This window comes from Sorangium sp. So ce327, from assembly GCF_051530205.1.
Classification (GTDB): domain Bacteria; phylum Myxococcota_A; class Polyangia; order Polyangiales; family Polyangiaceae; genus Sorangium; species Sorangium cellulosum_B.
This window is the reverse complement of sequence record NZ_CP150330.1, coordinates 11412576-11470246: the sequence shown is the minus strand read 5'-3', so window position 1 is coordinate 11470246 and position 57671 is coordinate 11412576. Positions and strand designations below refer to the sequence as shown.

Genomic DNA, 57671 nt, shown 5'->3' with positions numbered 1-57671 from the left:
CTCGCCTTCGTCGTCTTCCTCGCCGCGCTCCCGTCCGATCCGCTGCGCATGCTCGTCGTGGAGCACCTCGGGCGCCGGCTGTTCTCGAGGCCCATCGGCGTCCGCGACCTCGCCGACGAGATCGAGCGCGTCGAGGTGCGCGCCGACCAGGCCGAGCGGCTCGCGGAGCTCGGCCGCCTCGCGAGCGCGGTCGCGCACGAGATCCGCAATCCGCTCGGGGTCATCGCCGCGCAGGCGAAGCTGCTCGAGCGGCAGGGCGCCAGGCCCGAGACCGTGGCGTCGCTGCGCGGCCAGGTCGACCGGGCGAGGCGCTTCCTCGACGATCTCCTCCGCTACAGCCGCCCGAGGCCGCTCGAGGTGAGCGAGGTCGACGTGCTCTCCACGCTGCGGCTCGCGGCGAGCCAGGTCCGGCAGATCGTCGGCGAGGGCGCGCCGCCCATCGAGGTGGCGTCCGAGGCAGGCGGGTCGATCTTCATCGAGGCCGACCGCGGGGCGTTCCTCGACGTCGCCACGGCGCTGCTGCAGAACGCGGCCATCGCGCTCGACGGGAGCCCCGAGGGGCGGATCCGGGCGGTGGTCGCGCGGGGTGACGGTGGCTTCGTTGTCGTGCGCGTGGAGGACAACGGCCCGGGGGTGCCGGCCGAGATCGAGGCGATGCTGTTCCAGCCGTTCGTGACGGGGCGGGGGCGAGACGCGAAGCACCCGGGCACGGGCCTCGGCCTGGCCGTGGCGGCGCGCTGGCTGGAGCGGCACGGGGGAGCGCTGCGCTATGAGCGCGCCCCGGGGGGCGGAGCGCGCTTCGAGGCGCGGTGGCCCGAGAGGGCGGCGGAGGCGGCGGGGTGACGCGGATGACCGTGATGCGCGGTAGGGGGTGAAGGTCGCACTCCTTAGATCATGGGGCTCGGAGCGAGAGTCCCGTGATCCCTTGCGGGGCGGAGACTCGTGAATATTTCAACAAGAACGGAACAATGAACTGAAGAGTTGGCGAGCACGCGACCAACGCCGCCAATGTGGCGCGAGAGATGCGGACGGCGGTAAAGCCCCGCGTGGCCGGCCCCATTCCCTGCCGTGGTCGCGGCCCACGCCGAGCGCATACCCGGTCTTGACACGGGACGGTATCTCCGCTGGCCTTGCAGAATCGGATGGCCATGGGGGTAACTAGAGCATGGGGAAGGGCCAGACAGGTACCGCCAACGCCATGTGCCGAACGGCAAGGAGCGCTCATCTCTCCTCCATGTGTCTCCCAGGTTGGTAACAGCCATGCTCCTCGCGGCATCCATCCCCCGCAGTGCTTCATCGGCTCCGATTCCCGTTTCCGGGCCATTCGGGTCACGTCGTCCGCACCCCATGAGGACACAAGAAGGCATTCAGCAGGGCGATCTCGCTGCGCACGATCCCGGAATCTCCGAGCTAGCTGAGTACAGCACATGAGGCAGAAGTCCCGGGAAAAGCCCCCTTGCGTACCCGAACAAAAACCGGAGACGAATCGCAGAACCAGCGAAAACCACATATGGGTTCCCAATGCGCTTGGGCACAAGAAAAAGCTCGGCTTTGTGCTGCCGCTCAGAACAACTGAGCATGTTGCTGCCCCCAAAGGCGGACCGCTCAAACTCCGGGGTCGAGCAAGCCTCGTCCATGTGGGGAAGGAATCTCCTCCTGCTTGCGCTCAATGCGGACTCATCGCGTCGCCCGGCGCGATCATGTGGATGTATAGGCACACGAACTGGGGAACGGTCTACCTATGCCGCACCTGCGAACTGGCGCGGCATCCTGAACCACCTATCGTGCTCCGCGGTGGTCGGGTTTCACCACGATAAGGAGGGTCTCAGGATGAAAGTTCAACGTGCACATGACCTAGGGAACGGCCATAGTATCGAAATTGGTGCGGCCACTTGGAACCCTAGTGACAGATCTGTTCGTAATCGATACCAGACGGCATCAGGCGGCTTTAGTCCCAATAGCTCCAGCGAAATTCCAGTGGACGATCTTGTGCCATTGATCGAATTCGTTACTAAACACGATGAGCTATCAATCAAGCAATGTGCCAATATTATCAATGCACTATCGGCGTCCATCCTTCGACAAGCTGGGAAGTAGTCGCGACCCAGAAGCCAATCGCCGGGAGCATGGCGGCCAGCCCCCTGCCTGCCGCAGACAGACGCACCGGGGTCACGTCCTCTTGACACGGGACGGTATCTCCGCTGGCCTCATAGAGGGTGGCGGCCATGGAGATAGCAGTAGCTGTGGCAAGGACCTGAGGGGGTGCCTCGGGAACGGGAGCCGTGTTTAACGGCGAACAACCCACCCCAGACTCCTATGTATTTTACACCCCCCCCCTCCGCGAAAGTGATGTATCCAATTCCCATCTCGAATCACGTATCAGTTAAACTGGTCTATTTGGACTGGCGCTGCGAAGCGGGAGAAAGCATCACAAATGAGCCAACATCGCGATCCCGAGTTTTTGGAAGCCGACATTGCCACGTATATCACTCGTCTTCTAGAGCGGTGCCGGATGTCTCGTCCCGATGTCCAGGTCTGTCAGATATCGCAAGCCGAGGAGAATGGCGTCGGGTACGACGCATGTATCACGTCCATCTGTCCGTTCTTTGTTCAGCTCAAGCGCTCCTATTTTTATACGCCCGATAGCACCAGCGCGATCATCACGGATCGCACTAAGCTCAAACTACCAACGAGTCAAGGGGTATACTTCTTTAAACTTCACCGCACATCAAAACACGCAAACGAACTCCAGCACAATGCGCTACACCGGCTGGCACAATCAGAGGTTGCCGCGTATCTGGCACCACTATTCTTTCGTCGACGGTCGCTTGAGAGCATACCCGAAGACTACGCTCTATGGGCCTGGTCGTACGGACCTGTTTCAATCACAGATTCGCGTCACATGATCAACATTAGTCGCGTGCGCCTGTTTCATAATCTAATTACGATTCCGCCGCATGCGCCAGTGACGAGCGCTAACCACAGATATTCGTACACCTCTCCAGCCGACGTGTGCTTCCACAGCGATCCAGAGCCAGTACAAGGGCCCAATATTGCGACCTTTGCAGGGCTCCTACAGCGCCTCGAAACTGAAGGCTTTCAGGAGCGTGGAGCTCGTATGCGGTCCCCGCAACAGGCTGCGGAGGATGTCGTTCCAAGACTCCCTGAAGTGTTAGGTCTTAATAAGCGATCCCACGCGCTCCGAGAGGTGGTCTCTCGGGGCTTCGAGCAGGTCCTCGGACCCGATTACAAAATTCCATCGAACCCAACGCTAGCACTAATAAACATGCAGCTCGGACCCCTTCCTAGCCTGCGCATCTTCGGCAACATACTGGAGTACGAGTGGGGCATTCGTCAGTATGCAGTGGTTAAGCGCGCACAATGAGATGCCATGGGCCTGGGAGGTCCAAGGGCCCGTATGACGACCTCGCTGCCGTCGCCGATGCCGTTCTCACTGAGCTTGCCTCCACCCTCTCCCCACACGTCGCGACACGTCGCGCCCGCCCGCCCGCGTGCGGGAACTCACCTGCGTTGCGAGAGGCGTGCCCAGCGGCAGGAGGAGTCCCTGGAATCCGCGTACGCCCACAGGGTGATCGACCCAGGAACCGTTCGCCGGGAGCACCGCCAGCTGGCGTGCACGAGAAGCTGATTATAGCGAGAACCAACGTGTAGAATGGAGAACTTAATCATGAGCCAGCGACGCACACCAGGTACCCACACCGAATCCTTAGCATCCCGACGGCTTTCGGCCCAAAAGCGACAGGAGCAACGCAGTCTTGGGCAGATCCAGGACTGCTTCTCTGACTGGAACGTGAATCGATTCAGCGAAGATCTTGGCGAAGACCTGATAGTTCAGATATACGACGATGGGCGCTCCACTGGTCTATCCTTCTATTTCCAAGTTAAGAGTGTGCAAGACATAGAGGCTTACGTCCTTCGCCGATCTCCCGCCACCATCTCCTATCGCGAGATCGAAGTGAAGGATCTTCTGCACTGGATAGATTCAACGCCTCCGGTTATCGTTATGCTGTGGGATGTCAACCGTCACACCGGCGTATGGCAGGATGTGCCGTCCATCGTCAAGGCTCTTGATAAGAGATCTCCAGGATGGAGGCGACGTAAACGTGGAAAAGTCTCCGTTGAATTTCCACGAGCGCACACGACCGATGAGGCGGGTCGGTCTGCTCTGCGAAAGACCGTTGCGCACATTGCGTTGCCGCAGATAGCAGCTGGTAGGAAGCTAAAACTCAAGCCAACATTTCTTTTTAAGAACACACCCGAGGGCAAGGTCGTTGCAGACGCTTTCCGGAGAGCGCTCGACGAAGGAGGTGCTGTGACCATCGACGCTGAATACATAAAAAGCGTCCGGTTCTCCGATTGGTGGGAACGCGCGCACGGGTCAGCCACGGTGTCCAGCATCACGATATCATCTGTGCCGTCCCAAGAGCGTGTCCGATTTGGATTCCGCGCAGTAAGTCCGACTCACACCGAGACGGTGTACCTGGAGATGAGGCGCCTAAAGGCAGGACGTAAGCAGTCAACGTTCACCACCGCAGACAGCATGCAGCCATTGGACGCACGGCTGACAATCTCGTTCCCGAAGGAGCGCCGGGTGACCTTCAGCTTCTCCTTCGAGATAAAGCCAGCGCCAAACGTGGCCGTCGCCCTCTCGTTAACACGGTTCGCTTTAGCAATCCATGCCACGTCTGAAGTGTTCGTTATTCTTCCGGGAGGGGTGCAACTCGGTCCAGTTGGACTGCCGGCGGGCAATCTCGAGCCGGATCAAATCACCCTTCGATCTTGGGAAGCTCTTCTTCAGAGGCTCTCGTTTGTTCAGGCGCGCATCAGTCGATTTGGCACGTTCGACCTCTCAAAAGGGATTCACGAGCGAGAGCTTCCCGAGATCGGTAAACTTTTTTCTGCTTGCACGGGAACACCATGGGACACCGTTCTGGACTTCGAATTCGACCTCGCCGACGATGCCCCGATAATTGAATATCAACCCGGCGCGGGACCCGTAAGCATAGAAATTGACCCTTTCGGCGATGCCCATCTGCTGAATGTCACAATTCCACTGGGCCATGCGACCATCGAATTCTTAAGCTCCGAGTCGTTCGTAGAATCTTACAATAAATCAGTTCGCAACGGGCGGCGATCCATACATCTCGATGACGCCGCCGTGAGAATATGCTTCCGTGACTGGAATCCTCCGAGGCAGGGTCCTGAACCACCATTACTCGCCGAAAAGCTGATCTCGGGTGGTTCGATATGATCCGCCTCCTGCTCACGGAACCGACGCGTCAGAGCGCTCCTGGCGCGACGTCAGCGTTTGAGGGCTCCGTAGCGGCTGCGGCTTCGGCCCAGCCATGGAATCCAGTCTCAATCGGCATCCTGAGGCTCCGCGTAACCTCGCTCACCTACTAGCCGTCGCGGAGAATGCCAACGGGTTTGAGACAGGCCGGACGAGAATCCTATGAGGGGATCGCGCTGAGGGGCGCGTTCCGGCTCTGGGCCCCAACCGGTCGGGATCGGGGCGGCCGCAGCACGGCGGAGGGTGCCGCGGCGGGCTCGGGCGCGGCGCTGGTCGTGCCCGTGTGCGGCGGCGCCGCGTCCTCGCATGCGGCGGCGTCGACGGACAGCGGGTTGATGGCTACCGAAGCAGGCGGCCTGCGCACGACGGGCGGACCGTTCGGGAAGCGTTCAGGATGCGCGGCGTAGGCCGTGTCGAGGGCGACCTGGCGCTGAGCCGCGATATCGTCGACGCGGCCGTAGAATACATCAGCAGGTGTGAAGAGCGCAAGGCCAGAATGCTGATGAAGGTCGTTATACCAGCTGAAGAACTCCTGGCACCACGCTCGTGCATGAGCCAGCGAGGTAAAGCGGTCCGGATAGTCGGGCTGGTACTTGAGCGTCTTGAACTGCGACTCGGAGAAGGCGTTGTCATCGCTGACGTGAGGCCGGCTGAAGCTGCGAACGACGCCGAGCGAGCCGAGGAGCTGAGCGAGCCCCTCCGACCTCATCGCGGAGCCGCGGTCGGCGTGCACCGTGAGCGAGCCGGGCTCGACGCCGTGGCGGGCGACAGTCTCTGCGAAGAGGTGCTCGGCGAGCTCTGCGCTCTCGCGCTCGGCGAGCAGCCAGCCGACGGTCATGCGACTGAACAGGTCGAGGACGACGTACAGGCAGTAGAAGACCCCAGGGAGCGGCCCACGCAGCTTGGTGATATCCCACGTCCAGATCTGGTTGGGGGCCGTGGCGGTGAGCGTCGGCTTTGCATGCTTCATCGGCCCACGCTGCGCGCGTCGCTCGCCGCTCTCGCCGGATGCCGCGAGCAGGCGGTACATCGTGCGGATGGAAGCGAGGTAGACGCCGCGCGACAGCAGCGTCGCGTAGACCTCCGGCGGCGGCTGGTCGACGAACTCGTCGCTGTGCAGCACGTCGAGCACGGCTTGCCGCTCGGGGTCGCTGAGCCGGCGTGGGCTCGGAGCGGCCCCGGTCAGCGCGGGGAGCTTCGCGGGCTGGGTCTTCCGGTAGAGCGTGGCGCGGCTGACGCCGAGTGCCGCACACGCCTGGGCGATGGGGACGTGCGGGTCATCGAGCTCTTCGATGATGTCCATCAGCGCTCTTCGTCGTTCGTGTGGTTGATGCCCAGAATGGAAGAGACTTTTTTTTGGAGATCGATGAGCTTCTCAGCCAGCGCGAGCTTCTCCTCGAGCCGCGCCGAGCGCTTCTCAAGCTCGGCGATGCGCCGGTCCTTCGCGTCCTGCTTCGCCTTGCGGCCGGGCTTGCGTCCCGCGAGAGCCTCGCTGCCGTGGAGGGCGAGTTGCTTGCGCCACGCCGTCAGGAGGGAGCTGTAGATGCCCTCGCGGCGCAGCAGCGCCTCGATGTCGCCGCGCTGGGTGCACGCGGCCGCCTCGCGAACGATGCGCAGCTTCTCCGCCGCCGAGAACTTCCGCCTCTTGCCCGCCTTCGGCATGGTCTCGACAGCGACGCCACTCGGGCGGGGAGCAGTGCCCTGCGCCGCTGGGGCGGGGGTAGGATCGACGGATCGGAGATGGGAAGGCTTCGGCACGGGTCAGGTCCATTCTCCGCCCTCTCACCACAGATTTCCAGGAGAAGCCTGTCTCACTCGACATTGGCACAGAGGGTCGCTGACAAAAATCTGCACGCGTCGCCTCCGGAGCTAAGCCCGTCTATTCGTTACCTTCAGTAACCGCTGGTTGCTAAACCTAATAGGTCATGGAGCGCTTGACAGCCGTTTGGCGAGCGCGATCCGAGATTCCTCGTTTAGCTCAACTACCGGAACGGAAATTGTGTCTTTCCCTTTGTATTCATCTTCTTTACGCGATGTCAGTTCGGCGCAGTAATATCGATTTGTTTTGACATCGACAACCAGTAACAGGCCAGGAACGTTAGATTTTGAAAGAATGTCGTGTAGGTGTCTCGAAATCTGGAATTTGCTTTTTACGGGTCTACCGGTGGCCTTTGCTTCGACCGCAACCAGATTCAAACCTCCTCTCGGATTTCGAAAGCCGACAATGAAGTCGAATCCGAGATCCACGCTATTGCGACCCACGAAGAGCGGGTCCAGTCCTTGAAGGAAGAGCTCTGCCATGAGTTCGCCGCGACGGGCGACCAGTCCATGATTAATGATTGTTTTACTCATCCGAACGCCGACTTTGCTGGTTTGTGAGTCGTTGTCGACCAATATGCCACCACCTCGTTGTGTAAGATCTTAAGGTTGGCGGCAGTAAGTTCGTACTTTACTGGAATACTAGATATCGACTTTTTGGGTGTGCCGGCATGGACCGCTCTTGCGAACACTCGCTTTGTCGGCTCATGAATACCAAGTATGTACGTTGGGCCTGGCGTCTGGAGAAGACGCTCGATGTCGTTGGGCTTTGTGGAAATATGCAGGCTCTTGGCGTTGGTGGCGAGCTTGTCTGTGGTGGACTTTGCCTGACCAAAAAAATATAGTCGACTGCCCTTCACGGACGTCAGTTCGACATAAAAGTCCAGCGCGGGCCACTTGTCCCCTAGAAATGCGGGCCTAAACAGAGGTCCCGAGAAAGAGCTGTAGTCCGTTAGGCACAGTTCGACGATTTTCTCTCCGCGGTAACCCGTTACGTCTCGCAGTTGAGTGATCATAGAACAGTCATTTATATTGTTGTGCAGTCAATGGTCTGCCCCGGCGTTGATGTAAGTGCCTGGACTTTGGACTGAAGTGTGTTGGTTGGCCAGGCCAACCTGTTTGGCCCGGCTACAGCCGAGCGGACTAATCCGGCGCGACCGGGGAGCCTACCAGCGTACGGTTGCGCTTGTCCACTCTGGAGCCGTACCCGTCCCGGCTCCGCCCGCCTTGATGTCCGCGCCCCCGTGACGTCCCGCAGAGTAGTCTTTTAGACCATTCACGAGCCGCGCTGGTGCACCTCCGCACAAGGCTTTTTTACAACGCTGGCCGCGTCGCAATGAGATAGCTTCGACGCCCGGCGGAGCCGTGGGAATGTAGTCCGGAGCCATCGCGATCACCTGCTCGCGCGCCCCTGTCTGGGCGGCAAGGTGACGACCACCTCAGGCAATGCCACGGTTTGAGCACAATCGCGAGGTCAAGGCGGCGTTCACGAAGCCATCAGAACGCCGTTCCGAGGGGTCGCCCGAGGCTTCGAGGGAGCCTCGCCCTCCGACTCTCCCTCGCCAACGAGGATCAGTACCTTCCGTTCCTGGGGCTCCACCAGCCAGAGCAGCGCCAGGAGAGCGGGCCTCGACCTCGCCGTGAGGCGACGACGCCCGTTCCCGACGAGCGACGTCGGCCAGCGGGTCGACAACGGCGACCTCCCGGCGGCGGTACGCCTTCTGGCGGAATTTCTCGGCCTGGTGGACGGCGACAGCGGCCAGCGCGGCCGCGATGGCGTTCAGAATGGGTTTAAGCTCGCGCGCGCCGGGCGCTGGCGAGATCGACGACCGGCGCTGCCCGCGGCGTCGCCTGCGGGGCGCTAAGGAGCTCCGAGAGTGTACGGGCGGCGATCTGTGCGGTCGCGAGGTACCCGCCGCATGGCTAGCGGCGATCGTCTGCGTCAAGGTCGCGACGAGCGCCTGACGCGGGCTGCCCACCGGAGGCGTGGCCAGGGCCGCGTCGGGTCGAGTAGCGATCGTCTGCGCCGCCTGCTTCACGAGCGCCGAGGGCACCGCCGGGAGCGTCACGGAATCGTCCGGCCGACCAGAGAGCGCGGGGTTAGTGCCCACGATCGCCAAGTCGACGCCGGCCTCGATCCCCTCGAAACATGCGGAAACCCGCCCGATCACGTCTTCCCGCTCCCCAGGAAAAGCGGTGCTATATCAACAGCTTATCCATGTATCGAAGGCGCTGCCTTCACGCCACAACTTGTGGGGCGCACAGCGACGTACCTCAGGCGTCCCGCTCCGAGGTCGACACTCACAGAGTCGAGACGGCAGCTATGATATTACCCTGCCACGGAGCCTGGGCGCTGTGAGGCAGCTGAACGGAAGGGAAACGACGTGAGAAGCAGGGATTTCATCAGCTCGTCCGCCGCACTCGGGGCGGTAACGTTGATCCTCGCCGGCTGCGGCGCGAGCGAAGGCGACGGCCTTGGCAGGGCACACTTGGCCGTCGGACAAGAGCTCGCCTCGGAGGCGGAGCCCAACGGGACGGCGTTGCAGGCGAACGCCATCTCCAGCGACACGGTCGTACGCGCCAACCTCGTTCCAGACGGCGACACGGATCTCTTCTCGTTCCAGGCGCCCGCCGGGAGCCGCGTCTACGCGGCCGTGATGACAGCGTCTTCCACCGCATCGCAGGACGCCGACCTCGACATCCTCGGTCAGGATGGCACGACCGTGCTGGAGACCGACATCTTCAACGGGTCGTTCGGGGGCTCCTCTCCGAGCATCGCGGGCACGCCCCTCGCGACCGCGGGAACCTACTACGCGCGCGTCCGCGTGCCCTCCGCGACCGCCCAGCTGCGCCCCTACGACCTCCACCTCAAGGTGCAGAGCGGCGCGCCCACGGCGGAGGTCGAGCCGAACGACACGACGCCGCAGGCGCTCCCCGCGGCCGGCTGGATCGCTGGCACGCACACCAACGCGAACGATGTCGACAGCTACTCGCTCTCCCTCAACGCCGGCGACACCCTCTTCGCGAGCCTCGATCAGGACCCAACGCGCGACCTCACGCAGTTCCCCGCCGCGCTCGCGATCGGTCCCTTCGGGTCCGGGTTCGACATCCAGGTGGACAACCAATCCGGGCCTGTCGAGACACCCTACTCGGACGCCATCTTCGCGACCGTCAAAGCAGCGGGCACCTACAGGGTGACCGTGACCGGCTCGGTGACGGCGGGTGATTACGGGCTCAGCGTGAGCGTGCATCCGGCGGCGCCGAGCGTGGGGTGCACCACGTACGACAGCGCGAGCGTGCCGAGGGACATCGTCTTCGGAGCGCCCACGACGTCGTTCATCAACGTCCCGGGCGCGCCGCGTATCGGTGACCTGAACGTGAGCGTCCGGCTCAGCCATCCCATGCCCCTCGACGTGGACGTGTACCTCGTCTCGCCGGCCGGCAACACCAACGGTCTCTTCACCGATATCGGCAACAGGACCTACCCGAACCTCGATATCACGATCGACGACGAGGCTGCGTTCCCGGCCGGACACTTCACCCTGCTGAACGGCATGATGGTGCAGCCGGAGCTCGACTACCGCTTGCACTGGTTCGATGGGGAGAACGCTGGAGGCCGGTGGACGCTCACGCTCCGGGACGATACGGACAACTCGAACAACCTCGGCGTGTTGTCCGCGTGGAGCCTCACGATCTGCGACGCGCCGATCCCCGCGCTCTCGTGCTCGAGCGGCGACGCCCCGTCCATCCGGCTATCGGCGGACTTCGAGGGCGGCGCGCAGGGCTTCACGCACGCAGGCACAGCCGACGCGTGGGCGCTCGGCACACCGAGCGCCGCGCCGATCGCGACGTGCAACGGCGGGACGCAATGCTGGAAGACGAACCTCTCGGGCGTGTACAACGCGAGCTCGAATCAGGATCTCGTCTCCCCTCCGATCGACCTGTCCGGCGTGCAGGCGCCCATCCAGCTCCGCTGGGCGATGAAGTACCAGCTCGACAACGCCTCCTCGGATCACGGGTGGGTGGAGATCCGAGAGGTCGGGGGTGCGAACGCCAGGCGTCTCTGGGAGTTCCTCGACGCATCGATGACCACGACCGTCGGTAGCTCCAACCTGGTGCTCCAGGAGAGCGCGGGATGGGGCACGCACTACGCCGACATCAGCGGATACGCCGGAAAGCGAGTGGAGGTGGTGTTCCACCTCGACAGCGACGCGAGCGTCCAGCTCGCCGGTCTCGCGATCGACGACGTGTCGGTCCTGGGCTGCCCGCGCAGCAGCACGGGCGAAGGCGGCGGTACCGGCGGCGGAAGCACCACGGGTGAGGGCGGCGCGACGGGCAGCGGCGCCGGCGGCGCGGGGACCGGCGGCGCCACGGCGACCAGCGGCGCCGTCACGAGCGGCGGAAGCACCACGGGCGAAGGCGGCGCGACGGGCAGCGGCGCCGGCGGCGCGGGGACCGGCGGCGCCACGGCGGCCAGCGGCGCCGTCACGAGCGGCGGAAGCACCACGGGTGAAGGCGGCGCGACAGTCAGCGGCGCTGGCGGCGCGGGGACCGGCACCACCACGGCGGCCAGCGGCGCCGGTACGAGCGGCGGCAGCACCACGGGCGAAGGCGGCGCGACAGTCAGCGGCGCTGGCGGCGCGGGGACCGGCTCCGCCACGGCGGCCAGCACCACGGGCGCCAGCCCGAACGGCGACCCGCCCGCCAGCAGCGACACGACGGGCGGCTGCGGGTGCCGCCTCGCTGGCGGTGACGAGCCCCCGTGGCCATGGCCTGCGGCGCTCGCGCTCATCGCGCTGCTCAGAATGCGTCGCAAGCGGTTGCGCACGCGAAGCTCCTGAGGAGATCCTGCCCAGATGACCCCTGAAACCGTCGATATCCTCGATCCGGACCTCTACCTCGCGGGCGCGCCGCACGATCGCTTCGAGATCCTCCGCCGGGAGGCGCCCGTCCACTGGCACCCCGAGCCGGCGGGCAGGGGATTCTGGGCGATCACGCGGCACGCCGACGTCGCCCGCATCTCGCGCGATCCGGCCGCGTTCTGCTCGGGGCGCGGCCTCTTCATCGAGGATCTCCCGCCGGGGGACATGCGCGACAACCCCGATGTCATGATCATGATGGATCCGCCCCGGCACGCCCGGTTCCGGGCGCTGGTCAGCAAGGGGTTCACGCCCCGTGTCATCCAGCGCCTCGAGAGCCACGTCCGGGAGCTCGTGACGAGGCTCATCGACGACGCCTGCGAGCGCGGCGGGTGCGACTTCGCCAGCGACATCGCGGGCAAGCTGCCTCTCTCCGTGATCCTCCAGGTGATCGGCGTCCCCCGCGAGGATCAGGAGCAGATGCTCGACTGGACGACGCGGTTCTTCGGCGCCAGCGATCCCGCCTATGGCGTCACGCCCGAGGAGCTGAACGCCGTGCTCCACAACATGAACGCCTATGCGCACCAGCTCGCCGAGCAGCGGCGGAAGGAGCCCAAGGACGACATGCTGAGCTTGCTCATGGCCGCCGAGGTGGACGGCGAGAAGCTCTCCTACACGGAGTTCGGTGGCTTCTTCAACTTGCTGCTCACGGCCGGCCACGACACCACGAAGAACCTCATCTCCAACGGGATGCTCGCGCTCCTCGAGCACCCCGACCAGCGCCGGCGCCTGCTCGACGATCCCTCGCTCCTCCCGACCGCCATCGAGGAGATGCTGCGCTTCACTCCGCCGGTCTATTACTTCCGGCGCTCCGCCGTGCGGGACATCGAGCTCCACGGGCAGCGGATCGCCGCCGGCGACAAGGTGGTGCTCTGGTACGTCTCGGCCAACCGCGATGAAGCGGTCTTCAGCGATCCGCACAAATTCGATGTCGGCCGGACGCCCAACGAGCACCTCTCCTTCGGCATCGGCCCGCACGTGTGCCTGGGCCTCGTGCTCGCGCGCCTGGAAGCGCGGGTCGCCTTCGAGGAGCTCCTGCGCAGGCTCCCCGATCTCGAGCTCGCCGGGCCGGCCGTGCGGCTCCGCTCGAACTGGGTGAGCGGCGTGAAGTCGATGCCGGTCCGGTGCGCGCGCCCTGCCCCGTAGCGCGTCCCGGGGCAATGAAGTGCCGTGCCGGGGGAAGCACGGACAGCGCCGCCCCCCCGCCCCGCGCAACCCTGGATCCGCGCCCTGGTGACGCGGTACGGTCACCCGTGACCGAGACCGTCCTGCTCATCGACGACGATCCGGGGTTCCGCGACGCCTACCGCGAGCTGCTCGCGCTGGAGGGGTACGCCGTCGCCGAGGCCGGGGCCGCCCCGAAGGCGCTCTCGGAGCTCCGCCGCACCAGCGCGCGCCTCGTCGTGCTCGACCTGATGCTCCCGCCGTCGGGCCGCCCTGATGAAGGCGCGGCGCTCGCGGACAAGCTCCTCGCCGAGCGGCCCGCGGCCAAGGTGATCGTCGTCTCGGGCGCGGGTGAGACCCTGCTCGCCCTGCGCCTCGTCGAGCGCGGCGCGTACGACTTCCTGGCCAAGCCCGTCGACCCCGACGTGCTGCTCTCCGTGGTGGCCCGCGCCGCCGCGCGCCTCGCGCTCGAAGATCGGGTGGCGGAGCTCGAGCGCTCGCTCGCCGCCCGCGAGGGCGACGCCTCGGCGATGCTCGGTCAGTCCCCGGCCTTCCTCGAGGCGAGGACGCTGTGCGAGCGCGCGGCGCCGACCGACGTGCCGGTGCTCATCACCGGCGACTCGGGCACGGGCAAGGAGGTGTTCGCCCGCTACCTGCACGCAAGGAGCCGCCGGAAGGACAGGGCCTTCATCGCGGTCAACTGCGGCGCGCTCGCGCCGACCCTCCTGGAATCGACGCTGTTCGGCCACCGGAAAGGCGCCTTCACGAGCGCGATCAAGGACGCTCCCGGCCTGTTCGTCGAGGCGGACGGAGGGACCCTGTTCCTCGACGAGATCGGCGACATGGAGCCGGCGCTGCAAGTGAAGCTCTTGCGCGTGCTCGAGACGGGCGAGATCCTGCCGGTGGGCGCGGCGCGCCCGCTGACCGTGGACGTCCGTGTCGTGTCGGCCACCCACAGAGCGCTCGAGTCGATGGTGGCGGACAGGACCTTTCGCGACGACCTCTACTGGCGCGTGCGCGGGATCGAGATCGCCTTGCCCCGGCTCGCGGATCGCGTGGGCGATCTGCCGCTCCTCGCGCAGCACTTCCTGAACCTGTCGCGGGCCCTCGTGCCGCGCTCGCCGGTGACCGCGATCTCGCCCGGCGCGATGCGCCGGCTCGAGGCCTGCGACTGGCCCGGCAACCTGCGAGAGCTCCGGCACGAGATGCAGCGCGCGCTCGTGATGGCCGGGGGCAGGGGAGAGATCCTCGAGGACGACCTCTCGCCGGCCCGGCGAGGCAGCGGTCCCGCGGCTTTGGCAGGCGACGACGAGCCGGCCGAGGGAGCGACGCTCGAAGAGAAGATCGCGGCGCTGGAGCGGCGCGAGATCGCCGCCGCGCTCCGGGCGACCCAGGGCAACAGGAGCCAGGCAGCAGCGCGGCTCGGGCTCTCGCGGCAAGGGCTGCTCAACAAGATGGATCGTCACGGGCTGAAGTGATCTCGGTCGCTCGTGTGCTCATGAAGGAAGATTTTGATCGAGCGAGAATGACACGGGATCTCACGGCCTGACGTGATCTCGGTCACTCGTGTGTTGGTGAAGGAAAAATTCAATCGTTCGAGAACGACACGGAATCGGAGAGCGCCCACAAAAACATGAGCCGCGCCGAGCGCAGGCCGGCACTGAAGGAACCGAGAGCGCGGCTCCTCATGGGCTGCAGCTGGGGCGGGTGGATCGAGAACATGGTCCCGCCGGAACGGGGTCGCCTGTGCGCCCCGATCCGGCGCGATGCCCGCCGCCTGACACGCGCGATGTCGCTCGCTCCTCGCGAGGAGCGCCCATCGCGCGATGCGCAACTTCAGGAGGAATCATGACGCTTGGCAGGTTGGTGCTCGTGGGGTGTCTGTCGCTGGTTGGCTCCGCTCTCGTCGCCTGTGGGAACGGCGATCCGGATCGCCTGGGCGAGGGGAGGGGCAACGTGGTCGGGACTCCGCCCCCGTCCGAGGGCGACGGCTGTACGCTCACCCAGGGCTACTGGAAGAACCACGAGGAGAGCTGGCCGACATCAAAGCTCACCATCGGAGGAGTCGAGTACTCCCAGGCCGAGCTGCTGGAGCTCTTCCGGACGGCGCCGCGGGGCGACACCAGCCTGATCCTGTGCCACCAGCTGATCGCCGCGCTGCTGAACGTGGGTAGCGGCGCGAGCGACGCTGCCCTGGACGGGGCGCTCGCGGACGCCGAGGCGTGGATGGCCGACAACAAGGACGCCGACGGCCGGCTCCCGTACGGCGTCAAGCAAGGCGGCGCGGCCGAGGATGCCGTCGCGCTGTCCGGTGCGCTCGCGGACTTCAACGAGGGCGGCATCGGCCCTGGCCATTGCGACGGCGGCCCCGGCAGCGGCTCGGACGACCCCGGGGGCAGCAGCTCCGGCGATCCGGGCGGCGACGACGGCGGGCACGATTGCCCCGATGACGGAAGCACGGGCGAGACCGATGGCGGCGGCTCCGACGGTGCCGGCGGCAGCTCCGACCCCGGCGGCGGCGAAGGCGGGTCGGCTTCGACGTGCGCGGATCCTTGCAGCGACGGCTGCACCGATGGCTACATCTGTGTCGCCGGGTGCTGCGCGTTCATCGCCAACTGACCCAACCGCGAGCCAAGCTCCGATGACAGCTCACGCGGGTGCCGCGGCTGCCGCCGCCGCGCACCCGCCGGGCTCAAGGTGCGCGTCGCGCCGGTCCAATTTGATTGACGCCGTTCATGTGAACGCTCACAGTCGACTCGTCGATCCTTCTTCCGCTTTGCCACGGACAGGCGTGCCATGCGCACCGGGCCCTTCGTCACTTCTGCGCGTCCGCCGTGACGGTCGGGCTGGCGCCTCCAGGTGAGTCGCATCCTCGCCCGAGATCATCGCGGGATCGGCACGCGGCGAGCGCGGAGAGACGAATCGGGCGATCACGAGAGGGTCTAGACGATGCCGAGATTAGCTGCTTACTCCTCCTTTCCTGTCGTCGCCTTGATGGTTCTCGCTTGCTCGTCAGAGACAGGCTCGCCCGGCACGGGAGGCGGCGGAGCCGATCAAGCCACGGGCGGCGCAGGCGGGGCCCACACGTCTGCGAGCAGCGGGGAGACCACCTCCACAGGGGGAACGAGCAATGACGCCAGCTCCTCCAGCAGCAGCACGACAGGTGGCTCGACCGGGGGCGGACCGCAGGCCGGGGCCGGCGGCATGGGGACCGGCGGCACGGAATCACCGGCGGGCAACCCGAGCCCAGGCTGCGGCAAGTCGGGGCGGCCCGAGGGCGGGAAGGTGACGGTCGACGGCGATCACATCTACACGTTCCCGGACAGCTACGATGGCAAGACCCCTCTCCCCCTCTTGATGGGCTTCCACGCCTGCGGCAACCCGATCGACCAGTTCATCAACCTCACGCGAGGGTCGGCCTTCGAGACGGAGTACGTGCGCGCCGTGGGGAGGTCGTCGGACGGGGGTGGATGCTGGAACTACAACAGCGACATCGCCAAGGTCCTGCGGATCTACGACGACCTCATGGACAGCTACTGCATCGACATGGACCGCGTGTTCGCCACCGGCCACAGCTCCGGCGCGCAGATGATCGTGCAGATCTTGGCGCACAAGTCCGACGCCGAGCACCTGAACTTCAAGGCGGTCGCGCCCGTCGCGGCCTCCGACTACGGCGCGCTGCAGGTGCCCACGCCCGTGATGTACATCCAGGGCCAGAACGACACGGTCCGCGGGGGAGACGGGGCGAGCACGGTCGCGAGGTTCCGCACCGCCAACGGGTGCGAGATGAGCTCGACGCCGTATTCCCAGGTGATGGGCTGCCAGAGCAGCGGCAAGACGGTGAACCCCGGCTGCATCTCTTACAGCGGCTGTTCGGAGCCCACGATCTGGTGCTCCCACGACGATCCCTCGTACAGCAACACGAGCCACGGCGTGCCGTGTTTTGCCATCAAGGCGATGTACGACTTCTTCACGGGCATGCCGTGAGGACGCCCCGAGCCGCGATCGCGAGCGCCGCCTCCGGGCCGCCGCCCTGAGCTCACGGGCTCGGTGCAAACGTCACGCGGACCGTCACCGCGGAGGTGACACGGATACTGCCGGGCTCGACGGAAAAGCCGTCCGCGCCGCCGAGCCCCTTCATCTGCTGCGCAAATGCAGAGCGCTCCTGCTGAACGACCGAGATCGACCGCAGGTCGACGATCCTGACGTTCGCCGCCTTGGCCACCGCCTTGGCGTTCGCCTGCGCGTCCTGCACGGCGGCCGCGAGGGCGCCGCGGCGCGCGTCGGCGCGGTCGCTCAAGAAGAACTCGAGCCCGCCGACGTCGTTGGCGCCCGAGGCGAGCGCGGCCTGGAGGATCCTCGAGCCCGCGGCCTGGAGCTCGGCCGGCGACGCGCCCCGCAGCGCGACGGAGAGCTGGCTGGAAGCCGAATAGCCGATGATCCTGGGCTCGGTGATCTCCTCATGCGGCACGTGCGACTCTCGGATCGGCGAGAGTGAGATATCGACAGTGCGGATTTCCAGCCCCGGGATGGCGAGGCCACGCAGGGCGGCGAGCACCGCCTGCGACCTGCCAGCGGCCTTGTCGCGCGCGGCCCCGAGCGTCTTTTCGCGCACCTCCACGCCGATGCTCGTGCGCATCGAGTCCGCAGGCCTCACGACCTCGCCGATGCCGCCGATCGTGATGGTCCGGCTCTCGTCATTCTCCGCCGTGGCGCCGGGTTCCTTGGCTGCGAGGCGATCCGCCGCGAGGGCCTGGGCGACGGGGCGCCCGGCCAGCGCGGTCGACGAAATGCAGGTCATGACGCCGAGCGCGAGCCCTGCGATCAGGCTTCCCGTGAGGGTCGGCATAGTACGACGCATCGCGATTCTCCTCCTTCGAGCGGATCGGCTGCGCTGGCAGTCGAATTGGCCGTCAGCGCACCGAATCTAGGGCGGAGGCGGCTCGACCGCGAGGGGCGGGCTCAAGGGGCCTTCGCGTCGGTGAAGTACGGCCTCTGCCCGCGAGGCGCCCGCATGCCCAGCTGCGGGCCTGCCCCGGGTTGACAGGACCTCCTTCTCTGCCCGGCTCGCGCCTCACGCGCCCAGCTCGAAGAGCTGCATCGCGACCAGCGCGACGCAATCGGGCTCGCGCGAATCCGACACGATCTGCCGGAGCTCGTGGAAATACCGCACGTGCAAGGCCCGCAGCCGCGCGAGGTCGCCGCGCGCGACGCTGACGAGGTTGTAGGAGTACAGCCCCGGATCGCCGCGGCGCTGCCGGTCCGCGGCGACGTCGAGCCAGTGCGCTTTCAATCGCTGTCGCGGCTCGGCCGCGCCGCGGGTCATGTCGACCGTCTCGGCCGTGGCCGCGTACCGCCCTCCGCGCCATCGGATCAGGCCTGCCCGCGACAGGGCCTCGAGGCACGCACGCACCTCGTCGCGCGGGAGCGCGAGGCGAGCGGCGACCCACGCGTCGTCATGGCAGGGGAGGGCCGCGTAGCCCGCGAGCTCGAGGACGCGCAGGACCGCGTGAGACCAGGGGAGCTCCGTCGCTATCCGCCGGCGCTCCTCGAGCACACCGAAGTCGCGCGCCACCGAGGGCAGCTGTCCCGGAGGGACGAAGAGCGCGAGGAAGTCGAGGAGCCGGTCGGTGGTCGCGTCGACGAGGGCCAGCACGTCGGGCAGCCGCGGCTGGGAGGTGCCCGCGATGAAGCGCGACACCTGGGATGCGCTGCGCCCGATGCGAGCGCCGATCTCGGCGTTGCTCAGCCCGCCCTTGACGACCTGAAGGAGGGTGGCCGTGAGGGCCGGGTCGGAGACGGCGACGGCCGCGCCGAAGGCCGACTCCTGGCGCACGAAGTCCGAGAGCACACGATGGACGTCAACGCCGTTGTACGCCGCGACGCGCAGCACCGTGGGGAACGTGGGAAAGCGCCGCCCGGACTCCCAGCCAAAGGCGACGTTCGTCCCGTAGCCGAGCCGGACGCTCAGCTGCCGCTGCGAGCGCCTGCCGCGGAGCGCCCGGCAGAAATCCCTCGCGATTTCATCGTATTGCGATGGTTTGTATCGCATTTATGCATCGAACATAGCACATCGGAGCGATAGATAATGCGTAACTGCGCTACGCGGCGCTTGCGGGGGCTCCTGCGCTGCGGCAAGTGATGCTGATGGAGGCTGCGATGAACGTACGGCTTGCTTGCTGGCTCGTGGCGGGGCTGCTCATGGGGTGCACGCGCGGGGGACAGACGGGGGAGGTCGCCGCCGATCCCTGCGACTTCCTCCCGCAGTCGACGGGTCAGGCCGTGGAGCATGCCCTCTCGGACCCGACGCCCCTCGGTGTGAGCGGCCAGGAGGCCATCGACGCGACCGGGGGGGCCGGAAGCTTCGACGTGACATGGGCCAACGGGACGACGAGCGCCGTGAGCTGGTCCCTCGCCGCCGACGCCGAGAGCTCACCGGTCGTGGCGTACATCGACCGCAGCAGGGAGTGCTCCGACGCGTATCTGCAGATCCTCGTGCTCGGGAATCTATCGAGCAGCGACGGCATCCTCGACCACGAGCAGCGCGGGGCGCTCTACCGGGGCGACGACGGGGCCGCGCACCTTCGCCTGTCCTTCCTCTTCGACGAGAACCCGTTCCCGGACGTGTACGCCGGCCGCGGTTCGGGGGACAGCTGCGCCGGGTGCGGCGGCGCATTCGAGCTCTCCGTCGAATCGCGCTGGGCGGCGGGCGAGTCGACCCCTCGGGGTCATGTGGACCTGATCGAGAACGGGACGCTGCTCGGCGAGGTCGGCGCCTTCTGAGGGCGCGCCGGTCAGGGCAAGGCGGTGGTGATCACCTCCTTGATGGTCGCGGTGCTCTGTTCTTCTGCAGAACGCCGTCCGTGGACGCTGACAAAAACGAAGGCACGGAGGTCGCCCGCGCGGCTACTTGAAGCGGCAGGTCCTGTGTCCGCTCTTCTCCTCGCAGATGAAGTCCGTCGGGCAGTCGCGATCGTCCTCGCACGCGGAGAAGCAGCGGGTTCCGCTGTGATCAATGCAATAGAAGCCCTCGGGGCAGTCTTGATCACTCTCGCATTTGGGGCTGCACCAGCCTTCGGCCGAGCACTTGCCACCCAGGCAGCAGGAGTCCTGCTGGCCCCCGCAGCTCGCGTCCCCGTCACATGTCGCGCCGTAGGGAACACCGTTGAACGTCGTGACGGGCCGCGCGATACCGCCGCTGCCGTCACTGCTCTCGCCGCATCCGATCAGGATCGTCGCCGCGAACACCACCACCCATCCCCTTGCCGTCATGCGTATGCACTTTACACCACGAGTGACGGCCTTGTCATCAGCTCGCGCGCCGCGGAGCCGCGTCGAGCGGATGTGTCGTGCGACATGTCATGACATGAACCAGCATGTCACAGCGACTTGCTCCTCGAAGAATCGCTGTTTACAGTGCGCGCTGTGAAGCGCCTTACGAGGCGCCTGTCGCCTCGGGGGTTGGGGCGAAGGGCGCCGAAGGTGACCCAGAACCCATCTTCGCCAATCTCGGCGCCGTCCGCCCTTGCCATCACCACCATTCGCGGTGACTGGCTCGGTGCTGAAGTGGTCCTCGACGCACCCGACGATCGAGGAGCGCGTGAGCCGGCTGCTCTCGGTGGCGTCGAGCGGCCGGACGGCGAGGGCTTTCGAACGTGATGGCCTGACGGCGAGCGTTGGCCCATCGATCCCTTCACAGAGAAAGAGCAAAACAATTCGAGGATATCGAGGGCGAGTCGCCACGTTCGCTGCCGGTGACGGAAGATGGTTGATGCGCTCGCCTTCCTGGAAGCGCGACGACAGCTCGACGACATGCCGGTCAGGGCAAGGCGGTGGTGATCACGTCCTTCGTGGTCGCGGTGCTCTGGCCGGGGCGGTCGACACAGGATGGGTAGTACTGGCCGGCCCCGTTGACGGTCTGGCAGACCTGGCTGCAGGGTCCGACCATGCGGATCACCCCGCACCCCACGAGCTGGCCGTCGGACGTCAGGTGGCCCGCGGCGCAGTCGCGCTGGTAGGCGCGCGAGTTGTCGACCGTCGCGCTGTTGTAGCAAGCGTTGACGTAGGGCTGCGCCGCGAACAGGTTGCCCCAGAAGGCCCCCTCGATGTCTGGATAATCGATGAGCTCCTGGCTGGAGGAGAGCGTCTTCAACGGATCCCGCAGCGAGCGCGCGGAGAGGAGGACCGGTACTTGATAGTAGTTCACGCGCGCCGCCACGCAGCTGGAGACCATGCGCTGCCCGAGCTCGTCGAGCGGCCCGCTCGCCCAGGTCGGCGCGGCGCCGAGCAGCCCGGGGTAGCGCTCGTTGTAGATTTTGCCCTTGGAGTCCTTCCACGAGAAGGCGAAGTACTCCGTGCTCCTCAGGGCGCAGCTCGTCGCATAACGCACGAACTCGCGCGCCAGCGCGCCGGCCGGGCCGGGATCCTGGAGCGCGGCGAGGTTTTGCGCGCTGAGACCGTTGAGGTTCAGGGCGTTGAGGTTCAAGGCGTTGAGGTTCAGGGCGTTGAGGTTCAGGGCGTTCGCGCTGAGCGCGTTGCCGCCCAGGAGGGCTCCCTGGGATTCCCCCACGAGCTCCTCCGGCGCCTCGGTGTCCCCCACCTCCGCGACGCAGCCCGGCAGCACCCCGGCCCCGACAAGCACGATGAATGTCTCCTTGAGCGACATGGGTTCCCCCCCATTTCTGGCGCATTCCCGGCGGCTCCCTGCGCGCGGCGCGGGCTCACCAACATCGCCCATAGGTCAACTATGGGTTCAATATTCTATCTTTTCGCATTATCACGCTCGTGCAAGGTGATTCAGCGGCGACGAGGGTGGGTGTCCGGGGCGTCCGATGCTGACAGCGCCGTCAGCTCCGTGTGCCAGCGACGGAGGCGACTGCCCATGACGGTCGGCGTGGTGGAGGCGGCCGCGAGGGCGCGCTCGATCTGCAGCCGGGCATCGACGTACCGGCCGCGACGGAAGGCGGCGAGGGCCCGCGCCTCGAGCACCTCGATCCGCTCCTGGCCCACCGAGCAGCGCGCGGAGCGCTCCTCGAGCGCGGCCCACGCGTCGCCGTCGTCGTCGCGCGTCGCGAGCTCGATCATCGCGCAGAGCACGTCCTCCGAGGGCTTCAGCGCGTCGCCGCCGGCTTGCTCTTGCGCCGCGCGAAGCCGCAGGGCGATCCCGCGAGCGCCCGCCTCGTCGCCCTGGTAGAGGCGCAGGCGCGCGGTCAAGAGCGCCACGGCCATCGGCGCGTGGTGCTCGTCGCAGCGCGGCCCCATCGCCTGGACGGCGCGCGCGTGGGGCGCCGCGGCCTCGAGATCGTCCATCAGATACAGGTACTCGGCGAGGTTGTAGCGGCCGACGAGCTCGAACGCGGGCTGGCCGAGGTCGCGCCCGAGCGCGAGGGTGCGCTCGAGGTCGGCGATCATCCCGGCGCGGTCGCCCTGGAGGGCCCGCGCGAGCGCGCGGTTGTTCAGCGCTGCGCCGAGGTGCATGAGATCGCTGCGCTCCTCGCAGCTCCGGATCACCGCGTCGAGGTCCCGCGCCGCCTCGTCGACCCGGCCGAGGCTGGCCAGGATGAAGCCGAGCATCAGCCGGGCGATGATGTGTGTCTCATAGCCCTCGTCCCCGAGCCGCGCGGCTTGCTCCGCGGCGCGCGACAGCACCATGGCGGCCTCGTCCTCGCGGTCGTCCCGGTGGAGCGAGCGGCCCATGCCGAGGAGCAGGCGGGCGCCGAGCAGGGGGGAGTCCACCCAGTCGGCGAGGCGCTCGGCGGCCTCGACCCGCTCGCTCGCGGCGCGGTACTCGCCTGTCCAGTCGAGGATCATGGCCTCATCGAGGAGGAGCTCGATCTCCGCCCCTGGCTCCGACGCCTCGGCCGCCTCCTCGCGCGCCGCGGCGAGGTCGGCGAGGGCCTCGGTGTGCCGCCCGAGCCGGAAGCGAGCGAGGCCCCGCGCGTGGCGCGCCGCAGGGAGCAGCGCGCCGACCAGCGCCTCGGCGCGCCCGTAGCAGCCCTCCGCGTCGAGGTAGGCCCGGCGCGCGGCCGCGAGCTCGGCGCCGCGGACGAGCAGCGACGCCGCCCGGGCGGTCAGGCCGCCGCGCTCGCAGTGCGCCGCGAGCACCAGCAGATCGGCCTCGCCCGCGGCCTCGAGCCACTCGGCGGCGAGGCGGTGGCCGAGCGCTCGATCGTCCTCGGTGAGCTGCGCGTACGCGCCCTCGCGCAGGAGCGCCTGGCGGAAGCAGTACTCCTCCTCGCCGGGGAAGCGGCTCTCGCGGCGGCGGACGCAGAGCTCCCCGGTGACGAGCGCCGCGAGGTGATCGGAGAGTAGCGCGGCGTCGCCGCCGAGCAGGTGGGCGACGGCGCCTCGCCAGAACACCTCGCCGAGCACGCTGGCGGCGCGCAGGATCCGGCGCGCAGGCGGCGCGAGCGCCTCCAGCCGGACCTGCACCATCGCCACCACGGTGTCGGGCAGCGCTTCGCCCCGGCCCTCCGCCGTCGCGCGGATCAGCTCCTCGAGGAAGAAGGGCTGGCCCTCGGACTGGGTGACCAGACGATCGACGAGCGCCCCGTCGGCTGCGCCGCCCAGCGCCTCCCGCGTGAGCTGCGCGCACGCCCTCGGCGAGAGCTGCCTGAGCCAGAGCTCCTGCCGCCCGCGCTCGCCCCAGAGATCGGGGTAGGTTTGCTTGATCTCGGGGCGCGCCGTGGCGAGCACGACGAGCGGCTGGTCCGCGAGCTCGCGCAGCGCCGCGTCGATGGCCGCGACCGAGGCGCGATCGGCCCAGTGCACGTCCTCCAGCGCGAGCACCACCGGCTGGGCCGCGCACTCGGCGCGCAGAAAATCGCGCAGCGCGCGCTGCATCTGCTCGCCGAGCAGCTCGGGATCCTGCCGGGCGGCACGGAGCGGGAGGCTGTCCTCGTCGGGGAAGGGGACGCCGGCGAGCTCTCCGAGGAACTCCTCGATCCGGCGCCGCTCCGCCTCGGGCGCGCGGCGGGCGACACGCGCCCGGAGGAGCGCGCGCCGCTCCTCGATGGGCTCGCCGCCCTGGATCCCCGCCGCGCCCCGGATCACCTCCGCGAGCAGGCCGCCGATGGAGCCCGCGCGCAGCGGATCCCCGAGCCCCGCCCAGATCTCCGCGGGCGCGCCGGCGCGCCGGAGGGCCGCGAGGTGCTCCTGGAGCAGGCGGGACTTGCCCATGCCCGCGGCGCCGATGACGAGCACCGCCCGGGCGGCGGGCTCGCCGGCGCAGGCGGCGAAGGTCTGCTCCAGCAGGCGGAGCTCGTGATCGCGGCCGACGCAGGGCGTGGGCCTGCCGAGGAGCGGGCGCCACGGCTCGGCGGCGCTGCGCTCGCCGCGCAGCTCGACGGCGCCGGACGCGGTGATCGCGGCCTCGAAGCGGGCCTCGAGCAGCCCGGCGGTGGTCCTGTCGAGGAGGATCTGCGGCGCGCCCGCGCGGCCCGCGCTCCGGAGCAGCCCCGCCGCGCGCTGGATCGCGTCGCCGACCGGCAGGCCGCACCCGAGCTCACCCCAGCCGACCGTGATCGCGATCGGGCGATCGGGGACGCGCTCCCGCAGCGCCAGCGCGCAGCGCGCGAGCTGCGCGGCGACGTCGGTGGGCACGTGCGGGCGGCCGACGATGAGCACCGCCGTACCGTCGGCGAGCAGCTCCAGGCGCCCCTCGAAGCGGGCGGCGACCTCCCGGAGCGCGCCGGCGTCCGCGTTCGCCTCGCAGAGCGAGAGGGTGGCGTCCAGCGCGGACGCTGACGCGCGGCCGATCACCGCGACGCCGTGGAAGCGGCGCTCGCTGCTGGTGAGGGCGGAGCTCGTCGGTCCCGCGATCGACCCGCCGTGGACCTCCTGCGCCGCGAGCGCGGCGTGGGCCGCGGCCCCGTCACGCGGGCGCCGCGCCGGATCCTTCTCGAGCATCTGCGAGACGAGCGCGTCGAGCCACGGGGGCGCGCCGAGGCAGCGCTCGGACAGGCGCGGCGGATCATCGAAGATGATCCTGGCGAGCAGGGCGACCAGGTGATCGGCCTGAAACGGCGGCGCGCCGGTGACGCACTGGAAGAGCACGCAGCCGAGCGAGAAGATGTCGGCGGGCGCGCCGACCTCATCGCCGCTGCGCGCCTGCTCCGGGGCCATGTAGTCGGGCGTGCCGACCAGCATCCCGGCGCCGGTGATCGGCGCCATGTCCGGGAGGCGGGCGACCCCGAAATCGAGGAGCCTGGGCTTTTCGATCCGCCCGTCGACGAGGAAGATGTTGGCCGGCTTGAGATCGCGGTGGACGATCCCCAGCGCGTGGGCGGCGCCCAGGGCCGCGGCGACGCGCGCCCCGAGCTCCACCGTCTCGGCGACCGAGAGCCGTCGGCGCGAGAGGAGCCGGGAGAGGTCCTCTCCCTCCAGCCATTCCATGACCAGGAAGGGCGTGCTCTCGCGCGCGGCGCTGTAGGCGACGTACCGGACGATCCCGGGGTGTGCGAGGCGGGCGAGGAGCTCGGCCTCCCGCGCGAAGCGCGCGAGGTGGTGCGGCGACGGATCGTGCAGCACCTTGGCGGCGACCCGCCTTCCGGTGGTGACGTCCCAGGCGCGGTAGACCGCGCCCATGCCTCCGCTCTCCGCGAGCGCTTCGACGCGGAAGCGCCCCCCCAAGAGCTCCCCCGAGCGCACCGCTCAAGGATAGACGGAGAATGCCGTTCGTCCAGCGATCCCCTGGATTCAGGCCGCGGATCCTGCGCGCGCGGCGCCCCGGACGCATCGATGGTTTGCCCCGATTCCGACCCGGGCCGATGCCGGCCCGGGCTCGCCGGGGAGGCGCCGATCGGGAGATCGGCGCTTCTGCCTGGACGTCCCTTACCGAGAGCTCGAGGAGGGGCGCGGCGTCACTTCTCGAGCGTGATCAGACCCAGCTTGTACGGCAATCTTTCGTAAGCCCCTCCGGCGTTCGGATCCCTGCCCTGGTAGAGGAACTGCATGTTGCACGCGTTGATGGTCATTCGCTCGTCGCTCCCGGAGCGGATCATCTCACCGTGGCTGATGTCGTCGCTCCACTTTCCGCCTTCGAACGTCACGTTGGCAGGGCCGGCGAAGGGTTTCTGCTTGGTGTCCGCCAGGGGAGCCCAGGGGCCGTCGAGGCTCTCGGAGGTCCACGACCTGAAGAAGCGAGGGCTGTTGTCGAACGCCTCGACCATGAGCAGGTACTTGTTCGTGCCATCCACCTTGTAGACGTTGCTGGCCTCGAACAGGAGCCCGTTGGTGGGGGCCGTCATGACGGTTTCGTACCCATCGAAAGCCGGGAATTTATCGATGCTGACCTTGGAGCGGTAGAGCTTCCCGTCGTCCCGCGAGAAGAACAGATGGCAGTTCTTGTCGTCGCAGATGTTCCAGAAGTCCAGCGCGCCAAGGGTGTTCCCCATCTGGCCTGGCTCGCCCTTGAGCAGCGGCTGGGGCCGGCTCCAGCCGTTGACGTTGTTGATGTCGTCGTTGGTCGAGTACCGGCCGTTCCACTGGAAGATGAGGTACCACTTGTTGTGCGGCCGGAAAAAGAAGACCTGGGGCGCGACCGTGCCGCCGGTGGGCCAGCCCGCCATGTGCTGCTGCTGCGCGGAGTTCGCCTGAGCGAAGTCGGTGAAGTTCAAATACACGGAGCTCCACCCCCCGTTGCCCGCCGTGTCGTACACGGTGGCAAATACGTGGTACTTGCCGTCGTGGAACACGATCGTCGGGTCCTTGATGGAGACGAAGTTGCGACCGGCAGCCGACTTGGGGTTGATCACCGGAGGCCCCGACTTCCACTTGAGCGTGGTGGGCAGGTCGCAGGTCACAGGCGGCGAACCGCCCGCGCCTGCGCCGCCGCCGCCGTCCCCCGGAGCGCCGCCGCTCCCCCCGGTCCCACCCGTCGGGTCGCCGCCCGTGCCCGGGTCGCTTCCGCTGCTCGTGCTCGTGCTCGCGCCCGTGCCGGAGCTCGATCCGCTCGTGACCCCTGCGCTCGTGCTCCCGCCTGTCGTGCTGCCGGCGCTCGTCGTGGGGTTCTCAGAGCCACCCGTACCACCACTGGACGGCTGCTCGTCCCCCGTGTCGCTGGCGCAAGCGGCGAGCGCCGCGAGCACACAACCGAGGGCAGACAAACGAAGGAGGGAACGGGACGGAGTCAAAGATTGGCGAGGCAAATCGAAGGGAGTGATCATGCTGGTCTCCAGAGGGATGCCCGATCGGGCAGCGAGCTCCTCAGAGCCCGACTGTCAAGGTTGACGCGCACGAGGACGAGGACGAAGGGCCCGGTGCCGCATGGCGGCCTACCCAGGGCAAAGCGGAGGAATCTCCGAGCCAAATTGTGAGCGCTCACATCTACGGCGTCAATTGAAAACCGGCGCGCGGGACTCGCCGGCCACGATGCCGATCGCCGGGAACTCCTCAGAACGCGCTCCCGGCGTCGCTCTACCAGGCATCGACGATCTGGGCGATTGGCTCGCCCGGTCCGTGCACGCCCTGAATCAGGATGCCCTCCACGTCGGCCGTCTTGGATGGCCCCGTACATCTGACCACGTAGGGGTCGCCGCCGAGCGCGGAGATTTCGGCGCAGAGCGAACGGTGGATGTCGGCGCGGCGAACGATCGCCACGTGGATCCCAGGGGGCGAGCGCGCTGCGGCGCGTCGAGGTGGTCGCGTCGTCGAGGATGACGGTGCCGTCTCGGCGATCGCGCCGGCGGCGCGCGTGATGCCGAGGTCATCGGCGTCGATTCGAGCGCGCGCGAGCGTGGAATCCAGCTCGAACGCGCCGAGCAACCGGGTCGACGTCGCCGGGGGGGGGGCGAGCCATTCCGGCAGGATCTGGACCCGACCTCCGGGCGCGAGCGCCGCGCGCCAGACGGTCGGCTGGCTGACGAAATCGAGGAGCTCCCAGGAGCGGGCCGCGAGCTGCCCGGCGCCCCGCGCGGCGGGGCCGCCGTCATTCACGCTTCCCCTTCGGAGACGACGTGGTTTTCGAGCACGCCGATCTTCTCGATCTCGATCTCGACCCGATCTCCCGGGCGCAGCCAGCGCGGCGGGGTTCGGGCCATGCCGACGCCATGCGGCGTCCCCGTGAGGATCACGGTGCCCGGCAGCAGCGTCGTGCTGCCGCTCAAGAACTCGATGAGCTCGGGCACGCCGAAGATCATGTCGCCGGTCGTCCAGTCTTGCACGCGCTCGCCGTTCAGGAGGGTGGCGATGCGGAGCGCTCCTGGATCTCCGACCTCGTCCGCGGTGACGAGGCGGGGGCCGAGCGGGGCGAACGTGTCGAACGTCTTGCCGCGACACCACTGCCCGCCGCCGCGCCGGAGCTGCCAGTCGCGAGCCGACACGTCGTTCGCGCACGTGTAACCGAGCACGTGCTCGAGCGCGCGCGCGCGGCTCACGTTCTTGCACGCTTTGCCGATGACCACGGCGAGCTCGCACTCGTAATCGACCTCCTCGCTCGCCAGCTGACGCGGAATCACGATCGGCGCGCCAGGATCCTGGACGGCGTTCAGTCCCTTCATGAAGACGATCGGGTGCTCGGGGAGCTTGGCCTTGATCTCTTCGGCGTGCCGGCGGTAGTTCAGGCCGATGCCGAGGATCTGCGTGGGAGCGATCGGGGCGAGCCTGCGCGCGACCTCCGCACGTTCTTGTGTGACCGTGTAGTGAGCGAAGGGGTCGCCTTCGATGCGCAGGGCCGTGCCATCGCCCTGCTCGCTCGCGTAGCGGGCGCGTCCGTTCGTGTCCAGGTAGCGGATGATTTTCATGAGCGCTCCGAGCGGTCCTGCCAGACCTGCCCGCCGGGGAACGTGTGCGCCGCGAGCGAGTCGGCCTTCATGGTGATCGATGTGCCTGGCGCCGTGGGGGCGAGGTAGCGCCCGCCGCGCCGTCGATCCTCAGCGTGTGCTCCGGCCCGATCATGTCGCGCACGAGCGCCGTCTTTGCGTCGCGACGAAAGGGGGTCATGGGAGGGTGGAATCCAGGTGGCGTCCGCCTGGCGGCCCGAGCGGCCGCCAGGTTTACCGGGGTGGTAAAACCACAACTGGAGGGGAGCGGAGCTACTTCTGGAGCGTCAACATCCCGAGCCTGTAGGGCAACTTGCCGTAATCACCCCCGACTTTCGGATCTCTGCCCTGGTAGAGGAACCGCAGGTCGCACGGGTCGATGGTCATCTTCTCGTCGTGCCCGGAGCGGATCAGCTCGCCGTGGCTGATGTCGTCGCTCCAGTCCTGGCCTTCGTAGGTCACGTTGGCAGGGCCGGCGAAAGGGTTCTGCTTGGTGTCCGCCAGGGGAGCCCAGGGGCCGTCGAGGCTCTCGGACGTCCACGACCTGAAGAAGCGAGGGCTGTTGTCGTACGCCTCCACCATGAGCAGGTACTTGTTCGACCCATCCACCTTGTAGACGTTGCTGGCTTCGAACAGGAGACTCGCGCTGGGGGCCGACATGACGGTTTCGTAACCGTCGAAATTCGGGAACTTGTCGATGCTGACCTTGGAGCGGTAGAGCTTTCCGTCGTCCCGCGAGAAGAACAGATGGCAGTCCTTGTCGTCGCAGATGTTCCAGAAGTCCAGCGCGCCGTTCGGCTCGCCTCGGAGCAGCCCTTGGGGCCGACTCCAGCCGTTCATGTTGTTGATGTCATCGTTGGTCGAGTACCGGCCGTTCCACTGGTAGATGAGGTACCACTTGTTGTGCGGCTGGAAAAAGAAGACCTGGGGCGCGACCGTGCTGCCGGTGGGCCAGCTCGCCATGTAGTGCTGATCAGCGGCGTTCGCCTGAGGGATGTCCGTGAAGTTCGAGTACATGGACTGCCATCCGCCGTTGCCCGACGTGGTGTCGAACACGGTGGCAAACACGTGGTACTTGTTGTCGAAGAACACGATCGTCGGGTCCTTGACGGATGCCCAGCTGCGGCCGGCAGGCGGCTTGGGGCTGATCACCGGAGGCCCCGCCTTCCACTTGAACGTGGTGGGCAAGTCGCAGGTCGGCGGGGAGCCGCCTGCGCCTCCACCACCGTCCCCTGGATCGCCGCCGCTCCCCGAGGCCGACGTGCTCCCGCCGGTACCCGTCGTACCGCTTCCCCCGCTCCCGACGGAGCTCGACGTACCAGTGCTCCCGCTGGTGCCCGTCGTACTGCTGGCGCTGCTGGCGCCCGTCACCGGATTCTCCGAGCCACCCGTCCCATCAGGGGAGGGCTGGTCGTCGGCCGTGCCGCTGCTGCAGCCGGCGAGCGCCGCGAGCACACAGCCGAGAGCAGAGAGACGAAGGAGGGAACGGCACGGAGCCAGAGCGTGGGAGGGCAAATCGAGGTGAGTGATCATGCTAGTCTCCAGAGGGATGCCCAATCGGGCCAGCGAGCTCCTCAGAGCCCGACCGCCAGGGTGAACGCGCATGAGGACGAGAAGCCGGGGCGCATGACGGCCCACCCAGGGCAAAGCAGAAGGATACCCGGAGACCAAATTGTGAACGTTCACATTGCCGGCGTCAATCAAAAACCGGCGCGCGAACCTCCCCCTGGCGGCTCGCGCACACCGGCGCGGAGCACGGTGTGCGCGGCGCATTTTGGCACAAATTCGAGACGAATTGTGCCGCTGTGCCTGTGCGCCAGGCGCGAGGTCCAGAGATCTCGTGCATCTCCGCACTGGCGCACGCGTTGCTTGAACGTGACGGCATGAAGCGCACATCCTCCGTGGTTGCTCTTTCGGTGATGTCTCTCGTCCCCCTCTGCATGACGCCCGCGTGTGGTCCCACAGAGACCTCGTCACCTGGCACCACGAGCAACGGCGAGTCGACGGGACCAGAGCAGACGTCCGCCTGCGAGCCCCGGCAGGCCGGGATATCGGCTGAATTCGAGGTCACCGTCGAGGCTTGGCCGGACGAGGGGTTCGATTCCTACGAAGTGAACATGGCCGCGCCATGCCAGGTGGAGGCGGCCAGCTCGACATCACGCTCCCTTGCCTGCACGGACAAGGACGGCGTCGCGCATGGCGTGACGATCGCTGTCCAGGATTCCGACATCCTGGGCGCCGTTCCCGAGAGCGGTCCCGTGTTCCTGCGGGTTGTGCACTTCACGGATATCGTTCCTGTCATCGACCATCAATGGTTCGAGGTGCGCGCCGGCTCCGACATCACCGGCGCGCTGCTCGCGGGAGGCGTCCGAGGTTCCAACCCGTGGCCCGACACGGACGTTGAACCTTATTTCGCGCCGATCAGGATGGCGATGAGCCCCGAGGAAGGGTGTCCCGAAGAACTTCGAAAGATGTGCGTGGCCCACCGCAGAGGTCGGATCGATTTCTGGATCGACGAGCTGCCAGCCGGCTCGATCCTCGACGGGCACGAAGGTGAGGTGGGCGCGAGCGGGGCCTATCGTGTGATCGTGGGCGCGAGCGTGGATCGCTCCATGGGAGGGGACCCGGACCTCTGCGGCGGTGACGACGCGGAGTACCTCGACGACTTGCGCATCCTGATCGGAGCGAGAGCGCCGGAGCCCTCCGTCGGCGCCCCGTAGGCCGTGGACTGACTACCGTGATCCCGCGGCTGCCACCGGCGCGGCGGCGCGGCCGGGAAGGAGGAAGGCGCAGCCGATCGTCAGGAGCAGCGCCGCGCCGAAGATGGACGTGGCCATCGTGTGCTCGCGGTTCACCACATCGGCCGCCGGGTGGTCGGTGAGGACGAGGCCGAGCACGGTGAGGCCGACGATGCCCCCCATGTAGCGCATCGTCGACGTGAGGCCTGCGGCCATTCCGCTCTTCTCGCGCGGGACGTCGCTCATCGCCGCGGACTGCGACGGCGGGGACGTCAGGCCGAGGCCGGCGCCGAGCATCACGAGCGCGGGGATCGCGTCCGTGAGCGCGCCCAGAGGCCGCATCGCCAGCAGGAGTATGCCGGCCAGGGCGAGCGAGCAGCCGGCGAGCGCCAGCGCGCGCGGCCCGAAGCGATCGGCGCCGCGCCCCGCGAGGGGCGAGACGACGACCATCGTCCCCATCATGGCCAGCAGCGTCGTGCCGACGTCGCGCGGCCCGACGTGGAACAGCCGCCCCGCCACCTGCGGCAGCTCGAAGATCGTCGCGTACATGGCGAAGTTCTGGAGCGCGATGAGCAGGCTGCCGCCGAGGAACGCGCGCCGCCGGAACAGGGAGAAGTCGATGACGGGGTCCGCGGCGCGCCGCTCCCAGAGCACGAAGGGCACGAGGCCCAGCGCGCCGAGCACCGCGGCCCAGCGGAGGTGCGCTGACTCGAGGCCAAGGACGAGCCCGATGAGCGACCCGCCCAGCAGCACCGAGCCCACGACGTCGAACCGCGGTCGCGGCGCGGCAGGCGTCACGGCCGCGGGGCGCGGCGGCGCGCCGAGGTGCGCGAGCCCGGCGGAGAGGAGCAGCACCGGGACGTTCGCGAGGAAGATCGAGGTCCACCCGAAGGTCCCCACGAGCAGCGCTCCGATCGTCGGTCCGGTGCCCGCCGACAGCCCCATCACCGCCCCGAAGGCGCCGAAGGCGCGCCCGCGCACCTCGGGCGGCAGCTCCGTGCGGAGCATGGCCGTCGCGCTCGGGACCACGATCGCGCCGCCCGCGGCCATCACGACGCGCGACGCCGCGAGCACCGGGAGCACCGGCCAGAGGTAGGCGAGCGCGGCCCCGACCGCCAGGAGGAGCTGGCCCAGCCCGAGCGCGCGCCGGTGGCCGAGGCGATCTCCGAGCTTCCCACCGGGGCTCTGCAGGACGATGTTCGTGAGCAGGTAGCTCGTCACGAGCGCCTGCCGGAGCGCGCCGGAGTCGACGCGAAGCGTGCGCGCCATCTCCGGCAGCGCCACGGCGACCATCGTGGAGTTGAGCGGCGCGAGCGCCGTCGACAGGGCGATGGCGGCGAGCAGCCGCACCGGCAGGCGCGACGAGGGCTCAGGCACGGGCGAGCTCGCCCGCGCCGTCCTGACGGTCGCCCCGGCGCAGGAGCACCACCCGGCCCTCCGTCCCGTCCACGAGGATCTCCTGGCCATCCGTGATGCGCTCGGTCGCCCCGGCAGCCCCCAGGACCGCCGGGATCCCGTACTCGCGCGCGACGATGGCCGCGTGGGAGACCGCGCCTCCGACGTTCGTCACGACGCCCGCGGCCAGCGTGAAGAGCGGCGTCCACGCGGGGTTCGTGTAGCGGCAGACCAGGATCTCCCCCGCCTTCAGCCGCTCGAACTCCCGCTCGTCCCGCACGATGCGCGCCTTGCCGCGGACCACCCCGGACGACGCCCCGATGCCGCGGAGCTCGTCGCCCGAGGCGCCTCCCGCGCCCGCCCCGAACGATCTCTTCTGCCACTCCGCGTTGACCACCCCGTACGTCGCGCGCCGCCGTCGAACGAGCCGCTCCACCTCGTCGAGCGGCGGCGCCGCCCCCTCCAGCCACCCCCGGAGCTCGGCTTCCGTCAGGTAGAAGACGTCGTCGGGGCGCGGCAGGCGCCCGCGCTCGCAGAGGCGACGCGCGATCTCGGCCACGATCGCCTGCAGCGCGGAGAACGGGCGCACCAGATCGAAGTGCGTGCGCTCCCGGAACACGATCGCGCTCCGCAGCCGCTCGAGGTTGCGGCGGAACGCGTCGGGCAGACCGGGCACGAGGCGAAGCGCGCGGGTGACCTCCTCGAGCGCCGCCCGGTAACGCGCGAGCCCGGCCTCCTCGGACGGCGGCTCGGCGACGTCGAGCAGGCCGCGAAGGAGCCCCCACAGCGGCGCGGGATCCTGCCGCCACGTCGGCGCCGAGAGGTACAGACCGGTGCTCTCCCGGTGCCCATGCTCGTCCAGGAACGCGTCGACCTCGGCCAGGTAGGCCCGGCCGGCCTCCGATTCGCGGAGGGCCTCCGGGCGCCCCTCCCGGATCGCCCCGGCGACCTCCGGCCCGGCGCTCACCGCCCTGCGCGCGAGGTGGAAGATCGCGAGGTTCACGTCGGACGTCCGGGTGCGCAGGCCCGAGACGAGGTCGCGCATGACGGTCGCCGCCCGCTTCGGTCCCACGGCGAGGGCGACCGGGACGCGGAGGGCGATGGCGGCCAGCTGGCTGGCGCTCCTCTCGAACCGCTCGCCCAGGACCGCGGTCGTGGTCTCCGTGATCCGGTCGGCGCGGCGGAGGAGCGCGGCGTCGTCCAGCGCGCGGAGATCGACCGGCGCGCAGGCCTCCTGGATCCGCTTGAACCCGTCGCCCTCCCACCACGCCATCGCGTCGTCGCGCAGGCTGGCCGCGACCTTCTGCGGCAGCCGGAGCAACCGGAGGGTGGGTCGCGCCTGCGGTGGGACGAACATCGGGCGCCACACCTGGTCGACCCACGCGCGCTCGTCGGCCTCGTCCACGTCGAGCCCCAGGAAGCGCACCATGCGCACGAGCGCGGGGAGCGTCGCCCGGAAGCCCCATTGATCGAGCGGCCTGGGGGCGACGGGGAACCTGTCGTTGTCGTTGGCCTCGAGCAACCTCCGCTGCATGCGGTTGAGCTGCGGGGGCGGAGGGAGGGGCTCGATCTCGGCCGCGCCGAGCGTGGTGATCGGGCGCGACTGGAGGAGGTGAATGGAGCCCCCGGCGAAGGCGAACTCCACGTCCTGCGGGCAGCCGAAGTGGGCCTCGAGGCGGAGCCCGATGCGGCCCAGATCGAGCACCAGCGCGTCGCTCGGCGCGGGACGGCCGGCCTCCCGGCGGTCGCGGTCGTCGATCGCGAGGTCGTTCGTCCCGGGGCCCGCGGCCCCGTTCGGTCGGTCCGGGCCGGGCGCCGCGGCCCCGGCGAACGGCGCGCGCCGCAGGCGGTACACATCGCCGGTCGTGTGTCCTGACACCACGGCCTCGCCGAGGCCCGGGGCGACCTCCAGGAGCATGCGGTCGGCGCGCTGGGCCACCGGGTCGACGGTGAACAGGACGCCGGCGAACTCGGCCGGGACCATGCGCTGCACCACCACGGCGATGTTGACCCCCAGGTGATCGATGCCCCGCGCCGCCCGGTAGCCGAGGGCCCTCGGGCTCCAGAGGGACGCCCAGCACCGCCGCAGCGCGAGGAGCAGCCCGTCCTCTCCGGCCACGTCGAGGTACGTCTCGTGCTGGCCCGCGAACGAGGCGTCGGCGAGGTCCTCCGCCGTCGCCGAGGAGCGAACCGCGACCGGCGGCGCGCCGAGCTCGCGGTACGCGTCCCGGACCGCGCTCTCCATCCCGGGCAGCATCGCGCCCCGCTCGAAGAGCTCCGCCGCCTCCGAGGCCGCGGCCTCCCAGCGGCTCGCGGCGAGGTGCGCCGAGAGGCGCTCGGCGAGCCCCCATGCGCGCGCCTGCTCCGCGTACGCGTCAGCGCTCACAACGAACCCGGGCGGCACGGCCAGCCCGAGCTGGATCAGCTCACCGAGGTTGGCGCCCTTGCCGCCCGCCCTGGCGAGGTCGGCTCGGGATAGCTGGCTCAAGCGATGAACAAGCATCAGGCATCTCCTTCGGCCAAGAAAGGCTGCTTCCGCCGCGCCGCGCGCTCCCCGGCGCTCGCCCGCCCTCCGGGGAGCGCGCAGCGCCTCGCTCGCGCCGACGGCGTCCGCTCGACCGTCACCTGAAAGTCATTGTGACGTCACGAAATAAGTATCATGATACTTATAAATGGCAAGGCCGCGTAACATCACCGACGCGCAGATCCTCGACGAGGCACGCGCGTGTTTTCTGGAGCACGGCGCGGGCGTCTCGACGACGCTCATCGCCGAGCGGCTCGGCGTCTCGCACGGGGTGCTGTTCCAGCGCTTCGGCACCAAGGAGCAGCTCCTGCGCGCCGCGCTGCTGCCGCCGTTCGAGCCGCCGTGGATGGCGCGCGCGCGGGCGGGCCCGGACGACCGCGACGCGCGGATCCAGCTCCTCGAGCTCGCCGAGGAGCTCTCCGCCTACCTCGAGCGCATCGTGCCGTGCCTCGCGGTGCTCCGCTCGGCCGGCATGCACGTCGAGTCCATGGCCGACCGGCGCGAGGACCTGCCGCCGGTCCGCGCGCGGCGCGAGGTGGTCGCGTGGTTCTCGCGAGCGATCGACCGCGGCCTCCTGCGCCCGGTCCGCCCGGAGCACGCGGCCGACCTCTTCCTCGGCGCGCTGCACTTCCGGCCGTTCCACCAGCACCTCTCGAACCAGGGGTTCGATCGGTCCGAGGGCCAGGCCTACGTCACGTTCGCGATCGACGCGATTCACCGGACGCTCGCGCCCGCGGCGGAGCGACCGTGACGCGCGGCCCCGTCACGCCGCCGCGCCGGCCACGCCCGGCAGCAGCGACGGCCAGCTCCGCGGCGGCTTGAACCGGTGGGTCGGCGCGGGCCCGTCGACGATGTGCTCTACCTCGTCGAGGTGACTGCCAGGGAGCAACACCCCGCCCAGCGACTCCCGCACGAGCGGTATCCGCGCCGGATCGAAGCCCATCACCTGCGAGGCGATCGCGTCGACGAGGCCCGGATCGAACCCGCCGAGCAGGAGCCCCGCGTGCACGGGCGTCGCCCCGAGCGGCCCTTCGCCCTCCCCCGCGACGATGCCGTCCACGATCGTCAGGTACCGCCGCTGCGGCTCCCCGCGCAGCGCGCCGCCGCGGTCCGCGAAGAACAGGATGCGGTTGAGATCCAGGATCGTCCGCCAGAGCGTGTTGTTCCCCTCCCAGCTGCCATCGATGACCTTCGGCGGCGCCCCGAGCCGCGGCGCGCGCGCGACGAGCGAGTGATCGCCGGGGAGCGGGAACCGGCTGAGCTTGTTCTCCACCGCGTCTCCGAGACCCTGAGGCCGATCGAACTCGTCGCCGCCGACCGATGGATCACCCTCGGTGAAGTGCGGGAGCCAGTACTTCTCGTTCGTCAGGCCGATCACGCTCTTCAGCGACAGCGTGATACCCGTCTTCTTGTGCGTCTTCAGCTTGGGGAGGTTGATGACGACATCCGCGTCGAGGAGCGTCTGGGGAATGCTGTACTCGTGCCGTTGTCCTGCGTGGTGCGGCACCGGCGTCGCGTAATGGCTGCGGTGGAAGCGGAGCGCGGCGCCGCGCGGGGCGCCCGCGGCGGCGAAGAAGCTGCTCGAGCCCAGATCGACGACCCGGTAGCCCCGCGGATCGCCGGGCAGGCGGCGGCGGAGGAGCAGGCCGAGGTTCCAGGAGCGGCCGAAGCGGCGCACGTCGTCGAGCGCGAACACCGGCGCGACCCGGAAATACCGCAGGTCGATGAAATCGACGTCATGCCCCTGGGCCCTCAGGTGATCGATGACGTCGAAGATGCCGAGCGGGCCGGCGACCTTCTCGATCTCGCAGCCCTCGACCGGGGAGTCGACGACGCGCACGCTCCCGCGCGGGCCGGCGGCGCGGAGCGCGTAGTCGAGCACGGGCCGGAGCAGCGAGCCGTGCGTGCTGGAGGCGGCGAGGCGCTCGCCCGTGATCTTCTGGTGGAGGTTCTTCGAGGAGACGAGGTTCGGCTTGACGACGACGCGGTCCCCCGGCGCGATCAGGTCGCCGAGCGGGTTCCACGCGGGCGTGCCGGCGCGGGCCGCGTCGAGGCCGAGCCGGCGGAAGAGCGCCTCGACGGCCTCGTAGACCGGGCTCGGCGGGCCGTAGGGCGCGCTGCCCCCGTAGCCCACGCCCGGCCGAGAGACCGTCACCACGCGGCGGCTCGTCGCTGTCATCGGGAGCCCCCGGTCAAGCGTCCGGGCCGCTCAGGCCGGACGAGAGGATCTCCGCCGGCGCGGCGCGCTGGAAATCGACGTTGAGGCGCGAGACGCTCGCGAGGTGCTTGCCCGTGCGGACGAGCGCGATGTCGTCGGCGAACTCGACGTCGATGCGCATCCGCTCGCCGAGGTGATGGCGGAACGTCGCGAGCACCTCGTCCAGGACCTGCTGCGAGAACCGCCCGCCCTTGACCACGCGGAACGTGATGGCGTCGCGCTCCTCCTGCACCACCTGGAAGCGCTTGATCGCGTAATCGAACTCCTTGAGGTAGTGCGCGAAGAACGTGCCGGGCAGATAGCGCCCGTCCGTGCCGCGGATGATGGACTGGACGCGCCCCTCGATGCGGCCGACGCGCGGCGCCCCGCGGCCACAGGGGCACGGCGCGGACGGGGACATCGCCTCGGCGAGATCGCCGATGCGGTAGCGGACGAACGGCATGCAGAAGTTGTTGAGATCGGTGATCACGACCTCTCCGATCTCCCCCGGCTCGGCGGGGCGCCCGTCGCGCAGGACCTCGACGATGTACCCCTCGGCCACCACGTGGTGGCCCTCGTGCGCGTCGCACTCGTACGCGATGCCCGAGAACTCGCGGCTGCCGTACTTGTCGAAGACCTTGCAGCCGAACGCCTCCTCGATGAGCCGGCGGCTCGGCAGCGGCAGCGTCTGGGCGCTCGACATGATCGCGCGCGGCCGGGCCGCGACCTTTCCGGTGCTCTTGACGTAATGGGCCAGGAAATCGAGCGCCTCGGCGTAGCCATCCATGAGCACCGGCCGCGCGCCGGCGATCCTCGCGATCATCTCGCCCAGGTTGTCGTCGGAGAGCTCGAAGATCGGGATGAACGTCCGGTTCGAGAGGACGGCGTCCGCGCGCTCGCGGGCAGCTTGCCACTTCGTCATGCCGATCGTCTGGTGCCAGAGCCGCACCGTGGGGTCGCCGAAGCGGTAGCCCGTCCACTCCTGCGCCCGGAGCGTCGCCGCCCAGCGGAACTCGAGCTGAGCCCGGTCCGCGTAGCAGACGAAGGGCTCGCCGGTGGAGCCGCTCGTCGTGATCTTGAGGACCTGCGACTTGTCGTGGTTCTCCGACATGATGTCGAAGTAGAGGTGGCGCCGGATATCCGCCTTGGTGAGGAACGGCAGCTTGTGGAGGTCTTCCTGGCCGCGGATGTCCTCGGGCCGGAGCTTGAGCTCCTGCATGCGAGCGCGGTAGTAGGGCACGTTGCGGTAGCAGTGGCGGAGCAGCCGCCTGAGCTTCTCGTCCTGGAGCTCGCGGGTCTGCGACGGCGTGAGCCACTGCGTCCTGCGCAGCGTCTCGTAGTAGTGCTCGACGTCGCGCGTGATCATCCAGTGGGTGTGGTTGAACGCGGCCAGGTACGCGCGCCACCTCGCCGTGGAGAGCGGGTCGCGCTCCGGCGAGCGGTCGACAACCGGGTTGCGGCGGAGGTACTGAGTCGCCACGTCCGGCGGGATCCGGTCCACGCGGTACTCCCACGCGGCCTTGCCGAGATCGTAGAACGATTTGACCACGGCGCGCGCCGCGGCCTGGTCGAGGAAGGAGACGCCCTGACGCCGCTGCTCGAAGAGCGTCTCGACCTCTTTGTACGAGTAACCCTTGGCATGGGCGGCGACCAGGATGAAGGACTGCCAGTAAAAATAGCTGCCCTTGTACGTCAAGAGATCCTGGAACACCTCCCGTGCGCACATCACGAAGCCGCTCTTGTTGTCGTGGAGCGACATGCCGAAGGTGGTGTTCAAGAGGTGGTTGAGCCCGCGGCTCAGGTGGTACCGGCGGTCCCTGCGGCGCCCGACGGCGCTCCGCCAGCCCTGGACGACATCGACGCTGTGCTCGTAGAGCTCGCGCCGGAGGCGCAGGAGGTCCTCGGGCTGGTACTGGAGATCGGCGTCGATGGTGGCGACGAGCTTGCCGCGCGCGGCGGCGGCGCCGGTGCGCCACGCCGCCGTGATGCCGCGGTTCTGCGGGTGGAAGCACCCAACGACGAGCCCCGGGTGCGCGGCCATGAGCGCGCGGATCGTCGTGGCGGTGCCGTCGCTCGAGCCGTCGTCGACGAGGATGAGCTCGCCCGTGAGCGCCCCTGCGCTGAAGACGCCGAGGATGCGGTCGGTGAGCTCGGGGATGTTCAGCTCCTCGTTGAGACAGGGCACGAGGACGGAGAGCTCGATCGGCGCCGCCGGAGCGAGCTCGGTTCGGGGTTCGGACATGGTGTGTTCGCCTATCTTGCCTTGAAGGAGACACCGCAGCAGGGCGAGGGGCGCGCTGGGCGCTTCGGGCGCTCCGCGCGCGCGGGAGCGATCACCGGGGGACGCAGCGGAAGCACGCGCGGATCGGCAGCGCGCCGTGCGGCGCCGCGCGGCGCTCGGTCACGCGGAAATGGCGGTCGAGGAGGCGGCCGAACTCGTCGGGGGTCCACTGGTGCAGGTGGTAGGCGTCGCCGCCCCACTGGATGCGATCCCGCAGGAGGTAGCCGACGGGCGTGCGGCGGACGATACCCTTCAGCCGCCCGATGAGCGGGTCGTTCGGCACCGTGATCGCGGCCACGCCGCCGGGGCGCAAGAGGCGCGCGATGGCCGCGAGGACGGCGGCGGGCTCGACGGTGTGCTCCAGGACCTCGGTGCAGACGACGCGATCGAAGCTCGCGGCGGGGAGGTCGAGCTTGTCGACCTCGCCCTTGAGGAAGCGGGCGTCGTAGCCCGCGAGGTTCTTGCGGGCGGTGTCGAGGAAGACGTCGGAGACGTCGATCGCCGTGATGCGGGCCCGCGGGAACATCCGGAGCACGTGCCCGCCGCCCGAGCCGACCTCCGCGAGGTCGAGGCCGGCGCAGTCGCCCAGCATGCCGCGGATGATGGCGAGCCGCTCGCGCTCGATGAGCCGGATCGGCAGCGGGGCGCGGTCGTAGTAGTCGTCGATCGGGTGCTCCCGCGCGAGGCGGTCGTTCAGCGCCTCCACGTCGATGTCGCCGGCTGTGTTCGGCATGGCGGCCCCATAGCACAGGGGCGGCGGAGCCTCACCCCGGCGGCGGCCCCGCGCCCGGCGATGGGACCGCGCGGTCATCCGCCGACGTGAGCGTCCGGTCGACAGCGGCTCCCTGGTCGCGTGAGAGGCCGCTGACGGTGCAGTGGGGCGCGCATCCAGCTCGTCCGCCGGCAGACGCTGTTGTGCGCCCCCGGACGCATCACGCGCGCATCACGCGCGCATCACGCGCGCATCACGCGCGCATCACGCGCGCATCACGCGCGCATCACAGGAACGCGCGCTGGTTGCCGCTGCGGGCGGAAAGAAAGAGAAAAGATCGCTGAGACACTCCTTGCCGTTGGTGCCCCAAAGGAGTAGCTTGGGCCCCTCACGACGTCACTGGCTCTCGACACGATGCGTTCTCTCTCCCTCCACGCGAGGGAGATCGTTGCTCGCGCGGATGACTGGACGACGCACCGTGTGCCTGCGCGGGTTCGCTGCGCGGCACGCTTCCGTTCGATCCGCGACGGCTTCATCGAACGGCAGGCGAAGAGCGCTCACGAGCGCAGCTGCAAGCCGTGAAAGTAACGTGTCATGGGTAATCGTCTCTACGTCGGCAATCTCTCCTACAGCACCACCCGCGAGTCCCTCGAGGCCGCGTTCGCTGGCAGCGGCGAGGTCCGCGAGGTCTCGATGCCGACCGATCGCGAGACCGGCCAGCCGCGCGGGTTTGCGTTCGTCACGATGGGCTCGGCCCAGGCGGCGAACAGCGCCATCTCGCAGCTGAACGGCATGATGCTCGATGGGCGCTCGCTCAAGGTGAACGAGGCGCAGGAGCGTCCGGCTGGCGGCGGCGGCGGCGGCGGTCGCGGTCGTTACTGATCGCTCCTTCGTCGAGTCGTAACAACGCGGCGGGCCCATGAAGGCCCGCCGCGTTTATTTTGTCTTCGAGACGCCCGAGCCGCACGCCGGTGCGCGCGAGCGCCGCGCAGGCGAGAGGGCCACTGGACCCTGGGGCCGCTGCACGGCGCCGTCGTGAGCTCGTGCGGCCACCGCCACGGCGACTGCAGCTTCAACGACGACAACGACGACGACCGCTCGCGCGACACGCTGGCCCTCGATAGCGTGACGCTCGGCGAGCTCTCCCAGAACAACCGTCACAAGTCCTCAATGCGCCCGAGCTTCGCGGTGCGCTGGTTCCAGGTCGACCCGAGCTATCAGGTCGCTCGCCTGGAGCCCGCGGCCGCGCGCGCCGAGGGGTCACGGTCGTCTCTGGCCGCTGAACCCTGAAGCGCAGGATCGTGAAAAAGCCCTGCATCGACGAGATCGACCCCTGGCTTATCAACTTTCGTGGTGCCGCGGCTCGTTCTCTGGTACATGATGACGCTCGCGCAGCGAAAGCTGATTGCGAAGTTGATAGCGATGCCGCCTGGACCCGTTGGGCTCGAGCGACAGGCAAGGCCATAAAGAGCCGCTCGAGGCAGCTCCTGCATGCACATGCGGAAGCGCGCGCCCGGCGTGCCTTCCGCGTCCGTGCGGCTGAGCGCAAGGAAAGTGGTCGCCATGAAAGCGTGTTTATCGCGGGTCGTGGATGGCGTGGAACAGAGGCTCTGCTGGCGCTTCCAGGTGCACGGGAGGAGCGAGGCCATGTACGAGCCGGCGGACGGCCAGCATGGTCCGTTCGATCGCGACCGCCAGCGGAACCTCAAGTTCGGCGAGACGTTCCAGCGGCTGGACCGCTCGGGATCTCCCCGGAAGTACGATGGGCTCTTCTGGCAGCCAAAGAGCTCGATCGCGTGAGAGCTTGGACCGTGACGGCCGGGAGCGAGGACAGCAGCCAGCTCCGGCAGGACACGGGACCGTGAACTTGTCGCCGAGCCAGCAACCGAGTCGTGCAAACACAGCCATGTCTATCTCCCAGAAGCCCGTCACCTCCGCCACCTTGCTCGCCACCGCTGCCCACCTCAACTTCCGCGCGACGTCCCGCGACCGGAGCGGCTCGACGCTCGGCGTGCTCGTCAACGCGTCCGGCGCTCAGCAGTACCTCGTGATCGCCTCTGGCGGCGCGGAGGGCACCTGGACGCTCGCGAGCGAGCTGCCCGTCGGCCTCGCTCCCTTTCTTCTCTACGAGAGCGCCGCCAACGTGCTGCGCGGCGGAAGCTTGAGCGAGGACGGGAGCATCTCCTTCCATGGAGCGCTGTATACGATCGAGTCATCGGTCGACGGCAGCACCCGCGCAGCGAAGGTGAGCGGCAGTGTTTGAGCGCTGTCGCGCTCGGATGCCAATCCGAGGATCTGGTTCAGCGCGGTTGCAGCGCTGAGGGCCGAGCCCGGCTCCCATCAAGGCTCGACGCGGCACCTCGCGCTGCACCCGTCGCCAGCCGCCGTGTTGCCGTCATCGCACGTCTCGAGCCCCGCGACGTCGCCGTCGCCGCAGACGATCGCGGGATCGACGAGCGCGCGGCGCAGCTTCAGATCGCTGCGCAGGGCGCCCACGTGCGCCTTGAACTCGCTCAGGTCGCCTCGAGTCGCGGCGCCGGCGCCGGCCTCGCCGAGCACCTGCTCTGCCCGATCGATGGCCGCGAGCACGGCGCCCTCGTCCCACGCCGCGTTCACGATGCGGGCGAGCTCGGCGCGATACCGCTCGTCGAGCGCCGGGATCTCCCGGATCCGGCGCGGGAGCACGGCGACCGGCTCCGTCTCGGTGTCGAAATGCGGGTCGTCCAGGATGCGGTCCATCCCGTGGGCGATGAACACGAAGCGCCCGTCGACCGGGTTCTCGTAGAGGTAATAGTTGTTCGCCCGGTAGGCGTAGCCGTCCCAGTGGCCGAGCAGCGCCTCGAGGGCGTAGCTCGTGAGGAACCGATCCAGGTCGAGGCGCTTGCTCACCTCCGCCGCGAGCTGCTCGTCCGGCGCCTCCTGGATGGCGGCGGCGAGAGACCGGAGCTCTGCCCCGCCGCCGTCATCGCCGCCGTCGAGCTCCACGGCGTCGATGTCCTCGGCGAAGTCGCCGCAGCACGGGCCCTCGTAGAGCGCGCCCTCGTCGTTCACCTCGCCGAAGTGCAGCCGCAGGAACCGCTTGTCGATGGCCTCGGTGACGACGTAGATCCCCCTGTCCACGCCGTTGACGCTCACCACCGCGTGCGCGGTGCGCGCCGCGGGCACGCCGGCGCGGTCGTGCAGGTCCTCGCCGATCTGCTCGCGAAGGAACGTCGGGTCCTGCTTGGAGTTGTTCAGCAGGAGCTTCTTGAGCCCGTGCAGGTTCGCCTCTTCATCGAACTCGTCGAGCTTGACGCTGAAGCTCGGCTTCTCGGACAGATCCACGGCCGAGTTGCCCTTCTGCCGGATGCCAGCGCCGCTGACGACGTCGCCGTCGTAGACGATGGTGCACGGGACGCGGTTGTCGAGGTCCGTGCGGAGCTGCCCCAGGTGGGCCTCGTCGATGGTGATCGCGATCTCGTGCAGCGCCGTCCGATCGAAGACCACGCCGCTGCCCGGGTCGAGGGGCACACAGCCACCCTGGCTCGCCGCGACGAGCGCGAGGACCGCGGATGCATGAAGGGATCTCATCGTTCCCGCTCTTCCCGCTCTACCGCTCCGCATCGCTCCCGGGCTCCGTGTTCCGGCCATGGTGGCCCGCCTCGGCGGGGAGCCGGCCGCCGACGGCGTGGCGGAGCTCGCCGACCGCGGTCCAGTAGCGGCGCACGAAGCGCAGCAGCCGGAGCTCCAGGCGCACGCGGCGCTCGTCGACCTCGAGCGCCCGCCCGACGTCGACGTTGCGGCCCTCGATCGCCCGCTGCGCCTCGGCGCCCGCGCGCTCGGCGGCGGGGTTCATCCGGCGCCGGAGCTCGGTCACGAGGGCGCGGGTGGCCTGCGCCTCGCTCAGGCTCGTCCGCACCTCGCGCGTCACGAGCTCGACCGCGGCGCCGAGCGCGCGCTGCTCCGCCTTGCGCGCCGTGTCCGCCGCGACGGTGGCCGCGCGGTGCGTGTCGAACACCGGCAGCTCGATCGCGAGCCCGAACGTCCACCCGAGGCCGAGATCGTTCTCTCGCCGGAAGTCGTAGCCGACCTCGACGAAGGAGAGCCAGGGCCACCGCGCGGCGCGCTCGGCCTGGAGCGTCGCGTCCGCCGCGTCGCCCTGCGCGGCCGCGAGCTCGATCTCGGGGCGGCGCTTGAGCGCGAGCTCGACGGCCTGCGCCTCCGTGGGGAGCTCCGGGGGAGGCCACGCGCTCTTCGGCGCGCCGAGGAGGCGCACGGGCACCGCGGGATCGAGCCCCATGCGCGACAGGAGCGCGGCGAGCGCCGCGCTCCGCTGCGCGCGCAGATCCACGCCGTCCTGCTCCGCGTCGACGGCGGTGAGCTCCGTCATCGCCTCGTCGACCGCCGTCGTCCGCGCGGCCGCGAGCTGCCCCTTCATCCAGGTGGCGAGCGACCGGCGCGCCTCGGCCACCGCGTCGGCGGCCGCGATCTCGGCGTCGAAGAGGAGCACCTCGTCGAACAGCAACCGGATGTCGGCCTCGAGGGCGATCTCGATCTCGCGCGCCTCGGCGAGCGCCTTGGCCTCGTCCACGCGCGCCTCCGCGACGTTCGCGTCGACCTCGCCAGGGCGGGTCACCGGGAAGCGGAGCGCGGTGCTCACGCGCGGATCGCGCTCGCGGATGCGCTGGAGCTCGATGTTCGTGATGCGGAGCTCCGGGTTCTCGAGGTGGTCCTCCGCGTCGACCTGCGCCGCGGCCGCCTCGGCGCGGGCGCTCTGCGCGGCGAGCTCGGCGCTGTGGTCCCTCGCCCAGGCGACGGCGTCCTCCACGGTCATCGCGATCGGCCCCGCGCTGGACGCGCCCGGACGCGCGCCCGGGCCCGCGCGGCGGAGCGCCGGCGCGCCGGCGGACGCGCGGCCCTCGCGGTAGAGGGCGATCGCGCGGTCGGACGCCGCCGGCCTCGGCGGGGAAGAGCAGCCCGAGAGGGCCGCGCAGAGCACCATGACGGGGATCGCCGCGCGGCGGCGGCGCTGGCTCACTGGCCCCACGAGATCTCCTGGAACGAGGGCGCGGCGGCGTCGAACACGATCGTCAGCGCGCCCGGCGTGAGCGACGGTGAGATCCCCTCGGGCTTGAGCCCCGGGAACCGCTGGACGAGGCGCGGCGAGAGGACGCCGCCCTCGGGGCGATCCACCCGCCACAGCGCGCCGGCGTCGCCGTCCGCCGTCGAGGGCGTGGACGTCATGGCGAGCGCGCCGTCCGGCATGAACACGAGCTCCGAGATGCCGCCCGGCGTGGGCTTCCCGGCGACCTCCACGTCGACGCGCGCGCGCGCCCACAGCGAGACGCGGGCCGCGTCGAAGCGGATCGCCTCGGCCGCGGTCCGATGCTTCTTCTTCGCGCTCGCGGCCTCGACCGCCGCGGCTCCCTCGCCGCCGAACAGCGCGCTCGGGGAGCCGACCCGCCAGATCATCGCGTTGCCCTGCGCGTCGAGCGGCGCCTTCAGCCCGAGGTACAGGGCGCCCTGCCGGAAGGCGAGGCCCTCGATGTCGAGCGCCCGCGTCCCCTCGGGGAGGCCGAGCGCCGCGGCCCGCGAGGGGTCCGCGTCGAGGACCTCGGCCAGGTGGATCTCGCCGTCGACGCGGAAGCCCTGGCCGTCCTGGCGGAGGCGGAGGAGCGCGGTCCGCTCCGACTTGCGCTTCCCCTTCTTGCTGTAGCTCTGCGACGACAGGAGGTAGATCTCGCCCGCGTCCCCGGCCGCGATCCCCTCGACGTCGTTCAGCGCGTCGACGCCGCTCACCGGCACCGGATCCGCGGCGACGGCGCCGCCCGCGGACATCGCGAAGAGCCACGGCGCGCCCTCGTTGTTCTGCTCGTGGCCCGTGTCGTCGCTGACGAGGAGGTACCGGGACTCGCCGGGGCGCGCGAGCACGCCCGACGGCTCGAAGCGCGTCCGGCTCGCCAGGGTCGGGGGCAGCTTCATGGGGGACTGGGACGCGACCGCGCCGGCCTTCGGGGCGGCGCCGGCCTTCGGCGCGGTGGTGGTGGGCTTCGGCGGCGGCTGGGCGGGGGCCGCGCCGCGGCGCGCGTCGAACGTGATGTCGAAGGCCTGGCCGGGGACGAGCGCCATCGGCGCGTCCAGCGAGATGGTGACGACGCGGCCCCACGCCGGCATCTCCGGCGTCGGCCAGCAGCGCGGGGGGAGCTGGGAGACGAGCGGCCCCACGGCGACGACCGTGCCCGGGATCGCGTCGCCGAGCTGGCCCCGGATGTAGAGCTCGGCGGCGTCCCCGTCGTTGACGCCGAGGGCGAAGCGCTCGGGGACGCATGCGACCGCGCGCGCGCCCGTGCGCGCGCTCAGGAGCTGCACCAGGGGCATCCCGGCCGGGACCACGTCGCCGGGCTGCCTGTCGATGGAGATGACGCGCCCCGCGTTCGCGGCGCGCAGCACGTAGCTCGCGCGCCGCTGCTCGAGCATCGCGATGTTCTCGGTCGCGACGCGCACGTCGGCGTCGAGCTTCGCGGCCAGCCCCGACGTCCGGTCCCGGAGGCCGTTCCGCCGCCGCTCCGTCGCCTTGAGCTGCTCCGTGAGGACGCTCAGCGTCCGCGGCTTCTCGCTGGCGATCGCCGTGACCGTCGCGTGCTGCAGATCGAGCTTCGTCAGGTCGTCGAGCACCGCCTGCCGGTTCTCGATGAGCTGCTTCATCCGCGAGATCTCGCTGTCCAGCACCTTGGCCTCGGCGACCGCGCGGCGCTGCTCCTCGCGGTGGACGGCGAGGTGGCGCTCGACCGTCTCGCGGTTCGTGTCGAGCTCCTGCTCGAGGACGGCGAGCTCCATGTTCAGATCGGCCTCGACCTGGGTCTTCTCCGCCTTGGCGACGGCGATCTCGGCGTCGATCACCGAGCTGTCCAGCGTCGCGATGATCTGCCCGGCCTCGACCTCCTCGCCGACGGCCACCTCGATGGAGGCCACCCGGGCGGTCTCGACCGGCGAGAGCACCTCGGGCAGCGCCTCCGCGTAGCCGAAGACCCGCCCGCCCGGGCCGCTGCCCACGTGGAGCCACAGGGCGGCGCCGAGCGTGAGCACGAAGGTGATCGCGGGGGCGGCGTCCTGGAGCGCCGAGCGGAGTCGCTGGTAGCTGTACATCGATGATCCTTGCGCGGTGATGACGACGGCGGCTGTGTCAACGAAGCGAGAGGGCCCACGAGGGCGTGACCGACAGGCGTCCTCCGCGATGGACCTCGGCCGCTAGAGATCCAGCGTCGGCTCCTGAAGCATGAGAGAGACGTCCTGCACGCCCGGGATGGCCTGGAGCTTCGCGACGAGCGCCGAGCGCAGCTCGGGCGCGAGGACGGTGATCTGGTAAGCATGCTCCATCACGGTCCCCTGCGCAGCCTCCCGGAGGGTCACCAGCGAGAAGGTCCGGCAGTGAGCGCGGAGCACCCTCGCGAGCGCGTCCTCCACCTCGGGCACGGCGGGCGCGGTGAAGCGGAGCAGGCCATCCGGCTGTCGTCGCGAGCCCCAGCCGGTGAAATGGAGGAGCAAGGTTCCGGCGGCGAAGATCGCGGTCCCGCCGAGGGCCGCGCCGACCGCCTGGAGCCCGCAGGCGATGCCGACGCCGAGCGCCGCGAAGACGAACATGACGTCGCGCGGATCGCGCATGGTCGTGCGGAACCGGACCGCGCTCAGGCCCACGGCGACGCCGATGCCGGCGGCGATGCTGCTGCCCACGGAGAGCATCAGCATGCAGGTGATGACGCTGCCCATCGCCATGCTGTGCACGGATGAGCGGGAGTAGGAGAGCCCGCGAAATGTGGCCATGTAGACGAGCGCGACCGCCTGGCCGAGCCCGAACGCCAGCAGGAGCGCCACGACCGCCTTGCGGAAGTCCATGGCGCTCCCCTGGGTGACCCATCCGAGCCAGTCTATCACGGCGAGCCGCTCTTTCCGGGGGCGATCGCCGGGCGCGGCGCGCGCTCATCTCCGTCCACGTGATCCACGTGATCCACGTGATCCGCGCGCGTCTGCGTCACGGCGCCTCGGCGGCGGCGCCGCGGCCAGGGTAGGGGCGCGCTTGCTTGATGTAGAGCGTCGGCGGCTCGTCGGGGTTCGCGTCGTCGTCGTACTTGAACTCCACGTCCATCGCATACCACCCGTCGTTGCCGCTCGCCGGCCCGTACGCGGGGGAGAACCGCTCGTGGATGGCGTCGAGCGCCACGCCGAGCTGATGGACCTGCGCCGTCGAGAGGACCGTCTGGCCCTCCGGCATGAGGCTCGAGTGCGTCAGGTAGGTGACCGGCTGGTTCGGCTGGTTGAAGAAGTAGAGGAACGCGTCGTTCGTCACGCCCGCGGGCGGGGCGACCACCTCCACGTCACCGCCGCTCTGCACGTTGACGTAGAAGGCGGGCTGGACCCCTGCCGTGTCGAACGGGTTGTTGGTGATGGCCACGCCGTTCGCCTCCTCGTCCGGGAAGTTGTGGTGCACGAGCAAGGCCATCCCGATGGTCCGGTGGTCGATGCCGTAATAGGTGCGCTCGTCGAAGGTGCGGAGCTTCCAGGCGCTCGCGTAGGTCTTGCGGACGGCGTCGAGGACGTCCTCCCAGTCCGTCGGATCGCCGGTGTTCGAGTCGTAGCAGCCGGCGCACGGGAACCCGTCGAGATCCTCGCTGTTCGTGCTGGTGCGGAAGCGGATCGGGTGCCCGGCGTACTCCGCCTCGATCTTCGCCCTGAGGAGCTCCTGGAGCTCGGCGTCGACGGGCGCGGTCTTCATGGCGTCGCGGAGCGCCTTCAGCTGCTCGTCGCGGGCCGCGGCGTCGGTGGCGAACTTCGGGTCGGCGAGCATCGCGTCGATCTGCTCGTAGAACCCGTTATCTTTCATGAACTGGTCATAGTAGTACATCGGGATCGAGAAGGCCTTCTGGATGGGGACCTCGGGGATCCTGGCCAGGATGGAGTAGTGGGCCGACTTGCCGCCGAAGGCGAGCACGGCCTTCTTGATCGCGTCCCGGAGCGGCTCGCCCTCCGGCGGATCGGGGGTCACCTCCTCGATGTCGCGCAGATCGGTGACCGTCAGATCCATCTCGGGGAGCGTGACGGGCGTGGGTTTGTGCGCCTCCCAGAACGCCTCGGCCTCCGCCTCGGTGACCTCGCGGACGCTCCAGGACGACGGCCCCGCGGTGAGCTCGACGAGCTTGTCCTTCAGCGCGAGCAGGTCGGGGTGGTTCATGGCGTTGCGCAGCCCCATGTTGGGGGTGCGCCGGTTCTGGGACAGCACGTTGACGTGCGAGAGCGGCGTCTGGAACTGCTCGGTGATGATCCCCTGGACGACCGAGATGTCGTTGGGCGCCTCGTCGAGGACGACGATGTCCTGGTGGGACAGGTACTCCGTGGCGAGATCCGCCGCCTTCGCGAAGTGGAGCCGGCCCACCGCCGTGCCCAGCGAGAGCGGCTGGTAGTCGATCCCGGCGTAGAGCTCGCCGGTGCTGACCACGGGGATGTCGGCGGGGAGCTTCTTCGCCTCGGCCGCGACGGCCTCCGACGTCGGGTGGAAGGCGAGCTTCGCCCCGAAGAAGGAGGCCGCCTTGACCGCCCTGAACAGGGTGGCGATCATGTCCGCGGACGCGGTGTCGTAGGGGGAGAGCTCGACGGCCCACACGTCGGGGCCCTCGTAGTGCGTCACCGCGCCGAGGACGAAGCGGCGATCCGGCGTAAAGTACTCGGTCGCGTTGAACTCGCCGAGGGGCGGGACGAGGGGCAGCGGGTCGCCGGAGAGGTGCGATGACACGAAGTCGTAGTGGATCAGGTAGAGAACGCTGTTCTGGAAATACAGCGCGTTCTGATCGGCCTGATCCAGCACGACCTTGACCGACCGCGCGCCGGGCAGGCTGGCGTCGATGGGCACCGAGGCGAGCGCCTCGAAGTCCGCGGCGCACCCGACGCGCTTCAGGAACTCCGTCGATTCATCGGCGTTCTTGCGTTCGCAGACCTCTCCGGTCACGCCGGGGTCGTCCGTGCCGCCGCCGCCGCACGCGCCCGGGAGCGCCGCGGCGAGCAAGGCGAGCGTGACGATCGACGTGATGCGAGTGCCTTTGTACATGATTCCTCCTGAGACAAGTAAGCTGACCGCGCAGCGGCGCGCGCCGGTCATCCCGCGTCAATCCCGCGTCAAGGTGTCAAGGTGTCAGGGCGTCAGCGCGAAGCAGTAGAACCCGCCGTATCCGCCGCCGGACCCGACGGTGACCGTGCCGGGCAGCGGCCCCCCCTGCTCCAGGAGGTTGATGCCCGGCGCGCACCCGGCCTCGTCGAGCGACGACATCCAGTTGGCCATGTTGATGTTGCCGCCGGGGCCGGCGCCGGTGCTGCCGCCGCCGGTCGGGAAGCCGGCGCCGGTGCTGCCGCCGCCGGTCGGGAAGCCGCCTCCTCCGAAGTTCCTGGGCCACGAGTGACCGACGCGCGGCCTCCCCTCGCTCGTGTCGCCCGACTTGGCCGTCCAGTCCTTGCAGGTCGCTGTCGCGCTGTAGAGCTGTCCCTTGTCGTTCGTCCCCGTCAGCATGTCGTGGTTGTCCACCTCGGGCTGGCTCGGATCGGGCTGGTGGTTGGGGACGCCGTCCTCGTTCGGAAAATCGTCGATGATCGCAGGGTCGGCCGCGGAGGGGCGGTCGTTGAGCAGCTCCTCCTTGTTGTTGGCGAGCAGCCGGCCGAGCCGGTCGTACCAGGGACCCTCGCCGATCCGATCGATCGCGTTGACCTGCTTGCCGTCCTCCCCTGCGACGGCGCTCAGGAAGGCGCGCCACTGCTTGGCCCCCGCGCCGGGCATGCTCTTCTCGGCGATGGTCGCGCAGATCTTGTCCGCGCCGCGGAGCCCGGCGCCGGCGCCCGTCTCTCCGAAGCGGAGATCGCCGCCGAAGCCGTCCTGGGAGCCCGACAGCTCCTGCAGGGCGACGAGGCTGGTCACGAAGAAGCTGAACTTCTCGGTCGTCCCGCCGGAGCTGGACGAGGTGGTGGGGTCGCCGGAGCTGGACGAGGTGGTGTTGCCGCTGGACGACGAAGAGGTGTTGCCGCCGGAGCTGGACGAGGTGGTGTTGCCGCTGGACGACGAAGAGGTGTTGCCGCTGGACGACGAAGAGGTGTTGCCGCCGGAGCTGGACGAGGTGCTTGTGGAGTTGTCGCCTCCGTTGTCCACCTCCGGGTCCGAACTGGAGCAGCCGACGCCGACCACAGGGGCGAGCAACGCGAGGGTGAGGGGCAGCAGCAAGGGGCGATAAGTGCGTGTCATGGTCTCTGTGTCCTTTTCCTTGTTAAGCTAGACGGTCGGCCGCGCCGCGGATCGGCGAGGCTCACTTGCAGGTGAGATCGCTCTGGCAGGTCTGGCCCTCGGGGCACTGCGAGTCGTCGTTGCACGACGTGAGCCCGGCGATCATCACCGCCTGCTCGATCTGGGACGAGACGACCAGATCGACCCGGCCGGGCGGGATCGTCGTGGAGCCCACGGACTTGCGCGTGACGATGATCGTCGGGAAGCCCGCGACGCCGAGGTCGAGGAGCTGCTTGACGAGGGATGCCGGGACATCGAGCGAGCCGGTGTCCTCGACGTTGCACTCGATCATCCCCTTCGTGCCCCCGTGATGGCTGATGTCGAGCTTCACGTGGACCCTGGCGACGTCGGCCTGCCCCGGCGGGGTCCACGTGAGCTGCAGGGGCTGCTCGGGCTCGAGCTCTATCGTCTCGTTCAGCAGATCGAGGGGGCTCACGCCCTTGGCCTCCACCGTGAAGGCGCTGAAGAAATCGCCGCTCGCCTCGAAGCGGAGCACATCGCCCTCGTCGACGGGCGGGTAGAGGAGCTTCACGCCGGCGGGAGGCTGGTAGTTGTTCGCCGTGGGGCTCATGACGAGGGACGCCTCGCCCGACTCGAGGTTCAAGCCGGTCACCGTCACGTTGCCGGCGCTGTGCGCGGCGGGGTAGGGTTGGCACGTGTCGTCCTCCACGCAGACGGCGCTGCCCCCGCAGGGCTCGTTGCAGAACGGGACGCGCGGCGTGAGGAGCTGACAGCCGCCCTCCTCGGTCTTCACCTCCCAGACGAGCTGCGCGGGCGTGGGGCCGTCGTAGATCTTCCCGATCACCGCCGTGCTGCCCGCCGCGCCCGGCTCGGCAGAAGGCAGCGAGCGCACCTGGAAGGCGCCGACGAGCTTCGTGGGGTCGCCGGTCGGTTCACCCGACCCTGTGGAGCCGCCGGAGCCGCCGGAGCCGCCGGAGCCGCCGGCTGAGCCCCCCGAGCCCGACGTGTCGTTGGGACCACCCCCGGAGCTCGAGCAGGCGAGCGACACGAGGGCCACGACCCCGCCAAGGACACCGGCGCGCCATCCGCCGCGTGAGGAGAATTTTTCAATTCGGCAAAGGTTTTGCGACATCTCGATGGCCAGGTGGCGACGCGGCGGGATCAGGGGTCAATCTTTTTTGAAGAAGCCCCGCCGCGCGGACGCCGGCGATCCGGCGTCCGGCCCCTGCGCTCAGCCGCCGCCGAGCTCGGACAGGCGCGCGCGCAGCCGCGGCGCGTGGACGCTCTCGCCGTGACGCGCGAGGAAATCGGCGATGGCCGCGCGCTCGTCGGCCGCCCGCCCGAGCCGGCGCAGGCTCTGCACCCTGCCGACCCGGGCCTCCGCGGCGAGGGGGCCGCCGCCGGCGAGGTAGCGATCGAAATAGCCGAGCGCCTCCGCCGCCTTGCCCTGGTGGAGCGCGATCTGCCCGAGCGACACCAGGGCCGCCCGCGCCTCGGGGCTCGCCGGGTACTGCGCGAGCAGGGCGCGGTAGGAGGCGTTCGCCTCGGCGCTCTTCCCCTGCCCGAGCTGGGTCTGCGCGCGCAGGAGCAGCGCTTGCGGGCCCGCCGCGGGCTCCTCCGCGCGCGGCCTGGGCGGCTGCTGCGCGCGATCCCGGGCCCCGACGGCGCTGGAGGTGCTGGCGGTCGCGGGCTCGCCGGTGGGCGCGCCGGTACCGGGCGGCGGCTCGGCGGAGGGCGCGCCGGCGCCCGGTGCGAGTGCGCCGGCGCCTGGCGAGGGCTCACCGGCGCCTGGTGAGGGCGCGCCGGCGCCTGGCGGAGGCGCTTCCGGCACCGAAAGCGTGGGGAGGCTCAGGACCGTGCGCCGTGCGCCGCTCGGATCGAGCGTCTCGCTCCCGCTCGGCGCCGGCGGCTGCGCAGGCCCGTCGAACAGCTCCGCCGCGAGCGCGGCCAGGAGCGTCGCCGCGACGGCGACGCCCGCGAGCGACCCGGCGATCCCGCGCCGCAGCATCGGCCGAGGCGCCGCGCGCAGCCGCGCCGTGCTCTCGGGCGCGGCCTCGAAGCGGGCGCCCCTCGGGTCGAGGCGAGCGGCTCGGGGCTCGAAGCGGGCGCCCCCGGAGTCGAGGCGGGCGCCCCCGGGCCCGAGGCGGGCGCGCGCGAGCACCTGCTGCAGCATGGCGGCGTCGCTGAGCTCGCGGCCGTCGCCGCGCGCGTCGCCGAGCCTGCCGATGGCGGCCCAGAGCGGCGCCTCGCCGCGGAGCTCGGGGTCGTCCTGCTCGGCGCGGCGGAGGAGCTCCGCGTCCTCGGGGCGGATCGGCTCGCCGCGCGCCTCCGCGGCGAGGATCGCGGGCAGGAGGTCCAGATCGATCTCGGACTTCTGCGTCCCTGTCATGATGCTCTCTTCCGGCCGACGGCGAGGTCCTGTCGCACCTGCTTGCGGAGCGCGCCGATCCCGAGGCGCAGCCGGCTCTTCACCGTATCGGCGCTGACCTCGGTCATTCCGGCGATCTCCTCGATGGAGTAATCGAGCGCGTGGTGCAGGAGGATCACATGGCGCTGCGCCTCCGGCAGCTCGTCGAGGTACGCGCGCGCCTCGCGCGGGAGGGCCTCGAACGGGGGTTGGTGCGGCGCCTGGGCGATCTCCTCGTCGATCGCGCTCTCCGGGGCCACGGGCGCGCCTTCCCTGCGCTGCTGCCTTGCGTACCGGAGGATCGTCCGGACGGCGACGCGCCTGGCCCAGGCCTCGACGGCGGCGTCGCCCCGGTAGCTCGACGCGCTCTCGAGGATCGCGAGCAGGGCGAGCTGCGCGGCGTCGTCGGCGTCGGCCGCGCTGCGGAGGAACGTCCGCGCGATCCGGCGGACCCGCGAGATCACGTGGGTCATGAGCCAGGCCTGGGCCTCCGGGTCACCCGCGCCGGCGTGGCGCATCCGTTCGAGGTCCGACGGCGAGGACACGGCGGGTGACGGGGCAGGCGGCGGGGCGGGGACGGGGCGCGTCATGGCGCTGGCCAGGAGCGGCTCGGGCAGTGGGCCGAGGCTCCTGGAGAGAGCTCGCGCGTGCTCAGCGTCCATCGCTTCGACCTGGTGCGTCGCACGGCCCGAAGCGGGTCAATTTTCCTTTCGTGACGGGTCATGCGGCGCGGGTGGTCATTTCCTGACCATGCCCGCGGGGGCTGGCGAGGCCGGCAGGGCGAGGCCGAGCTCCAGCCCGACGCCGGCGAAGATCCGCACCGGATTGGCTGAAAGCGCGAGGGCCGGGTGTACGGTGGCGTCAGGCTCCGTCAGGAGCACGTCCACACCCAGCGTCGTCTTGAGGCGGAGCCACCCGGTGAGCGGGACCCCGAGCTCCGCGACCGGCGCGGCGCTCACGAGCACGTCGGTCCGGGCCTCCGGCGGCGGGAGCTGCTGCGGAAACATCCGCGGCCACCGCCACGGCGGCCGCGGTGGCGGGACATGACCGGGAGGAGGCGGGAACGGTGGCGGCTCCGTGAGCGCCTGCTGGGTCGTGCCTTCCTCGGGGACGCGCTCGACGATATCGACGGTGGCGCGCGCGCCGAGCTGCAGGTCGAGGCCAAGGGGGAGCCTGAGGCGGACCTGGCCGGTCGTGCTCACCGGGTGGCGCGAGAGCTCGAACGTGGACTGCTCGTCGCCGAGCGAGGTCGAGGGGATCAGCTCGTACCCCAGGCCGAGGACGGCGTAGTCCACCGGCGCCCAGGAGGCGCGGAGCGCGGCGGCGCTCTGCCAGGGCGCGGCGCTGCTGAAGTTCGCGCCGGTGTAGCCGGCGAGGACGGCGAACGTCGGCAGCGGGCTCGCTTCGCGGCGGGCGCCCGTGGATGGCGACGGCGGGCCCGCGGGCGGCTGCAGGTCCGGCGCGGCGTCCGCGGGCGCCGCGGCCGCGAGCGCCGCGGGGGACGTGGCGGGCTCGGGGGCACCGTCGGGCTCGGGCGGAGCCGCTTGAGCCGGCCCGACCGGGGCGACCTTCACCTCGGCCAGGCCGGCGACGTGGCCCTCGCGGAGCTCCTCGGCGACCGCGCCGGCGATGTTGGCGAGCGACTCGAGGGCGGTGGCGGTCTGGCCGGGCAAGACCGGGATGCGGCGGCCGTAGATCTGCTCGCCGTCGCGCTCGACCACGTACAAGGCGAGCTCGTCGCTCGCCCCGGCGTCGATCCAGAGCACTCCCCGCGCGTCCCACGCGTCGGCGAGCGCGTTGGCTTCGGGGAGGAGCGTCTGCAGCACGGGCCTCGGCGTGCCGGGTCGGACGATCTGAAGGCGGATGCCGACGGGGCGGATATGGGCGACGACGAGGTCGATGGCGCGTTTGTCGATGCCGCCGGCGCCCGGGAAGGCGGCGAGGACGAGCACCGGTTCGCCTGCGGCGCGAGGCTCGCCCGCTGCGGCGGGCAGGGCGACGGCGGCCAGCAGGGTGCCGGCGACCGCGCTCGCGGCCGTTCGGGCAGCGCGGAGGGCGAGCGCGAGCGACGCAGCCGGCACGGGCGCGGAAATTTATCACCGTTCCCCGCGGGGCACCATCCCCCGTCGCGGCTCGGCGGGATGCCCGCCTCCGCGCCTCAGCGCGCGCCGGTCGACCGCGGGTAGCTCCCGAGCACCTTCACCATCTCGCAGCGCGCGCGGAGCCGCTCGATCGCGTCGGCGACGCGCGGCTCGCTCCGGTGGCCCTCCAGATCGACAAGAAAGACGTAGTCCCAGTGCTTCTGCCGGCTCGGCCTCGACTCGATCCGGGTCAGGTTGATGCCCGCGTCGTCGAAGATGGCGAGGACCCGGCGGAGCGCGCCGGGCTCCTCCTGCACGGAGAAGACGATCGAGGTCTTGTCCGCGCCCGTGGCGGGCGCGTCGGCCGGGGCGATGACGATGAAGCGGGTCGCGTTCTCGGCGCGGTCGTGGATGCGCTCCCGCAGGAGCGGAAGCCCGTAGAGCTCGCCCGCCCCGCGGCTGCCGATCGCCGCCGCGGCGGGGTCGCCGAGGGCCTCGTGCGCCGCCGCGGCCGCGGAGACGGTCTGGACGATCTGCGCGCCGGGGAGGTGCTTCGCGAGCCAGAGGCGGCACTGCGAGAGCGCGTGCGGGTGGCCGTGGACCCGCGCGACGCCGCTCAGCCCCTCCGCCTTGCTGAACAGGCAATAGGCGACGTCGAGCACGAGCTCCTGCCGGATCTGGAGGTCGCTCTCGATCAAGGCGTCCGCCGTCAGGGTCACCGAGCCGTCGGTCGAGCTCTCGACGGGGACGACGCCGCAGGCCGCCTCGCCCGCGCGCACGGCGTCGAAGACGCCCTCGATGGTGCCCGTCTCCCGGTAGCGCGCGGCCAGCCCGAACAGGTGCCGCGCCGCGACCTCCGCGAAGGCGCCCTCCGTCCCCGGAAAGGCCACCTTCATGGGCTCCTCCAGCGACAGGCAGGCGCTCATCACCTCCCGGAAGACGACCCGGATGGCGTCGCCCGGGAAGCGCCCCGCGCCCTTCGCCTGCAGGCGGGTGAGCACGCGCCGCTCCCGCTCCGGATCGTGAAACTGCGTGGCGTTCGCGGCGCGCTTCGCGTGCGCGACCTCGACGGCCACCTCGGCCCGCTCGGCGAGGAGCTCGAGGATCCGGTC

43 protein-coding genes (2 of these 43 cut by a window edge) are annotated in these 57671 nt (G+C 69.6%); 15 read left to right on the top strand and 28 right to left on the bottom strand.

Features of this window, described 5'->3' with window-relative positions; genetic code table 11:
- The 3 genes from WME95_RS43015 to WME95_RS43005 form a co-directional block, all read left to right on the top strand.
- Positions 1–843, top strand: partial view of an ATP-binding protein gene (locus WME95_RS43015; protein ID WP_437905057.1) — the 3' portion only. 753 nt of this gene lie to the left of the window's left edge; the window shows 843 of its 1596 coding nt (coding positions 754–1596); the start codon falls outside the window, past its left edge; the stop codon is at positions 841–843.
- Between the two features lie 1591 nt (positions 844–2434).
- Complete coding sequence (locus tag WME95_RS43010) at positions 2435–3385, top strand: hypothetical protein (RefSeq protein WP_437905056.1); 951 nt, start codon at positions 2435–2437, stop codon at positions 3383–3385.
- Positions 3386–3673: 288 nt separating this feature from the next.
- Entirely contained in the window at positions 3674–5272 is a 1599-nt protein-coding gene (locus WME95_RS43005) for a DUF4365 domain-containing protein (RefSeq protein ID WP_437905055.1), read from the top strand.
- Between the two features lie 199 nt (positions 5273–5471).
- Here the strand turns inward: WME95_RS43005 and WME95_RS43000 are convergent, their stop codons facing one another.
- From WME95_RS43000 to WME95_RS42990, 3 genes are all read right to left on the bottom strand, one after another.
- A complete protein-coding gene (locus tag WME95_RS43000; protein WP_437905054.1) occupies positions 5472–6614 on the bottom strand; it encodes an IS3 family transposase in 1143 nt (380 codons plus the stop codon).
- Positions 6614–6973, bottom strand: coding sequence for a transposase (locus WME95_RS42995; RefSeq protein ID WP_437905053.1), 360 nt, complete (start codon positions 6971–6973; stop codon positions 6614–6616). The genes WME95_RS43000 and WME95_RS42995 overlap by 1 nt, the downstream gene beginning before the upstream one ends.
- A gap of 261 nt (positions 6974–7234) precedes the next feature.
- On the bottom strand, positions 7235–7705 hold the full coding sequence (locus WME95_RS42990; protein ID WP_437905052.1) for a DUF4365 domain-containing protein: 471 nt from the start codon (positions 7703–7705) through the stop codon (positions 7235–7237).
- Positions 7706–9618: 1913 nt separating this feature from the next.
- Between WME95_RS42990 and WME95_RS42985 the strand changes: the two genes are divergently transcribed.
- The 5 genes from WME95_RS42985 (at position 9619) to WME95_RS42965 (ending at position 17199) form a co-directional block, all read left to right on the top strand.
- A complete protein-coding gene (locus WME95_RS42985; RefSeq protein ID WP_437905051.1) occupies positions 9619–11970 on the top strand; it encodes a proprotein convertase P-domain-containing protein in 2352 nt (783 codons plus the stop codon).
- Positions 11971–11985: 15 nt separating this feature from the next.
- Positions 11986–13194, top strand: coding sequence for a cytochrome P450 (locus tag WME95_RS42980; protein WP_437905050.1), 1209 nt, complete (start codon positions 11986–11988; stop codon positions 13192–13194).
- Positions 13195–13301: 107 nt separating this feature from the next.
- Positions 13302–14690, top strand: coding sequence for a sigma-54-dependent transcriptional regulator (locus WME95_RS42975; RefSeq protein ID WP_437905049.1), 1389 nt, complete (start codon positions 13302–13304; stop codon positions 14688–14690).
- Between the two features lie 370 nt (positions 14691–15060).
- Positions 15061–15831, top strand: coding sequence for a hypothetical protein (locus tag WME95_RS42970; protein ID WP_437905048.1), 771 nt, complete (start codon positions 15061–15063; stop codon positions 15829–15831).
- Between the two features lie 330 nt (positions 15832–16161).
- Positions 16162–17199, top strand: coding sequence for an alpha/beta hydrolase family esterase (locus WME95_RS42965; RefSeq protein WP_437905047.1), 1038 nt, complete (start codon positions 16162–16164; stop codon positions 17197–17199).
- 52 nt (positions 17200–17251) lie between these two features.
- Here the strand turns inward: WME95_RS42965 and WME95_RS42960 are convergent, their stop codons facing one another.
- Both WME95_RS42960 and WME95_RS42955 read right to left on the bottom strand, forming a co-directional pair.
- A complete protein-coding gene (locus WME95_RS42960; RefSeq protein ID WP_437905046.1) occupies positions 17252–18073 on the bottom strand; it encodes an SIMPL domain-containing protein in 822 nt (273 codons plus the stop codon).
- 213 nt (positions 18074–18286) lie between these two features.
- Entirely contained in the window at positions 18287–19264 is a 978-nt protein-coding gene (locus tag WME95_RS42955; RefSeq protein ID WP_437905045.1) for a DUF4423 domain-containing protein, read from the bottom strand.
- A gap of 107 nt (positions 19265–19371) precedes the next feature.
- On the opposite strand from WME95_RS42955, the gene WME95_RS42950 reads away from it, so the two are divergent.
- Positions 19372–19995: a hypothetical protein gene (locus WME95_RS42950; protein WP_437905044.1), complete on the top strand. Its 624-nt coding sequence runs from the start codon at positions 19372–19374 to the stop codon at positions 19993–19995.
- Positions 19996–20118: 123 nt separating this feature from the next.
- Here the strand turns inward: WME95_RS42950 and WME95_RS42945 are convergent, their stop codons facing one another.
- The 7 genes from WME95_RS42945 to WME95_RS42915 all read right to left on the bottom strand — a co-directional run bounded on the left by WME95_RS42945 (position 20119) and on the right by WME95_RS42915 (position 30341).
- On the bottom strand, positions 20119–20484 hold the full coding sequence (locus tag WME95_RS42945) for a hypothetical protein (protein WP_437905043.1): 366 nt from the start codon (positions 20482–20484) through the stop codon (positions 20119–20121).
- A gap of 547 nt (positions 20485–21031) precedes the next feature.
- Positions 21032–21877 (bottom strand): hypothetical protein, encoded by an 846-nt coding sequence (locus WME95_RS42940; RefSeq protein ID WP_437905042.1) that lies wholly within the window; start codon positions 21875–21877, stop codon positions 21032–21034.
- A 131-nt stretch (positions 21878–22008) separates the two neighbouring features.
- On the bottom strand, positions 22009–25797 hold the full coding sequence (locus tag WME95_RS42935) for a serine/threonine-protein kinase (RefSeq protein ID WP_437905041.1): 3789 nt from the start codon (positions 25795–25797) through the stop codon (positions 22009–22011).
- Positions 25798–26072: 275 nt separating this feature from the next.
- Positions 26073–27317, bottom strand: coding sequence for a non-reducing end alpha-L-arabinofuranosidase family hydrolase (locus tag WME95_RS42930; RefSeq protein WP_437905040.1), 1245 nt, complete (start codon positions 27315–27317; stop codon positions 26073–26075).
- 310 nt (positions 27318–27627) lie between these two features.
- Positions 27628–27975, bottom strand: coding sequence for an LUD domain-containing protein (locus tag WME95_RS42925; protein ID WP_437905039.1), 348 nt, complete (start codon positions 27973–27975; stop codon positions 27628–27630).
- A gap of 167 nt (positions 27976–28142) precedes the next feature.
- The gene (locus WME95_RS42920) at positions 28143–28952 is read right to left on the bottom strand and encodes a fumarylacetoacetate hydrolase family protein (protein WP_437905038.1); all 810 of its coding nucleotides are present in this window, start codon (positions 28950–28952) and stop codon (positions 28143–28145) included.
- 291 nt (positions 28953–29243) lie between these two features.
- Positions 29244–30341, bottom strand: coding sequence for a non-reducing end alpha-L-arabinofuranosidase family hydrolase (locus WME95_RS42915; protein WP_437905037.1), 1098 nt, complete (start codon positions 30339–30341; stop codon positions 29244–29246).
- A gap of 389 nt (positions 30342–30730) precedes the next feature.
- On the opposite strand from WME95_RS42915, the gene WME95_RS42910 reads away from it, so the two are divergent.
- Positions 30731–31690: a hypothetical protein gene (locus WME95_RS42910; RefSeq protein WP_437905036.1), complete on the top strand. Its 960-nt coding sequence runs from the start codon at positions 30731–30733 to the stop codon at positions 31688–31690.
- A 12-nt stretch (positions 31691–31702) separates the two neighbouring features.
- Here the strand turns inward: WME95_RS42910 and WME95_RS42905 are convergent, their stop codons facing one another.
- Together WME95_RS42905 and WME95_RS42900 are read right to left on the bottom strand one after the other, a co-directional pair.
- Positions 31703–33085 (bottom strand): MFS transporter, encoded by a 1383-nt coding sequence (locus WME95_RS42905; protein WP_437905035.1) that lies wholly within the window; start codon positions 33083–33085, stop codon positions 31703–31705.
- A complete protein-coding gene (locus tag WME95_RS42900) occupies positions 33078–35606 on the bottom strand; it encodes a PEP/pyruvate-binding domain-containing protein (protein ID WP_437905034.1) in 2529 nt (842 codons plus the stop codon). The genes WME95_RS42905 and WME95_RS42900 overlap by 8 nt, the downstream gene beginning before the upstream one ends.
- A 169-nt stretch (positions 35607–35775) precedes the next feature.
- On the opposite strand from WME95_RS42900, the gene WME95_RS42895 reads away from it, so the two are divergent.
- Positions 35776–36378, top strand: coding sequence for a TetR/AcrR family transcriptional regulator (locus WME95_RS42895; RefSeq protein WP_437546368.1), 603 nt, complete (start codon positions 35776–35778; stop codon positions 36376–36378).
- 12 nt (positions 36379–36390) lie between these two features.
- On the opposite strand, the gene WME95_RS42890 is transcribed toward WME95_RS42895, so the two are convergent.
- The 3 genes from WME95_RS42890 to WME95_RS42880 form a co-directional block, all read right to left on the bottom strand.
- The gene (locus WME95_RS42890) at positions 36391–37785 is read right to left on the bottom strand and encodes a DUF362 domain-containing protein (RefSeq protein ID WP_437905033.1); all 1395 of its coding nucleotides are present in this window, start codon (positions 37783–37785) and stop codon (positions 36391–36393) included.
- Between the two features lie 34 nt (positions 37786–37819).
- Positions 37820–40066 carry a glycosyltransferase gene (locus WME95_RS42885; protein ID WP_437905032.1) on the bottom strand — a complete coding sequence of 749 codons (2247 nt, stop codon included), beginning with the start codon at positions 40064–40066 and terminating at the stop codon, positions 37820–37822.
- Positions 40067–40157: 91 nt separating this feature from the next.
- Positions 40158–40838: a methyltransferase domain-containing protein gene (locus WME95_RS42880; protein WP_437905031.1), complete on the bottom strand. Its 681-nt coding sequence runs from the start codon at positions 40836–40838 to the stop codon at positions 40158–40160.
- Between the two features lie 573 nt (positions 40839–41411).
- Between WME95_RS42880 and WME95_RS42875 the strand changes: the two genes are divergently transcribed.
- The 4 genes from WME95_RS42875 (at position 41412) to WME95_RS42860 (ending at position 43080) form a co-directional block, all read left to right on the top strand.
- Complete coding sequence (locus WME95_RS42875; protein WP_272102212.1) at positions 41412–41699, top strand: RNA recognition motif domain-containing protein; 288 nt, start codon at positions 41412–41414, stop codon at positions 41697–41699.
- A gap of 153 nt (positions 41700–41852) precedes the next feature.
- Positions 41853–42107 (top strand): hypothetical protein, encoded by a 255-nt coding sequence (locus WME95_RS42870; RefSeq protein ID WP_437905030.1) that lies wholly within the window; start codon positions 41853–41855, stop codon positions 42105–42107.
- A gap of 273 nt (positions 42108–42380) precedes the next feature.
- Positions 42381–42617 carry a hypothetical protein gene (locus tag WME95_RS42865; RefSeq protein ID WP_437546357.1) on the top strand — a complete coding sequence of 79 codons (237 nt, stop codon included), beginning with the start codon at positions 42381–42383 and terminating at the stop codon, positions 42615–42617.
- Positions 42618–42723: 106 nt separating this feature from the next.
- On the top strand, positions 42724–43080 hold the full coding sequence (locus WME95_RS42860) for a hypothetical protein (protein ID WP_437546355.1): 357 nt from the start codon (positions 42724–42726) through the stop codon (positions 43078–43080).
- Between the two features lie 77 nt (positions 43081–43157).
- On the opposite strand, the gene WME95_RS42855 is transcribed toward WME95_RS42860, so the two are convergent.
- From WME95_RS42855 to pheA, 11 genes are all read right to left on the bottom strand, one after another.
- Entirely contained in the window at positions 43158–44387 is a 1230-nt protein-coding gene (locus WME95_RS42855) for a CotH kinase family protein (RefSeq protein ID WP_437905029.1), read from the bottom strand.
- Positions 44388–44406: 19 nt separating this feature from the next.
- Positions 44407–45843 carry a TolC family protein gene (locus tag WME95_RS42850; protein ID WP_437905028.1) on the bottom strand — a complete coding sequence of 479 codons (1437 nt, stop codon included), beginning with the start codon at positions 45841–45843 and terminating at the stop codon, positions 44407–44409.
- Positions 45831–47942 (bottom strand): HlyD family efflux transporter periplasmic adaptor subunit, encoded by a 2112-nt coding sequence (locus tag WME95_RS42845; protein WP_437905027.1) that lies wholly within the window; start codon positions 47940–47942, stop codon positions 45831–45833. The genes WME95_RS42850 and WME95_RS42845 overlap by 13 nt, the downstream gene beginning before the upstream one ends.
- A gap of 102 nt (positions 47943–48044) precedes the next feature.
- Positions 48045–48728, bottom strand: a complete 684-nt coding sequence (locus WME95_RS42840) for a DUF4956 domain-containing protein (RefSeq protein ID WP_437546347.1) — start codon at positions 48726–48728, stop codon at positions 48045–48047.
- A 97-nt stretch (positions 48729–48825) separates the two neighbouring features.
- Complete coding sequence (locus WME95_RS42835) at positions 48826–50892, bottom strand: PEP/pyruvate-binding domain-containing protein (protein ID WP_437905026.1); 2067 nt, start codon at positions 50890–50892, stop codon at positions 48826–48828.
- A gap of 84 nt (positions 50893–50976) precedes the next feature.
- Positions 50977–52071 (bottom strand): hypothetical protein, encoded by a 1095-nt coding sequence (locus tag WME95_RS42830; protein ID WP_437905025.1) that lies wholly within the window; start codon positions 52069–52071, stop codon positions 50977–50979.
- A gap of 61 nt (positions 52072–52132) precedes the next feature.
- Positions 52133–53128, bottom strand: a complete 996-nt coding sequence (locus WME95_RS42825) for a hypothetical protein (RefSeq protein WP_437905024.1) — start codon at positions 53126–53128, stop codon at positions 52133–52135.
- 174 nt (positions 53129–53302) lie between these two features.
- Positions 53303–54460: a tetratricopeptide repeat protein gene (locus WME95_RS42820; RefSeq protein ID WP_437905023.1), complete on the bottom strand. Its 1158-nt coding sequence runs from the start codon at positions 54458–54460 to the stop codon at positions 53303–53305.
- Entirely contained in the window at positions 54457–55140 is a 684-nt protein-coding gene (locus tag WME95_RS42815) for an RNA polymerase sigma factor (RefSeq protein WP_437905022.1), read from the bottom strand. Before WME95_RS42815 ends, WME95_RS42820 begins: the two co-directional genes overlap by 4 nt.
- A gap of 75 nt (positions 55141–55215) precedes the next feature.
- Positions 55216–56559, bottom strand: a complete 1344-nt coding sequence (locus tag WME95_RS42810; protein WP_437905021.1) for a hypothetical protein — start codon at positions 56557–56559, stop codon at positions 55216–55218.
- 77 nt (positions 56560–56636) lie between these two features.
- Positions 56637–57671, bottom strand: the 3' portion of a protein-coding gene (gene pheA / locus WME95_RS42805; RefSeq protein WP_437905020.1) for a prephenate dehydratase. It continues 45 nt past the right edge of the window; only the last 1035 of its 1080 coding nucleotides appear in the window; its start codon lies beyond the right edge, outside the window — the gene reads right to left on this strand; it ends in the stop codon at positions 56637–56639.

What these genes read in the sequence shown, in the direction of transcription:
- WME95_RS43010 (WP_437905056.1), top strand. Translation starts at nt 2,435, where the DNA reads ATGAGCCAACATCGCGATCCCGAGTTTTTGGAAGCCGACATTGCCACG.
- WME95_RS43005 (WP_437905055.1), top strand. Translation starts at nt 3,674, where the DNA reads ATGGAGAACTTAATCATGAGCCAGCGACGCACACCAGGTACCCACACC.
- WME95_RS43000 (WP_437905054.1), bottom strand. Translation starts at nt 6,614, where the DNA reads ATGGACATCATCGAAGAGCTCGATGACCCGCACGTCCCCATCGCCCAG.
- WME95_RS42995 (WP_437905053.1), bottom strand. Translation starts at nt 6,973, where the DNA reads ATGCCGAAGGCGGGCAAGAGGCGGAAGTTCTCGGCGGCGGAGAAGCTG.
- WME95_RS42980 (WP_437905050.1), top strand. Translation starts at nt 11,986, where the DNA reads ATGACCCCTGAAACCGTCGATATCCTCGATCCGGACCTCTACCTCGCG.
- WME95_RS42970 (WP_437905048.1), top strand. Translation starts at nt 15,061, where the DNA reads ATGACGCTTGGCAGGTTGGTGCTCGTGGGGTGTCTGTCGCTGGTTGGC.
- WME95_RS42965 (WP_437905047.1), top strand. Translation starts at nt 16,162, where the DNA reads ATGCCGAGATTAGCTGCTTACTCCTCCTTTCCTGTCGTCGCCTTGATG.
- WME95_RS42960 (WP_437905046.1), bottom strand. Translation starts at nt 18,073, where the DNA reads ATGCGTCGTACTATGCCGACCCTCACGGGAAGCCTGATCGCAGGGCTC.
- WME95_RS42955 (WP_437905045.1), bottom strand. Translation starts at nt 19,264, where the DNA reads ATGCGATACAAACCATCGCAATACGATGAAATCGCGAGGGATTTCTGC.
- WME95_RS42950 (WP_437905044.1), top strand. Translation starts at nt 19,372, where the DNA reads ATGAACGTACGGCTTGCTTGCTGGCTCGTGGCGGGGCTGCTCATGGGG.
- WME95_RS42945 (WP_437905043.1), bottom strand. Translation starts at nt 20,484, where the DNA reads ATGACGGCAAGGGGATGGGTGGTGGTGTTCGCGGCGACGATCCTGATC.
- WME95_RS42940 (WP_437905042.1), bottom strand. Translation starts at nt 21,877, where the DNA reads ATGTCGCTCAAGGAGACATTCATCGTGCTTGTCGGGGCCGGGGTGCTG.
- WME95_RS42935 (WP_437905041.1), bottom strand. Translation starts at nt 25,797, where the DNA reads ATGGGCGCGGTCTACCGCGCCTGGGACGTCACCACCGGAAGGCGGGTC.
- WME95_RS42920 (WP_437905038.1), bottom strand. Translation starts at nt 28,952, where the DNA reads ATGAAAATCATCCGCTACCTGGACACGAACGGACGCGCCCGCTACGCG.
- WME95_RS42900 (WP_437905034.1), bottom strand. Translation starts at nt 35,606, where the DNA reads ATGCTTGTTCATCGCTTGAGCCAGCTATCCCGAGCCGACCTCGCCAGG.
- WME95_RS42895 (WP_437546368.1), top strand. Translation starts at nt 35,776, where the DNA reads ATGGCAAGGCCGCGTAACATCACCGACGCGCAGATCCTCGACGAGGCA.
- WME95_RS42885 (WP_437905032.1), bottom strand. Translation starts at nt 40,066, where the DNA reads ATGTCCGAACCCCGAACCGAGCTCGCTCCGGCGGCGCCGATCGAGCTC.
- WME95_RS42880 (WP_437905031.1), bottom strand. Translation starts at nt 40,838, where the DNA reads ATGCCGAACACAGCCGGCGACATCGACGTGGAGGCGCTGAACGACCGC.
- WME95_RS42875 (WP_272102212.1), top strand. Translation starts at nt 41,412, where the DNA reads ATGGGTAATCGTCTCTACGTCGGCAATCTCTCCTACAGCACCACCCGC.
- WME95_RS42865 (WP_437546357.1), top strand. Translation starts at nt 42,381, where the DNA reads ATGAAAGCGTGTTTATCGCGGGTCGTGGATGGCGTGGAACAGAGGCTC.
- WME95_RS42860 (WP_437546355.1), top strand. Translation starts at nt 42,724, where the DNA reads ATGTCTATCTCCCAGAAGCCCGTCACCTCCGCCACCTTGCTCGCCACC.
- WME95_RS42855 (WP_437905029.1), bottom strand. Translation starts at nt 44,387, where the DNA reads ATGAGATCCCTTCATGCATCCGCGGTCCTCGCGCTCGTCGCGGCGAGC.
- WME95_RS42845 (WP_437905027.1), bottom strand. Translation starts at nt 47,942, where the DNA reads ATGTACAGCTACCAGCGACTCCGCTCGGCGCTCCAGGACGCCGCCCCC.
- WME95_RS42835 (WP_437905026.1), bottom strand. Translation starts at nt 50,892, where the DNA reads ATGTACAAAGGCACTCGCATCACGTCGATCGTCACGCTCGCCTTGCTC.
- WME95_RS42830 (WP_437905025.1), bottom strand. Translation starts at nt 52,071, where the DNA reads ATGACACGCACTTATCGCCCCTTGCTGCTGCCCCTCACCCTCGCGTTG.
- WME95_RS42820 (WP_437905023.1), bottom strand. Translation starts at nt 54,460, where the DNA reads ATGACAGGGACGCAGAAGTCCGAGATCGATCTGGACCTCCTGCCCGCG.
- WME95_RS42815 (WP_437905022.1), bottom strand. Translation starts at nt 55,140, where the DNA reads ATGGACGCTGAGCACGCGCGAGCTCTCTCCAGGAGCCTCGGCCCACTG.